The organism is Angustibacter peucedani (assembly GCF_054779595.1).
In genome coordinates, this window is record NZ_BAAGXY010000009.1 from 1 (window position 1) to 52,141 (window position 52,141).

Sequence of the window (52,141 nt, forward strand, 5' to 3'; positions counted from 1 at the left end):
CCCCCCAAGCGCCGCCGCGTCTGAGCTGCGCCGCACCCCCTAGACCCACCAGCGCCTTCATCCAAGGAGAACCAGCCACATGGCGCGTTACACCGGCGCAGACTGCAAGCGCTGCCGTCGCGAGAAGATGAAGCTCTTCCTCAAGGGCTCCAAGTGCGACGGCCCCAAGTGCCCCATCGAGATCCGCCCCTACCCGCCGGGCATGCACGGCCGCGCGCGCACCAAGGAGTCCGAGTACCTCCTGCAGATGCGCGAGAAGCAGAAGGCCGCGCGCATCTACGGCGTGCTGGAGAAGCAGTTCCGCGGCTACTACGAGGAGGCGCACCGGCAGACCGGCAAGACCGGTGAGAACCTGCTGCGCATCCTCGAGTCCCGCCTCGACAACGTCGTGTACCGCGCCGGCTTCGCGCCGTCGCGCGACGCCGCCCGCCAGCTGGTGCGTCACGGCCACCTGACGGTCAACGGCGTCAAGGTCGACATCCCGTCGTACCGGGTGCGCGAGAAGGACATCGTCGCGGTCCGCGAGCGCTCGCACGAGATGACGCCGTTCATCATCGCCCGCGAGACGGCCGGCGAGCGCACGGTCCCGGCGTGGCTCGAGTCGATCCCGACGCAGATGCGCATCCTCGTGCACTCGCTCCCGGCCCGGCAGGTCATCGACACGCCGGTCCAGGAGCAGCTGATCGTCGAGCTCTACTCCAAGAACTGAACACGGACGGACGTCGGCCCGACCGCCTCGGCGGCACGGGCCGACGTCCGGCCACTCCCGGGCGGGGGACAGAGCCCGGCCGGGAGCGCACGGTCGCGAGGTGTCATATGGCGGACACCCGTGGGAAGGAAAACCCGAAGTGCTCATCGCCCAGCGCCCCCAGCTGACCGAGGAGAAGGTCGACGACGTCCGCTCGCGGTTCGTCATCGAGCCCCTCGAGCCCGGCTTCGGCTACACCCTCGGCAACTCCCTGCGCCGCACGCTGCTCTCGTCCATCCCGGGCGCGGCGGTCACCAGCATCCGCATCGACGGCGTGCTGCACGAGTTCTCCACGATCCCCGGGGTCAAGGAGGACGTCACCGAGCTGATCCTCAACGTCAAGTCGCTCGTGGTCTCCAGCGAGCACGACGAGCCCGTCGTGATGTACCTGCGCAAGCAGGGCCCCGGCGCGGTCACCGCCGCCGACATCGCGCCCCCGGCCGGCGTCGAGATCGTCAACCCCGACCTGCACCTGGCCACGCTGAACGCCAAGGGCAAGCTCGAGATGGAGCTCACGGTCGAGCGCGGCCGCGGCTACGTCTCGGCGCAGCAGAACAAGTCCGGCGACGCCGAGATCGGCCGCATCCCGGTCGACTCGATCTACTCGCCGGTGCTCAAGGTCACCTACAAGGTCGAGGCCACCCGCGTCGAGCAGCGCACCGACTTCGACCGCCTCGTGGTCGACGTCGAGTCCAAGGCCAGCATCTCGCCGCGCGACGCCATGGCCTCGGCCGGCAAGACGCTCGTCGAGCTGTTCGGCCTGGCCCGCGAGCTCAACGTCGAGGCCGAGGGCATCGACATGGGCCCGTCGCCGACCGACGCCGCGCTCGCGGCCGACCTCGCGCTGCCGATCGAGGAGCTCGACCTGACGGTCCGCTCCTACAACTGCCTCAAGCGCGAGGGCATCCACACCGTGGGTGAGCTCGTGGGCCGCAGCGAGGCCGACCTGCTCGACATCCGCAACTTCGGCGCCAAGTCGATCGACGAGGTCAAGGCCAAGCTCGTCGGCATGGGGCTGCAGCTCAAGGACAGCCCGCCCGGGTTCGACCCGGCCGCTGCTGTCGAGGCGTACGGCGCGGACGACGACGCCGCGTACGCCGAGGACGAGCAGTACTGAGCCACCTGACCCGACAGCTGACCGACCGGTAGGAGTTCCCCACCATGCCCACGCCCACGAAGGGCCCGCGCCTCGGCGGCGGCCCGGCGCACGAGCGGCTCATCCTGGCCAACCTGGCCCAGGCGCTGTTCGAGCACGACCGCATCACCACCACCCAGGCCAAGGCCAAGCGGCTGCGTCCGCTGGCCGAGCGCCTGGTGACGTTCGCCAAGCGCGGCGACCTGCACGCCCGTCGCCGGGTCCTCGCGGTCATCCGCGACAAGAGCGTCGTGCACCGTCTCTTCACCGAGATCGCGCCCGACGTCGCCGACCGCCAGGGCGGCTACACCCGCATCACCAAGATCGCGCCGCGCAAGGGCGACAACGCCCCCATGGCCGTGATCGAGCTGGTGCGCGAGCCGCTCTCGGCCAAGCAGGCCACGGTCAAGGAGGCGGAGGGCGCCACGAAGCGCGCCGCCAAGAAGTCCGCTGCCAAGAAGACGGCCAAGAAGGCCGCGGCGGCCCCGGTCGCCGACGTCCAGGACGACGTCCAGGACACGGTTGAGGTCCAGGACACCGAGGCGCCGTACGGTGCGGGCTCCGCCGCCCCGCTGGCCGACGGCTCGGCGCCCGAGGGCTTCACCATCAAGGGCAACAAGGACTCGATGAAGTACCACGTGCCCGACAGCCCGCACTACGACCGCACCGACGCCGAGGTGTGGTTCGCCACCGCCGAGGACGCCGAGAAGGCCGGCTTCGAGCCGACCAGCTGGTCGGCCGACCACCCGTACGGCGAGGGCTCGCACGCCCCCGTCGACGGTGACGAGGCGCCCGAGGGCTACGCGATCAAGGGCAACAAGGACTCGATGAAGTACCACACGCCCGAGTCGCAGTGGTACGAGCAGACGGTCGCCGAGGTGTGGTTCGCCACCGCCGAGGCCGCCGAGGCCGCGGGCTTCGTCGCCCCGGGCTCCTCGGACAGCTGAGCTCGTCCACCTCGCAGCACCCGCTGCACCCGCACGGCCGCAGAGCCCGTCACCGCACCGCGGTGTCGGGCTCTGCGCGTGCCGCGCCCACTAGCCTTTCGCCCATGACCGAGCCCGGCGGCGACCCCGCGCCCCTGCGGCTGCGGCTGGACCTCGCCTACGACGGCACCGACTTCTCGGGGTGGGCTGCCCAGCCCGGGCTGCGCACGGTCGAGGACGTGCTCTCGGCCGCCCTGACCCAGGTGCTGCGGGCACCTGCCCCGGTGCGCCTGGTGGTGGCCGGCCGCACCGACGCGGGCGTGCACGCGCGCGGCCAGGTCGTGCACGCGGACGTCGACCCGCTGGCCTGGGCGGCGCTGCCCGGGCGCTCCGACCGCGCACCGCAGGACGCCGCCGTGACCCGGCTGGCCGGCGTCCTGCCCCCCGACGTCGTCGTGCGCTCGGCCGTCGTGGCGCCGCCCGGGTTCGACGCGCGGTTCGCCGCGGTGCGCCGGCGCTACCGGTACCGGCTGTGCGACCGGCCCGGGCAGCTCGACCCGCTGCGCCGGCGCGACACCGTCGTGGTCAAGGGCGCGCTCGACGCGGCGGCCATGGACGACGCGGCGGGGCGGCTCGTGGGGCTGGCCGACTTCGCGGCGTTCTGCAAGAAGCGCGAGGGCGCCACCACGGTGCGCACGCTGCTGGCCTACGGGTGGCGGCGCGACGACGACGGCGTGCTCGAGGCGCGGGTCGAGGCGGACGCCTTCTGCCACTCGATGGTGCGCTCGCTGGTGGGGGCCGTGCTGCCGGTCGGGCAGGGACGTCGTCCGGTCGGCTGGCCGGCGCAGGTGCTGGCGGCGGGCGAGCGCGACCCCGGCGTGGTCGTCATGGCCCCGCACGGGCTCTCGCTCGAGGAGGTCGTCTACCCGCCGGACGACCAGCTGGCCGAGCGCGCGAAGGCCGCGCGCGCCGTCCGCACCCTGCCCTGAGCCACGAATAACCGGTGGTCGCGGCGGTGGCCCGCGCCCTAGCGTCGAGGCGCGCGCCGGGCCACGGCGGGCGGGCCGCACGACGACCGAGGACGGAGACCCGAGGATGCGCCGCACCGACGGATGGATCGCACCCCCTGTCGTCCAGCCCGAGGAAGCCGCCCGTGCCCGTCCTGAACCTCGGCGTCGTCGCCCACGTCGACGCCGGTAAGACCACGCTGACCGAACGTCTGCTCCACGCGACGGGGGTCACCGACCATCTCGGCCGTGTCGACCACGGCGACACCACCACCGACGCCGACGCCATCGAGCGCCAGCGCGGCATCACGATCCGCACCGCGGTCGCGACCTTCACGCTGCCCGCGCCGCCGGGCGACGACGTCACGGTCAACCTCGTCGACACCCCGGGCCACTCCGACTTCGTCGCCGAGGTCGAGCGCGCGCTCGCGGTGCTCGACGGCGCGGTGCTCGTGGTGTCGGCCGTCGAGGGCGTGCAGCCGCAGACCCGGGTGCTGGTGCGGGTGCTCGAGAGCCTGCGCATCCCGTTCGTGGTGCTGGTCAACAAGATCGACCGTGCCGGCGCCGACCCGCAGGCCGCGGTCGAGGCGCTGCGCGAGGCCCTGACGGGCGATGCCGTCGCTCTGGTGGCGGCGCACGACGTCGGGTCGCGGACGGCGTCCGTGCGGTGGCGCGACGACCCGGCGCTCGACGACGAGCTGGTCGACCGGCTGGCCCCGTTCGACGAGGACCTGCTGCGGCAGTACGTCGACGGCACGCAGCCGCCGACGCGCGACCAGCTGCTCTCAGCCCTGGCCGAGCGGTCGCGGACGGGCGACGTGCACCCGGTGCTCATGGGGGCCGCCCTCGTCGGCACCGGCGTCGACGAGCTGCTCGCCAGCCTGCCGCGCTACCTGCCCGTCACCCCGGGGCGGGCCGCAGACCCGTTGCACGCCAGCGTGTTCAGCATCGAGCGTGATGCGGCCGGGCACCGCGTGGCGTACCTGCGGCTGCACGCCGGCACGCTGGCCGCGCGCGATCACGTCGTGGTGCACCGCCGCGGACCCGGCGGGACGACGTCCGAGCACGAGGCGCGGGTGATGGAGGTCGCGACGTTCGACCACGCGGCCGTCACCGTCGACCGCCCCGCGCGCGCCGGCGAGATCGCGCGCGTGCAGGGCCTGGCCGACGTCGCGGTCGGCGACCAGCTCGGCCGGTGGGACCCCGCCCGCGGCGGCCGGCACTTCGCGGCGCCGGGGCTGGAGTCGGTGGTGCGAGCTCGCGACGACGAGCAGCGGATCGCGCTCTTCCAGGCGCTGCAGCAGCTCTCGGAGCAGGACCCGCTGATCGACGCCCGCCTCGACGGGCTCGACCACGAGGTGACGGTGAGCCTGTACGGCGAGGTGCAGAAGGAGGTGCTGGCCGCCCGGCTGCTCGCCGACCACGGCGTCGTCGCCGACTTCCTGCCGACCCGGGTCGTGCACGTCGAGAGGGTGACCGGCACGGGCGAGGGGTTCGACCGCACCAGCCTGGGCAACGCCTCCCTGGGGCTGCGCCTCGAGCCCGGGACGTCGGGTGGCGGCGTCTCGTACCGCCTGGGCGAGGGGGTCGAGCGGGGCTACCTGCTGCCCTCGTTCCACGTCGCGGTCGAGGAGCAGCTGGCGGTCGAGCTGCGCGAGGGGCGGTGCGGCTGGCGGCTCGAGGAGGGCTTGGTGGTGGTGACGCACGCGCGCTTCAGCGCCCCGACGCCGTCCGCGGGGGAGTACCGGCGGCTGACGACGTCCGCCTTCCGCCAGGCGCTCGCCGCGGCGGGCACGGTGGTGTGCGCCCCGGTCAGCCGGTTCGAGGTCGACCTGCCGTCGTCCGCGCTCACCGCGGTGCTCGCGCGGCTGGTGGCCCTCGGCGCGACGCCGGTGCCCACCGAGGTGGGGCTGGCGCGCAGCCGGGTCACCGGCACGATCGCGACCGAGCACGTCCACGACCTGGAGCAGCGGCTGCCCGACCTGACCGGCGGCCTGGGCAGCCTGTGGACCGAGCCGGCCGGGCACGAGCCGGTGGTGGGCGACCCGCCGTCGCGCCTGAGCAGGCCCTGAGCGCGCGGCACCCACCCGGGAAATCAGGTGCCGGGTGTCGGTGCGCTCGGCCAGACTGGTGGCTCGTGGGACACGTCGACGTCAACAGCGTCAGCTATCACCTCGCGGACGGCCGTCCGCTGCTCGACGACGTCTCGTTCCGGGTCGGCGACGGCGCGACGGTGGCGCTGATCGGCCCGAACGGCACCGGCAAGACCACGCTGCTGCGCATCATCGCCGGTGACCTCGACGCGCACGGCGGCGCCATCACCCGCAGCGGCGGGCTCGGCGTCATGCGCCAGTTCGTCGGGCAGGTGCGCGACACCTCGACCGTGCGCGACCTGCTGCTCACCGTGGCCCCGCCGCGGGTGCGCACGGCCGCCGCGGCGCTCGACGCCGCCGAGCTGGCGATGATGGAGTCCGACGACGAGCGCGTGCAGATGCGCTACGCCCAGACCCTCAGCGACTGGGCCGACGCGGGCGGCTACGAGGCCGAGACGCTGTGGGACGTCTGCACCGTCGCGGCGCTCGGCGTCCCGTTCGAGCGGGCGCAGTGGCGCGAGGTGCGCACGCTGAGCGGCGGCGAGCAGAAGCGCCTGGTGCTCGAGGCGCTGCTGCGCGGACCGGACGAGGTGCTGCTGCTCGATGAGCCCGACAACTACCTCGACGTCCCGGGCAAGCGCTGGCTGGAGGCCCGGCTGCGCGAGACGCCCAAGACCGTGCTGCTCGTCAGCCACGACCGCGAGCTGCTCGAGCAGGCCGCCGACCGCATCGCCACGCTCGAGCCGGGAGCCGCGGGAAGCACCGTGTGGGTGCACCCGGGCCGCTTCTCGACCTACCACGACGCGCGGCGCGAGCGGATGGCCCGGCTCGAGGAGCTGCGCCGCCGCTGGGACGAGGAGCACCAGAAGCTCAAGGACCTCGTGCAGTACTACAAGACCAAGGCGGCCTACAACAGCGACATGTCGAGCCAGTACCACGCCGCCGAGAAGCGGCTGGAGCGGTTCGTCGACGCCGGGCCGCCCGAGGCGCTGCCGATGAAGCAGGACGTGCGGATGCGGCTGCAGGGCGGGCGCACGGGCAAGCGCGCGGTGGTCTGCGAGCAGCTCGAGCTCACCGGCCTGATGCAGCCCTTCGACCTCGAGGTCTGGTACGGCGAGCGCGTGGCGGTGCTGGGCTCCAACGGCTCGGGCAAGTCGCACTTCCTGCGGCTGCTCGCGGCCGGCGGCAGCGACCCCGACGCCGAGCACCGGCCGGTCGACGACGTCGTCATCGCGCCGGTGCTTCACGCCGGCCGGGCCCGCCTGGGCGCCCGCGTGCGGCCGGGGTGGTTCGCGCAGACCCACGAGCACCCCCTGCTGCTCGGCCGCACCCTGCTCGAGATCCTGCACCGCGGCGACGAGCACCGCGACGGGCTGCCGCGCGAGCAGGCGGCCCGCGCGCTCGACCGCTACGAGCTGGCCCGCTCGGGCGAGCAGGTCTTCGAGACGCTCAGCGGCGGTCAGCAGGCGCGCTTCCAGATCCTGCTGCTCGAGCTCAGCGGCGCCACGCTGCTGCTGCTGGACGAGCCCACCGACAACCTCGACCTGCACTCGGCCGAGGCGCTCGAGGACGGGCTCGCGGCGTTCGACGGCACGGTGCTGGCGGTGACGCACGACCGGTGGTTCTCGCGCGGCTTCGACCGCTTCCTGGTCTTCGGTGCCGACGGCACGGTCTACGAGGCGCCCGAACCGGTGTGGGACGAGGCCCGCGTGGTGCGCGAGCGATGACAGCACGAGCGACGACGGCACGAGCGACGAGCACGGACAGGACGGAGACGGTGATGGACGGCGGGTGGCAGGGGCTGCGCACGTGGGCGGCGTCGTTGGAGATGCACCGGCGGGCCCGGCTGGTGCGGGTGCTGCTGCTCGTCACGGTCGCCGTGGGCGCGGTGCGGGTGGTGCTGAGCCAGGCGCAGCGGGCGGCGTTCGTGCAGGCCTACGGCGAGTCGCGGCACCTGGACATGACGAGCTTCCTGGGCCAGGAGATCGCCAAGCGCGAGGCGCCGGGGCACCTGAACGCTGCGCTGTTCAGCCTGCTGTGCGCGCTGCTGGTGGCCGTGCTGGTGCGGCCGGTCACCCAGGGCGCGCCGTGGGCGCGCAACGCCGCCGTGGTGCTGAGTGCCGTCGCCGGCCTCAACACCTTGGCCTACATCGCCGTGCCCGCCCCGTGGTGGGACATCGCGATGGCGCTCGGCGTCGTGGCGCTGTCGGCCGCGGTGATCCTGCTGCTGTGGCTCTCGCCCGTGATCGGCGACCCGCAGGAGCGGCGCGACGCGCGGCTGGCCGGCCGCTGAGCGCAGGTTTCCGTTCGGTCACGAGTTGGGGCCCGGTTGGGTCACGACCGCTGACGGGGCGACCGGGCGCCGCCTAGGGTCGCGAGGGACGGCGGTCGCACGGGCCGGAGGAACCTCCCGGGGCCTGTCGCGGCCGTCGGTCTGGAGGCCGGTGATCGACGTCAGGGACCTCGAGGTCCCGCCCGCGGACGGTGCCTGGGACACGGCACCGGATGCGCTGCGCTCCGCCGTCGTCCTGCTCGTGCCGGTGGCGGCCCTCGCGGCGCTGCGGGTCTGGATGGTCGGCACCCAGTGGTCGGCGTTCCAGGGCGCGTTCGGCAGGTCGCACGGGCTCGACATGACCACCGACGCCGGGTGGGTGACCGCGGCGCTGCGGACGCCGGGCCAGTGGAGCTCGCTGGTCGACGTGTGCGCGGTCGCCCTGCTGGCCGCCATGGTCGCCGGCGTGCTGCGCCGGGTGAGTGAGGTGCGCTGGGTGGCGGTCTTCGTCGCGGTGGGCGTGGCGGTCGACGCGCTGGCCTCGCTCGCCTACGCCGTGCCGTGGTGGTACCTCGTGGCCACCGCGATGCTGGCCGGCTGGCTGCTGCTGCTCGGCGTGCTGCTGGGCCGCCCGTCGACGTCCATGCACCTGATGCCCGAGCCGCTGGTGCTGCGGGAGGCGTGGCTGCACGGCGAACGCCCGGCCCGGCGCGAGCGCCGCTGAAAGATCTTGCAGAAAGTTGCTGCAGGGGTCTTCCACCCCGCTGCCAGCGCGGTCTAAGGTCCGAACCAGGCTGAGCCAGGCCAGATCGGACACCGCGGACGACGTCGTCCGCCCTGCTGGGAGCGCGCCATGACCGCAACGCCCGCACCGCCCGCACCGCCCGCCTCCGTCCACCGCCACCCGGCCCGGTTGCGCGCGCTGGTCGCGACCACCGTGCTGGCCCTGACGGCGGCGCTCGTGGGGGTGCTCCCCGCTCCCGTCGCGCGGGCCGCCGAGACGCCGGTGCCGTCGTCCGTCACGCTCGCGGGCTCGCTGCAGAGCGAGCTCGGGTGCCCCGAGGACTGGCAGCCGGGGTGCGCCGCGACGCACCTGACCCGGGTGGGGGACTCGCCGACGTTCGTCGGGCGCTTCCGGGTGCCCGCCGGCAGCTACGAGCTCAAGGTCGCGCTGAACGACTCGTGGGACGAGAGCTACGGGCAGGACGGCGGCTCGGCGAACATCCCGCTCGTGCTGGCCGGCCCGGCCACGCTCGAGTTCAGCTACGACCACAGCACCCATCGCGTGGGCGTCGCCCCGACCGACCTGCCGGGCAAGGTCACGGCCTCCGACCGAGCGCTGGCCGCCCCGAGCCTGCGCCAGCCGCTGACCCGCGAGCGCTTCTACTTCGTGATGGCCGACCGGTTCGCCAACGGCAGCACCGCCAACGACGCGGGCGGTCTGACCGGTGGCCGGCTCGAGACGGGTCTGGACCCCACGGCCAAGGGCTTCTACCACGGCGGCGACCTCAAGGGCCTGACCAGCCGGCTGGACTACATCAAGGGCCTCGGGACGACGGCGATCTGGCTCACGCCGTCGTTCAAGAACCGCCCGGTGCAGGGCACCGGCTCGGACGCCAGCGCCGGCTACCACGGCTACTGGATCACCGACTTCACCCAGGTCGACCCGCACCTGGGCACCAACGCCGACCTGAAGAAGCTCATCGACACCGCGCACGGCAAGGGCATGAAGGTCTTCTTCGACATCATCACCAACCACACCGCGGACGTCATCGACAACACCCAGCAGCAGTACAGCTACGTCAGCAAGACCGACGCGCCGTACAAGGACGCCGACGGCGTGGTGTTCGACGACAAGAAGTACGCGGGCACCGACAGCTTCCCGACGCTGGACGCCCAGTCCTTCCCGCGCACGCCGGTCTTCCGCAGCGAGGCCGACAAGACGGTCAAGGTGCCGGCCTGGCTGAACGACCCGCTGAAGTACCACAACCGCGGTGACTCCACGTTCGCCGGCGAGAGCGCCGAGTACGGCGACTTCGTCGGGCTCGACGACCTGTTCACCGAGCAGCCGGCGGTGCTCGCCGGCATGACGAAGATCTACGAGAAGTGGGTCGACTTCGGCATCGACGGCTTCCGCATCGACACCGTCAAGCACGTCAACATGGAGTTCTGGCAGTCCTTCTCGCCGGCGATGCTGGCGCGCGCCAAGGCCGACGGCAACGACGACTTCTTCATGTTCGGCGAGGTCTACGACGCGCGGCCGTCCTTCATGTCGCAGTACACGACCACCGGCCGGCTGCCCTCGACGCTCGACTTCGGCTTCCAGGCCGCGGCCAAGGACTTCGCCACGGGCCTGAAGACCACCGGCCTGCGCGACCTGTTCGCCGACGACGACTACTACACCGACACCGACTCCAACGCCTACGAGCTGCCGACGTTCCTCGGCAACCACGACATGGGCCGCATCGGCTACTTCCTCATGGCCGCCGGGATCACCGGTCAGGACGAGCTGCTGCGGCGCGACACCATGGCCCACCAGCTGATGTACCTCACCCGCGGCCAGCCGGTCGTGTACTACGGCGACGAGCAGGGCTTCACCGGCGCGGGCGGCGGCAACGACCAGTCCGCCCGGCAGGACATGTTCGCCAGCCAGGTCGCCGAGTACAACGACGACCCGGTGGTGATCGGCGGGGAGAAGGGCAGCAAGGACCGCTTCCTGACCGGCTCGCCGATGTACCGGGCGATCTCGCAGGTCGCCGCGTTGCGGCAGGCGAACCCGGCGCTCGCGGACGGCACCCAGGTGCACCGGTACGCGTCCTCGTCCGCGGGGATCTACGCGTTCAGCCGGGTCGACCGCAAGAGCGAGGTCGAGTACCTGGTGGCCGCGAACAACGCGACGACCGCCAAGACGGTCGACGTCGCGACGTTCTCCGAGCACGGCCGCCTGACGCCACTGCTCGGCAGCCGCACGACGCTGCGCACCGACCGCGAGGGCCGGACGTCGATCACCGTGCCGCCGCTGTCGGTGGCGGTGTGGAAGGCCACGCGGCCGGTCGACCACCGCCGGTCGGCGCCGGCGGTCTTCCCGTCGTCGCCGCAGCCCGGCGGCGTCGTCGGCGGCCGCGCCGAGATCGGCGTCGCGGTGCCCGAGAACGCGCTCGCCGAGGTCACCTTCGCCTACCGCCCGGTGGGGACGACGTCCTGGAAGCGCCTGGGCACGGACGACAACGCGCCGTACCGCGTCTTCCAGGACACCACCGGCATGGCCAAGGGCACGATGCTCGAGTACCGCGCGGTGCTGAAGGACAGCAGCGGCAACTACTCCGCGACCTCGACCTACGGCGTCGTCGGCGACCCGGCACCGGCCGGCGGCGGTGGTGGCGGAGGCGTCGGGCCGGTCACCCAGCCCACGACCGTGGGCGTGCCGGGCAGCCACAACTCCGAGATGGGTTGCGCCGGGGACTGGTCGGAGACGTGCGACGTCTCGCAGCTGACGCTGGACGCCAACGACGGCATCTGGAAGGGCACGTACACGCTGCCCCCGGCCGCCTACGCGTACAAGGCCGCGATCGACAAGTCGTGGACCGAGAACTACGGCGCCGGCGCGGTGAAGGACGGGCCGAACATCGAGTACACCGCGCCTGCAGGACCGGTGTCGTTCTACTACGACCACTCCACGCACTACGTGACGTCGGACGCGCAGGGGCCGATCGTCACCGCGCCGGGCTCGTTCCAGTCCGAGCTCGGCTGCTCGGCCGACTGGGCGGCGGACTGCATGCGGCCGTGGCTGCAGGACCCGGACGGCGACGGCGTGCTGACCTGGCGCACCGACCAGATCCCCGCCGGCAGCTACGAGGTGAAGGTGGCTCACGGCCTGAGCTGGGACGAGAACTACGGCGCCGGCGGGGCTCCGGGCGGCGCGAACATCGCGTTCACGGTGCCGGGGGAGGGCGTCGTCACGACGTTCTCGTACGTCCTGGCCACTCACGTGCTGACGGTGTCGACGTCACGCGCGGGCGCTGCTCCTGACCTGACGAAGGCCAAGGCGCACTGGGTCGCTCGCGACGTGATCGCGTGGCCCGCCAACGGGATCCCGGCGGGGACGAAGCCCGAGACCCTGCGCTGGCGGCTGCACTGGTCGGCCAGCGGCGGGCTCGCCGTCGACGACGAGGCCGTGACCGGTGGCTCGTCCGCGCCGCTGCGCTACGACCCGGCCGGGCTGCCCGCGTCGGTCACGGCGAAGTACCCGCAGCTGGCGGGCTACCTCGCGCTGCGGCTCGACCGCCGCACGGCCGACCGTGCCCGCGAGATCCTGCGCGGTCAGGTGGCGGTGGCCCAGTACGACTCGCTGGGCCGGCTGACCGACGCCACCGGGGTGCAGATCCCCGGCGTCGTCGACGACCTGTACCGCGGCGCGCAGCGCGCCGACCTCGGCGTGGCCTGGCACGGCCGCTCGCCGTCGTTCGCGCTGTGGGCGCCGACCGCGCAGGACGTCGACCTGCTGGCCTGGCGTGCCGGGCACGAATCCGCTGCGCCGCAACGGATCCAGGCGCGGCGCTCCTCCGACGGCGTGTGGACGGTGCCGGGCAGCAGCTCGCTGGCCGGCGCGCAGTACCTCTACGACGTCGCGGTCTACGCGCCGTCGACGCTGGAGGTCGAGCACAACCAGGTGACCGACCCGTACTCGGTCGCGCTCACCACGGGCTCGACCCGGTCGGTGGCGGTCGACCTGTCGTCGTCCGCGCTGCGCCCGCGGCAGTGGGAGAGCACGCCCTCGCCCCGTCTGGCGCAGGACGTCGACACCTCGATCTACGAGCTGCACGTCCGAGACTTCTCGATCGGCGACAAGACCGTGCCCGCGGCCCACCGGGGCACGTACCTCGCCTTCGCGGACGACGGCGACGGCACCAAGCACCTCAAGGCGCTGGCGAAGGCCGGGCTGAACACCGTGCACCTGCTGCCGACGTTCGACATCAGCAGCATCGAGGAGCGCCGCAGCACGCAGAAGACGCCGGACTGCGACCTCGGCGCGCTGCCGCCGAGCTCGGAGCAGCAGCAGGCCTGCGTCAGCGCCGTCGCGAAGGACGACGGCTACAACTGGGGCTACGACCCGTACCACTACCTGGCGCCCGAGGGCTCCTACGCGACCGACCCCGAGGGCGGCGCGCGCGTCAAGGAGTTCCGCACCATGGTCGGCGCGCTGCACGCCGACGGGCTGCGCGTCGTCCTCGACCAGGTCTACAACCACACGTCCGCGTCCGGTCAGGCCGACACCTCGGTGCTCGACAAGGTGGTGCCGGGCTACTACCAGCGGCTGAACCCGACGAGCGGTGCGGTCGAGACCTCGACCTGCTGCCAGAACGTCGCGACCGAGCACGCCATGGCGCAGAAGCTCATGGTCGACTCGGTGGTCACCTGGGCGCGGGCCTACAAGGTCGACGGGTTCCGCTTCGACCTCATGGGCCACGCCTCGCGCGACAACATGCTGGCGGTGCGGCACGCCCTCGACCAGCTGACGCTGCGCCGCGACGGCGTCGACGGGCGCTCGATCTACCTGTACGGCGAGGGCTGGAACTTCGGCGAGGTGGCCGACAACGCGCGGTTCTACCAGGCCACGCAGGGCCAGCTCGGCGGCACCGGCATCGGCACGTTCAGCGACCGGCTGCGCGACGCGGTGCGCGGCGGTGGGCCGTTCGACGACGACCCGCGGATCCAGGGCATCGGCTCGGGCCTGGCGGGCGACCCAAACGGCGCGCCGGCGAACGGCGACGCGGCGCAGCAGGCCGCGACGCTCGCCCACGCCACCGACCTGGTCGAGCTCGGGATGGCCGGGAACCTGCGGGCGTACACGTTCCGCTCGTCGTCCGGTGCCGTCGTCCGGGGCGACCAGGTCGACTACAACGGCCAGCCGGCCGGCTACGCCGACCAGCCCGACGAGGTGATCAGCTACGTCGACGCGCACGACAACGAGACGCTGTGGGACGCGCTGACCCTGAAGCTGCCGCAGGGCACGCCGATGGCCGCGCGGGTGCGCATGAACACCGTCTCGCTCGCGACCACCGCCCTCGGCCAGTCGCCGTCGTTCTGGCACGCGGGCGCCGACCTGCTGCGCAGCAAGTCGCTCGACCGCAACAGCTTCGACTCCGGCGACTGGTTCAACACCCTCGACTGGACCGGCAAGGACAACGGCTTCGGCCACGGCCTGCCGCCGAAGGCCGACAACGAGGCGAAGTGGCCGTTCCAGCGGCCGCTGCTGGCCGACGCGTCGCTCAAGCCGACCGCGGCGGACGTCGCCACGGCCAGCGCGGCGGCGCAGGACCTGCTGCGGCTGCGGACGTCGTCCCGGCTCTTCCGCCTCGGCTCGGCCGCGCTGATCGGGCAGAAGGTGTCGTTCCCGACGAGCGGCACCGCCTCGGCCCGGCCCGGGGTGGTCGTCATGCGGGTCGACGACACCGTCGGCCCGGACGTCGACCGCGCGCTGAAGGGGCTCGTGGTCGTCATCAACGCCTCGGCCTCGGCGGTCAGCCAGCCGGTGCCGGGGCTGTCCGGCCACGCGCTGGCGCTCTCGCCGGTGCAGGCGGCCGGCTCCGACCCGGTGGTCAAGGGCACGACGTGGTCGTCAGCGACCGGGACGGCGACGGTGCCGGCGCGCACCGTGGCCGTGCTCGTCGAGCGGTGACCTCGGTGCGGGGTCGCGCGTTTTGACCCCTGCGGACGGCGACGGGTACTCTGGACCGTCGTCGTGCGTGTCCGGCGTGCCCTCGCAGCAGGGCCGGCGCTGGACCACCGCGACACCACTGCCAGCGGGCGCCTCGCGTGCCTGACCACCTGTGACGAAGAACGAAGGCTACGACCGTGCGTACGTACACCCCGAAGCCCGGCGAGGTCGACCGCCAGTGGCACGTCATCGACGCCACCGACGTCGTCCTGGGCCGGCTCGCCAGCCAGGTCGCCGTGCTCCTGCGGGGCAAGCACAAGCCGACCTTCGCTCCGCACGTCGACACCGGTGACTTCGTCGTCGTCGTCAACGCCGACAAGGTGGCCCTGACCGGCGCCAAGCTCGAGCAGAAGAAGGCGTACCGCCACTCCGGCTACCCGGGCGGCCTGCGCTCGCGCACGTACGCCGAGCTGCTCGAGAAGTTCCCCACCAAGGCGGTCGAGAAGGCCGTCAAGGGCATGCTGCCGAAGAACTCGCTGGCCGCGGCCCAGCTGAGCAAGCTGAAGGTCTACGCCGGTCCGGAGCACCCGCACCAGGCGCAGAAGCCGCAGCCGTTCGAGATCACCCAGGTCGCGCAGTAAGCACCGGCCCGGTCCACCCCGCAGTTACCAGCAGACACCAGCAGTTCGAGGAGAACCGTGGCTGAGTCCACCACCGAGGTCGAGCTCGACGCCGTCGACGGCGACGACGCGCCCAGCAGCTACACCAGCGAGTCCAGCGAGGCCCCCGTCCGCCGCGCGAGCGCGTCCGGCCCGGGTGCCGCGACGGGTCGCCGCAAGGAGGCCGTCGCCCGCATCCGCATCGTCCCCGGCACCGGCCGCTGGACGATCAACGGCCGCGAGCTGGCGAACTACTTCCCCAACAAGGTGCACCAGCAGATCGTGAGCGAGCCCTTCAAGGTGCTCGAGCTCGACGGTGCCTTCGACGTCCTCGCCCGCGTGCACGGCGGCGGCCCCAGCGGCCAGGCCGGCGCGGTGCGTCTCGGCATCGCCCGTGCGCTGAACGAGGTCGACGCCGAGGCCAACCGCCCCGCGCTGAAGAAGGCCGGCTTCCTGACCCGCGACCCGCGCGCCATCGAGCGCAAGAAGGCCGGTCTGAAGAAGGCGCGCAAGGCTCCGCAGTACAGCAAGCGCTGATCCACCGCGCGCGCCGTCGTCCACGACGGGACGCGCGCCGAGCGACGGCCCCGGGGTACCGTTCCCCGGGGCCGTCGCCGTTTCCCGGCCGACCCCGCGACGGGGCAGCACCGCTCGACGAGAGGCACCACGTGGCACGACTGTTCGGCACCGACGGGGTCCGGGGGCTCGCCAACCGCGACGTCACCGCCGAGCTCGCCCTCGACCTGTCCGTGGCCGCCGCGCACGTGCTGGGCGACGCCGGCGCCTTCGCCGGCCACCGCCCGTTCGCGGTCGTCGGCCGCGACCCGCGCGCCTCTGGCGAGTTCCTCAGCGCCGCCGTGGTCGCCGGCCTCGCGAGCGCCGGGGTCGACGTCCTGGACGTCGGCGTGCTGCCGACGCCCGCCGTGGCCTTCCTCACCGGCGCCCGCGGCGCGGACCTCGGTGTCATGCTGTCGGCCTCGCACAACGCCATGCCCGACAACGGCATCAAGTTCTTCGCCCGCGGCGGCCACAAGCTCGACGACGTCATCGAGGACGCCATCGAGCAGCGGCTGCGCGAGCCCTGGGAGCGCCCCACGGGCGACAAGGTCGGCCGGGTGCGCGGCGACGCCGCGGCCGCCGACGACTACGTGGCCCACCTGCTCGCCGCGCTGCCGCACCGCCTGGACGGTCTGCACGTCGTGGTCGACTGCGCCCACGGCGCGGCCAGCCACGTCGGCCCGCGGCTGCTGCGCGACGCCGGCGCGCGGGTCGACGTCATCGGCGGCGAGCCGGACGGCCTGAACATCAACGACGGGTACGGCTCGACCCACCTCGAGCACCTGCAGGAAGCCGTCGTCGCGCACGGTGCCGACCTCGGCGTGGCGCTGGACGGCGACGCCGACCGCTGCCTCGCGGTCGACGCGAGCGGCCAGGTCGTCGACGGCGACCAGATCATGGCGGTGCTGGCGCTGGCCCTGCGCGAGCGCGAGGCGCTGGCGGGGGACACCCTCGTCGCCACCGTGATGAGCAACCTCGGCCTGCTGCAGGCGATGCAGCGCGAGGGCATCACCGTCGTGCAGGCCGCGGTCGGCGACCGCTACGTGCTCGAGCAGATGCGCAGCGGCGGCTTCAGCCTGGGCGGCGAGCAGTCGGGTCATGTGATCCTCAGCGACCACGGCACCACCGGTGACGGCGTGCTGACCGCGCTGCTCCTGGCCTCGCGGGTGGCCCAGACCGGGCGCCCGCTGGCCGACCTGGCCGGCGTGATGGTGCGGCTGCCGCAGGTCATGGTCAACGTGCGCGACGTCGATAAGGCGCGTGCCCGCGACGACGAGCACGTGCGGCAGGCGGTGCAGGCGGCCGAGCTCGAGCTGGCCGGTCAGGGCCGGGTGCTGCTGCGTCCGTCGGGCACCGAGCCGCTGGTGCGGGTCATGGTCGAGGCGGGCGAGGCCGAGCAGGCGCAGCAGCTCGCCGACCGGCTCGCGGTCGTCGTCAAGGAGCGGCTGGCCCTGGGCTGACGTCCGCCCCCGGCCCTCGACGCGGTCGCCGCAGGCGCGCCCACAGCGCGCGCTGCACCAGCAGCGTCACCGACCCGGCCAGCACCATGCCGGCCAGGTTGATGCCGAGCTGCGCCGCCGCCCCGCCGATCTCGTGCGGCACGGCCAGCGCGAGGGCGAGCGCGAGGTTGCCCGCGGCCGGCACCGTCGTGACCGAGATGAAGACGCCGACCAGCGCGTTCGACCGGCCCGCCGTCAGCGACAGCGTGCCGGCCGTGCCGGCGAGCAGCGCCACCACGAACGACCACCGGTCCGGCGTCCAGATGAAGCCCGTCTGCGGCCGCGGCGCGGTCAGCGACCCGGCGTCGACCCAGCCCGCGGCGGCGGCCACGAGCGACAGCGCGGTCGTGATGGCGATCGCCACCGCGAAGCCCAGCACCAGCAGCCGGCAGCCGCCGAGCACCAGCCGTCGCTCGCGCAGCACCAGCCCGAGCGCGACGGCCGAGACCACCGAGAACTCCGGGCCGACCACCATGGCGCCGACGACGAGGATGGGTGAGTCGAGGACGACCGCCACCGCGGCGATCGTCGTGGCGAGGGACAAGAAGGCGTAGTACGTCCACGAGCTGCGGGCCCCGTCGTACGCCGCGTCGGTGACGACGTCCCAGACCACGCCGTCGTCCGGGCTGCCCGGCGCAGCGCGCTCGGCCCGACGGGCCTGCGGGGACGGCGACGCGACGACCTCCTCGATCGCCACGGTGCCGCGGTCGTCCAGCCCGAGCTCGCGCACCCGGGCCAGGACGTCGCTGGCCCCCTCGCGCGCGACGTCGCAGGTGACGACGTCGCCCGCGGGGTCGCGCGCGGCTCCGGGCAGGACGACGACGTTGGTGGTGCGCTCGTCCTGCACCAGGTAGTCCTCGACGGCCCGGCAGGCGCCGTCCGGCACGACCAGGCGCAGGTGCAGCACCGGTCAGTCCTTCAGCACGAACTCGTCGCCGCGCGTGATCGGCGTGACCGAGCCGTCGGCGTGGATGCCGTCGATCTGCACCTCGGGGCTGCCGATGACGATGTCGACGTGGGTGTTGGCCTGGTTCAGCCCGGCGTCGATGCGCTCCTGCGGCGACAGGTCGAGCCCGCCCCGGAACGCCGTCGGGTAGCCGGTGCCCCACGCCACGTGCGAGCCGATGTTCTCGTCGTACAGCATGTCCTTGTAGGTCAGGCCGGTCGCCGACACCCGCGAGTCGGCGTCGACGATCGCCACCTCGCCGAGATGCCGCGAGCGCGGGATGAGCTCGAACTGCTGCTGCACCGCCTGCTCGCCCCGATCGGCGCTGACGTCGGTGATGGTGCCGTCGCGCAGCTCGAGCTCGAGGCCCTCGACCATGGCGCCCATCGTGGTGAGGAAGAACGGCGCGGCGGTGCGCAGCCTGCCCTCGGCGCGGCGCCAGTCGGGGGAGACGAAGACCTCCTCGGTCGGCATGTTCGGCACGAACTCCACGCCGTCGACGTTCTCGAGCGAGCCGCCGACCCACACCGACTCCTCGGCCATGCCGATCGTGACGTCGGTGCCTGGGCCCTGGTAGCGGACGCGGTCGAAGGCGTGCCCGTTCAGGATCGCGGCCCGTGCGTGCAGCTTCTTGATGTGCGCCTGCCAGGCGGCGACCGGGTCGGCCTCGTCGAGCCGCATGGCCACGGCCACCGCCTCCCACAGCGCCGCCACGTCCGCGACCCCGACGCTCTGCGCCCAGCCGACGGTCGGTGCCCCGACGACCGTCCACGCGACGGTGTTGGTGGTGATCACCGGGATGAACGCCGAGATGAGGTCGACCGGCTGCGACTTGGCCAGCCGCTCGGGGTCGAGCCCGTCCATGAGCGTGGGGAACGGGTTGCCGGTGAGGCTGACGACGGCGGGCTTGGTGGTGGCCCACGACTTCACCCCCTCGACCAGGTGCGGCGGCGTCTTGCCGAGCATCTCCTCGGGCGCGTGCTCGACCGCCGCCCGTTGCAGGTGCGGGTCCGAGTACGTGATCGTCACCCGGCTCGCGCCGACCCGGTAGGCCTCCTCGGCCAGCGCCCGCGCCGTCGCGGCCTGCTCGGGCAGGCCGACGACCACCATCTCCTGCCCCGGCTGGAGGTTGACGCCCACGCGCACGACGAGCCGTGCGTAGGCCTGCAGCAGGTGGTCGAACGGCTCGGTCATGGTGCTCCTTCGGGTCGCGAGGTGGCGTCGTCATCCTCGCCCAGCGCCGTCCGGTATTCCAGGTGCAGCGCGGTGCGTCGTCCTGGCAAGGTCGTCGGCGTGGACGACGTGAGGATCGTGCGGTTCGACCCGCTGACGGACGACGAGCTGCTCGAGGGGTGGGTCGACGCGGGCATGGAGGCCGGTCGGCACGAGTTCGGCGAGGACCACACCGTCTACTCGGCGGACGAGGTGCGCGAGCGCAACCGGACGTCGACCGACCGGCGGTTCGTCATGGTGGCGGCGCTGCAGGGCGACCGGGTCGTCGGCGAGGGCAACGTGCACCTGTCGCTGGTGGACAACCTCACGGTGGCTCGCTCGTTCTTCTCGGTGCGTCCCGGGTCGCGGCGTCGGGGCATCGGATCGGCGCTGCTGGCCGAGCTGGAGGCTGCCGCTCGCGAGGACGGGCGCCGCACCATGCTGGTCAGCAGCGAGGTCTCGACTGCCCACGCCGACCCGGCCGACACGTTCGGCCCGGCGCACGGCTACGCCAAGGCCCTCGTGACGCTGCGCAACGACTGGCGCCTGCCGGCCGGACCGGTCGACGAGGTGCTCGCGCCGGTCGAGGCCGAGGCGGCGCCGCACGCCGCGGACTACGACCTGCTCACCTGGTGGGACGGCATGCCCGAGGAATGGCTCGACCAGCGCGCCGCGCTGCAGACGCGGATGAGCACCGACGCCCCGCTCGGCGACATCGAGTCCGAGGAGGAGGTCTGGGACGCCGATCGCGTGCGCGAGCAGTTCGCCACCGTCGCGGCCATGGGACGGCGCATGGTGACGACGGTCGCCGTGCACCGCGACACGGGTCGGGCCGTCGCCTTCACCGAGCTCGCGGTGGCCGAGCACACCCCTGACCACGCCTACCAGTGGGACACGCTGGTGCTCGCGGAGCACCGGGGCCACCGGCTCGGTCAGCTCGTCAAGGCGGCGAACGTGCGCGCGCTGCGCGCCGAGCTGCCGGCCGTGCAGCGCGTGGTGACCTGGAACGCGGCCGAGAACGCGCCGATGCTGCGGGTCAACCGCGCGCTCGGCTTCGTCACCGTCGGCGTCAGCACCGACTGGCAGAAGCACCTCTAGCCCACGCGTGGGCGTGGCTACCGGCATGGCGACCGCGAACTGGTCGCCCCCGCAGCCGATCCGCGGTAGCGATGCCGGTAGCCATCGCGACCGGCCCGGACATCGCTCGTCACGGATCGCGGCAGATCCGGTTGTCGGCCAAGGGGCGCCGCCGCGGCTCGGTCCTCGCAGTGGGGTGGGGGCGGCCGTGAGTGCGGCGCAGATGCTGCAATCACGACGTCACCGCCGCACCCACGGCCGCACTCACCCATGAACCGCACCTTGTCTGTGCTGAATCACTCGACTCGGCATGAGCGGATGGTGGCCGACGTCGCTCGTAGGGCCGGATCGCATGATCACGACGGGCTGCGGGCGTCACCTCGGGCCCGTGGCTACCAGCCCGGACGTCGAGCTAGGCCTTGCGCAGGCGCACGCGGGTCACGGCGTGATCCGCACCCTTGGTGAGCACGAGCGTGGCCCGCCCGCGCGTGGGCCGGACGTTCTCGACCAGGTTCGTCTCGTTGATGCGCGCCCAGATGCCCAGCGCGGTCTCGACCGCCTCGGCGTCGCTCAGCGCCGCGTACCGGTGGAAGTAGGACGACGGGTCGGCGAACGCGGTGCGGCGCAGGCGCAGGAACCGGTCGACGTACCACTGCCGCACGTCCTCGGTCTTGGCGTCGACGTAGACCGAGAAGTCGAAGAAGTCGCTCACCGCCAGCCCCGACCGGCCTTGGGCGTCGACCCGCGGGGGCTGCAGCACGTTGAGCCCCTCGACGATCAGGACGTCGGGCCGGCGGACGACGACGTGCTCGTCCGGGACGATGTCGTAGGTCAGGTGCGAGTACACCGGCGCGGCCACCTCGGCCTTGCCCGCCTTGATCTCGGCGACGAACCGCAGCAGCGCGCGACGGTCGTACGACTCGGGGAATCCCTTGCGCTGCAGCAGGTCTCGGCGCTCGAGCTCGGCGTTGGGGTAGAGAAACCCGTCGGTGGTGACCAGCTGCACGTCCGGGGTCTCGGGCCAGGCGGCGAGCAGGTCGCGCAGCAGGCGGGCGGTGGTGGACTTGCCGACCGCCACCGACCCCGCGATGCCGACGACGAACGGCACGCGCTCGCTGCCCTCGCCCAGGAACTCGCCGGTGACCCGGTGCAGCCGGGCGGCGCCGCGCACGTAGAGGTTCAGCAGCCGCGACAGCGGGAGGTAGACCTCCTCGACCTCGCGCAGGTCGACCCGGTCGCCCAGACCCTCCAACCGCTCGACGTCGTCGGCGCCGAGGGTGAGGGGGGTCTGGGCGCGCAGCGCCGCCCACGCCTCGCGGTCGAGCTCGACGTAGGGCGAGGGCAGGCTGGCGCCGTTGCCGTTGGCCACGACGGGCAAGGCTACCCTTGACGCCATGTGCGGAATCGTCGGGTACACCGGTCCAGCGGGCGGCACCGAGGCGCTCGAGGTGGTCCTCGAGGGCCTGCGCCGGATGGAGTACCGCGGGTACGACTCGGCCGGGATCGTCGTCCAGACGGACGACGGGCGGCTGGCCACCCAGAAGAAGGCCGGCAAACTCGCCAACCTCGAGAAGGCGCTGGCCGACCAGCCCCTCCCAGACGGCGTCACCGGTGTCGGGCACACCCGCTGGGCCACGCACGGCGCCCCGAACGACGCCAACGCCCACCCGCACCTGAGCGAGGACGGCCGGCTGGCCCTCGTGCACAACGGCATCATCGAGAACTTCGCGTCGCTGCGGGCCGAGCTCGTGGCGGCGGGCGTGACGTTCCGGTCCGAGACCGACACCGAGGTGGCGGCCCACCTGGTCGGCCGCGCGTACGACGAGCTGGGTGACCTCACCGACGCCATGCGCACGGTCTGCAACCGGCTCGAGGGCGCGTTCACGTTGCTCGCGGTGCACGCCGACGCGCCGTCCACCGTGGTCGGCGCGCGGCGCAACTCCCCGCTCGTCGCCGGCCGCGGCCAGGGCGCCAACTACCTCGGCTCGGACGTCGCGGCGTTCATCGAGCACACCCGCGACGCGGTCGAGCTCGGCCAGGACCAGGTCGTCACGATCACGCCGACGTCCCTCGAGGTCGTGGGCTTCGACGGCCAGCCGGCGCAGACCAAGGAGTACCACGTCGACTGGGACGCCTCGGCCGCCGAGAAGGGCGGGTACGACTCCTTCATGGCCAAGGAGATCGAGGAGCAGCCGCGCGCCGTCGCCGACACCCTCCTCGGCCGCATGGACGCCGAGGGCCACCTGGTGCTCGACGAGCTGCGCATCGACGCCGGGGTGCTGCGCTCGGTCGACAAGATCGTGGTCATCGCGTGCGGCACCGCCGCGTACGCGGGGCAGGTCGCCAAGTACGCGATCGAGCACTGGTGCCGCGTGCCCACCGAGGTCGAGCTCGCCCACGAGTTCCGCTACCGCGACCCGGTGGTCAACGAGAAGACGCTGGTCGTCGCGATCTCGCAGTCCGGCGAGACCATGGACACCCTGATGGCCGTGCGGCACGCGCGCGAGCAGGGCGCCAAGGTTGTCGCGATCTGCAACACCCACGGCTCGACCATCCCGCGCGAGGCCGACGCCGTGATCTACACGCACGCCGGGCCCGAGGTCGCGGTCGCGTCGACCAAGGCCTTCCTCGGCCAGATCACCGCCTGCTACCTGCTGGGCCTCTACCTCGCCCAGCTGCGCGGCAACAAGTACGAGGACGAGGTGCGCGACCTGCTCGCCCGCCTCGGCGAGGTGCCCGACCAGATCCAGCAGGTGCTCGACGGCATGGGCCCGGTGCGCGAGCTGGCGACGTCCATGGCCGACGAGCGGGTCATCCTCTTCCTCGGCCGGCACGTCGGCTTCCCGGTCGCCATGGAGGGCGCGCTCAAGCTCAAGGAGCTCGCCTACATCCACGCCGAGGGCTTCGCGGCCGGCGAGCTCAAGCACGGCCCGATTGCGCTGATCGAGGAGGGGCTGCCGGTGTTCGTCGTCGTCCCGTCCCCCCGCGGTCGCGACTCGCTGCACGGCAAGGTCGTCTCGAACATCCAGGAGATCCGGGCCCGCGGCGCGCGCACGATCGTGATCGCCGAGGAGGGCGACACCGACGTCGAGCCGTTCGCGGACGTCGTGATCCGGGTGCCGCAGACGCCGACCCTGCTCGCGCCGCTGGTCACCACGGTCCCGCTGCAGGTGTTCGCGTGCGCGCTGGCCACCGCCAAGGGCCTGGACGTCGACCAGCCGCGCAACCTGGCCAAGTCCGTCACGGTCGAGTAGCGCGTGATCGTCGGCGTCGGCATCGACGTGGTGGACGTCGCGCGCTTCGGGCTGACCCTCGAGCGCACGCCGCGGCTGCTCGACCGCCTCTTCACCGAAGACGAGCGCTCGTTGCCGCTGGCCTCCCTGGCGGCGCGGTTCGCGGCCAAGGAGGCCTTGGCCAAGGCGCTCGGCGCCCCCGTCGGCCTGCACTGGACCGACGCCACCGTCGTCAAGAACGCCACCGGCCAGCCCGAGCTGCAGGTGCAGGGCACGGTCGCGGCCCGCGCGACCGAGCTCGAGGTGTCGCGCCTGCACCTGTCCATGTCGCACGACGCCGGCATCGCGAGCGCCGTCGTCGTGGCGGAGACCGCGTGATCCACGCCCACGGCGTCGAGGCGGTGCGCCGCGCCGAGGCCGCCGCGATGGCCGACCTGCCCGACGGCGCGCTGATGCAGCGCGCCGCCTCCGCCCTGGCCTTCGCGGTGACCGACGAGCTGCGCTCGGCCCGGGGACGACGTCCGGTCTACGGCGCGCGCGTGGTGCTGCTGGTCGGTGCCGGGTCCAACGGCGGCGACGCGCTGTGGGCCGGCGCCCGCCTGGCCGGGCGCGGCGCGCAGGTGGTGGCCGTGGTGGTCGCCCCGAGCGCTCACGCGGAAGGCCTCGCCGGGCTGCGCGGCGCGGGCGGACGGGCGGCGCCGGCCGCGGCCGGCGCCGACGAGCTGCGCACTGCGGACCTCGTCGTCGACGGCCTGCTGGGCATCGGCGGGCGTCCCGGGCTCGACCCGGCCGTGGGCGAGCTGCTCGCGGCGGTGCCGGACGGCGTGCCGGTCGTGGCCGTCGACCTGCCCAGCGGTGTCGACCCCGGCACGGGCGCGGTCGGCGACGTGGTCGTCACGGCCACCCGCACGGTCACCTTCGGCACCGCCAAGCCGGCGCTGCTGCTGCCCCCGGCCGCGGCGCTCGTCGGGCGGCTGGACGTCGTCGACATCGGCCTCGACCCGGCCGCGCTGGGCTCGCCCGAGGTCACCCGCCTCGAGCCCGCCGACGTGGCCGCGCGGTGGCCGCACCCGTCGTCCGGCGACGACAAGTACCGGCGCGGCGTGGTCGGCGTGGTGGCCGGCGGCCCGACGTACACGGGGGCCGCCGTGCTGGCCGTGGGCTCGGCCGTGCGTACCGGCGCCGGCATGGTGCGCTACGTCGGACCGCAGGAGCCCACCGACCTGGTGCGGGCCCGCTGGCCCGAGGTCGTGCCCGGCGAGGGCCGGGTGCAGGCCTGGGTGGTCGGTCCGGGGCTCGACCCGGACGGCGACGACGGCCAGCGCGGCCATGCCGAGACCGCGCTGGCGAGCGACCTGCCGTGCGTGGTCGACGCCGGGGCGCTCGAGCTGGTGACCCGCCGCGGCGCCCCCACCCTGCTCACGCCGCACGCGGGCGAGCTGGCCCGGCTGCTGACCCGTCTGCAGGACGACGGCCCCGAGGTGAGCCGGGACGACGTCGAGGCCCGGCCGCTCCAGCACGCCCGCCGCGCGGCCGAGCTGACCGGCGCGACGGTGCTGCTCAAGGGGGCGGTCACCCTCGTCGTCCCGCCCGACGGCGGCACGGTCATGAGCGAGGCCGAGGGGCCGGCGTGGCTCGCCTCGGCCGGTTCGGGCGACGTCCTGGCCGGGGTGGCGGGCACGCTCCTGGCGGCGGGGCTCGACCCGCGCTCGGCCGGTGCGGTGGCGGCGTCCGTGCACGGCCTGGCCGGGCGCCGCGCGTCCGGCGGGGGCCCCCTGGACGCCGGGCGCCTGCTCGACGCGCTGCCCGGGACGGTCGCCGACCTGCTGGCGCTGGCAGACTGACCGGGTGAGCGACCCAGTCCTGCCGGCCGAGGCCGTCGTCGACCTCGCCGCCGTGCGGTCGAACGTCGCGGCCCTGCAGACGCGCGCCGGCAGCGCCGAGGTCATGGCCGTGGTGAAGGCCGACGCCTACGGGCACGGCCTGGTGCCGCTCGCGCGGGCTGCCCGGGCCGGCGAGGCCACCTGGCTCGGCGTCGGGCTGCGGGCCGAGGCGCTCGCGCTGCGGGCGGCCGGCGACACGGGCCGCCTGCTGTCGTGGCTGCACGTGCCCGGCGACGACTTCGCGGCGGCGCTCGCGGCCGACGTCGACCTCAGCGCGAGCGCGCCCTGGGCGGTCGACGAGGTGGTCGCGGCGGCACGGGCCACCGGGCGCTCGGCCCGGCTGCACCTGAAGATCGACACCGGGCTGTCGCGCGGGGGCGCGGCCGCCGACGAGTGGGGCGACCTGGTCGACCACGCCCTCGCCGCGCAGGCCGAGGGGACGCTCGAGGTGGTGGGCGTCTGGTCGCACCTGGCATGGGCCGACGCGCCCCAGCACCCGACGGTCGCGCGGCAGGCCGAGGCGTTCCGGGCGGCGCTCGACCTGGCCGAGCGGCGCGGGGTGCGACCCGAGGTGCGGCACCTGGCCAACTCGGCCGCCACGCTGACCAGCCCGCAGCTGCACTTCGACCTGGTGCGCCCCGGCATCGCGGTCTACGGCCTGTCGCCGGTGCCCGACCTCGGGGCACCGGCCGACTTCGGGCTGCGCCCGGCGATGACCCTGCGGGCCCGGCTGGCGCTGGTGAAGCGCGTGCCCGAGGGGTCGGGCGTCTCGTACGGCCACGCCTACACGACGCCCCGCGACACCACCCTCGGGCTCGTCCCGCTCGGGTACGCGGACGGCGTCCCGCGCGCCGCCGGCAACGTCGGGCCGCTGCAGGTGGCCGGGCGCCGGCACACGATCGCCGGCCGGGTCTGCATGGACCAGGTGGTCGTCGACCTCGGCGAGCGCCCGGACGTCGGCGAGCTGCGGGCCGGCGACCCCGTCGTCCTGTTCGGCGAGGGCGCGCACGGCGAGCCGACGGCGCAGGACTGGGCCGAGGTGCTCGACACCATCTCCTACGAGATCGTCACCCGGATCGGCTCGCGCGTTCCCCGCACGTACGTGGGGGAGGCGTCGTGAGGTCGCCGTCGCGCACCGTCGTCGGGGTCGGCGCCGGTCTGGCCGCCGCGGGCGTCGGCGCGGCGCTGGGCCTGGCCGCCGAGCGCTGGACCGCGGGCCGCGTGCGCCCGGGCGTGGGCGTGGGCGTCGAGGCGTACGGCTCGCTGCGCGGCGCGCCCCAGCGGGTCACGGCGGACGACGGCACCGCGCTCTACGTCGAGGTCGACGACCTGGACGTCGGCGAGCCCCTCGACGACGACGCCCAGCCCTCGCCCGTCACCGTCGTCTTCAGCCACGGCTTCTGCCTCAACCAGGACATCTGGCACTTCCAGCGGCAGTGGCTGCGCGGCCGCTACCGCATGGTGTTCTGGGACCAGCGCGGCCACGGCCGGTCGGGCACCGGGCCGGACGACCACTACACCGTCGACCAGTGCGGCGCCGACCTGCGCGCCGTCGTCGAGGCCACCGCGCCCGAGGGCCCGGTCGTGCTGGTCGGGCACTCGATGGGCGGCATGACCGTCATGGCGCTCGCCGCCCAGCAGCCCGACCTCGTGCGCGAGCGCGTGGTCGGCGTGGGCCTGGTGGCGACCAGCTCGGGCGGCCTGGCCGACGTCCACTGGGGGCTGGCCGACCGGCTCGGCCGGGTCGCGCACCGCGTCGCGCCGGTGGCGCTGGTCGGGCTGACCCGCGCGCCCCGGCTGGTCGACCGCACCCGCCGCATCGGCAGCGACCTCGAGCAGGTGCTCGTCAAGCGCTACTCCTACGCCTCGGACGTGCCGCCCGAGCTGGTGCGCTTCACCGCCGCGATGATCGCGGCCACGCCGATCGACGTCGTCTCGGGCTTCCTGCCCGGCTTCGACCTGCACGACAAGGGCGACGCGCTGGCCACGCTCGACGGGCTCGAGGCGCTGGTGCTCTCGGGCGACGGCGACCTGCTGACCCCGCTCGAGCACAGCGCCGAGATCGTCCGGCGGCTGCCGGGCGCCGAGCACGTCGTCGTCCCGCACGCGGGGCACATGGTGATGCTCGAGCACCCCGACGTCGTGAACCTGCACGTCGGCGACCTGCTCGAGCGGGCCGACCGGGCGGTCGAGCGCGACGGGACGACGGCCGGCCGGGGCCGTCGTCCGCGCCTGCGCCGCTCGCGGCGGGCCTAGCCGGGCGCGGGCAATTGGGCCCGGGCTGAGGCCCGTGGGCCCAGGACGCCCTGCCCGGGCGGGAGCAGGCTCGTCCTCACGAGCGTGAGGAGCCCGCCATGTCCGTCCTGCAGAGCTGGTCCCGGCTGACCGCCGTCGCCGTGGCCGTGGTCGTCGGCACCCTGGTCGTCACCGGGTGCGGCGTCGAGCACCGCGACGACTCGGTGGCGCCGGGAGCGACGGCCGACGCCGCGGCGGCGCAGAAGGTGCTGGTCAGCCCGGCCGACCTGCCCGAGGGCTTCGCCGCCAGCGGCGGGCAGAGCGCCGGCTACCGGCAGACCGTCTGCGGCGTCGACATCGAGCCCACCCCGCCGGTGCAGCAGGCCAGCGCGCGCTTCTCGCAGGGGCCGGTCGGCCCGTTCGTCGAGCAGCGCGTGCGCGTCTACCCCGACGACTCGGCGACCGCCGTCGTCGCGGCGCTGCGCAAGGCGCTCGCGACCTGCACGTCCTACCAGCTCCCGGCGAACGGCACGGCCCCCGCGGCCACGATGGCGGTGCGCCCGCTCGACCTGCCGCAGCTGGGTGACGAGTCCGTCGCCTGGCGCCAGGTGCCGCAGACCGACCTGCCGATCACCACCGACGTCGTCCTGATCCGCAGCGGTCGCACCGTCGTCCTGATGACGTCGTACGCGCTCAAGGAGGCCCCGCCCGAGACCACCGTGAAGCAGGCGGCCACCGCCGCGGCGAACCGGCTCGGGGCATGACCGCCTGGCTGCGGGCCCTGCGCCGCCGGCTCTCCAGCGACCGCGGCGCCGGCACCCTGGAGTACGTCGGCATCGCCGTCCTGATCGGCGGCATCTGCACCGCGCTGCTGGTGACGCCGGTCGCCGCCCGCGCCACCGGGGCGGTGTCCACCGCGGTCTGCAAGATCACCGGCGGCACCCAGTGCGGGTCGGACGGCGTCGGCGACCCGTCGCTGTCGCCGTACGAGCAGGCGACGTCCGGCGAGTACGTCGCGATGGGCGACTCGTTCTCGTCGGGCGAGGGCGCGGGCGACTACGAGCCGCAGTCCGACCGCGACGACCGCGGGTTCGCCGACTGGATGGACTCGCACCTGTGGTGGCCGGGCGACCGCGACCCCAAGTACCACAACGGGTGCCACCGCTCGGGCAACGCCTACGGCTCGATCGTGGCGGCGGAGAACGACTTCAAGGGCGGCTCGTCGTTCGTCGCCTGCTCGGGTGCCGAGATCAACGAGTTCACCAACCCCAACGCGGGCCAGACGGGAGAGGGGCCGCAGGAGGACGCGCTCAGCGACAAGACGAGCCTGGTGACCTTCTCCATCGGCGGCAACGACATGGGGTTCGCCGACGTCCTCAAGGACTGCGTCATCAACGGCGCCACCTGCGAGGACAAGAACGAGGCGAAGTTCCAGCAGCGCCTGGTCGACAAGAAGGCCGAGCTGATCGAGACGTACCGGCGGATCCGGGAGAAGGCGCCCAACGCGCGGATCATCATCGTGGGCTACCCGCACCTGTTCCCCGACGACCCGTCGAACAACTACCGCAACCTGCTGTTCGCGGACGACCAGCGCTGGATGAACGAGAAGGGTGACCAGCTGAACGCCATGCTGGCCGCGGCGGCCCGGGAGAGCGGCGCGGACGTGGAGTTCATCGACCCGACGGAGGCGTTCCGCGGGCACGGGATCGGCAGCTCGGACCCGTGGTTCAACGACATCTCGGTGCAGGCCAACGGGTTCTCGCCCATCAACCCCGAGAGCTTCCACCCCAACGCCGCGGGGCAGCGCGCGTACGCGGCGCTGGTGCAGGAGCAGATGCGTCACCCCAAGCCCTGACCCGTAGCATGGGCGCGTGCAGGCCCAGCAGACCGTCGCGACGCGCGACGACATGCACGCGCTCGGACGGCGGCTGGCCGACGTCCTGCGGCCGGGCGACCTGGTGGTGCTCACCGGTGACCTCGGCGCCGGCAAGACGACGCTGACGCAGGGGATCGGCGCCGGCCTCGGGGTGCGAGGGCCGGTCACCTCGCCGACCTTCGTCATCGCGCGCGTGCACCCGAGCGAGGTCGACGGACCGCCGCTCGTGCACGTCGACGCCTACCGGCTGGGCTCGATCGCCGAGGTCGACGACCTCGACCTCGACGCGAGCCTGGAGCACAGCATCACCGTCGTCGAGTGGGGCGAGGGCCTCGTCGACGACCTCACGACCGACCGGCTGCACGTGGCGATCACCCGACCGCGCGGCCAGGACGCGGGTCCGGACGGCGACCGCGACGTCGTGCGCGAGGACGTCGAGACCGACGAAGCGGACGACGCGGCGGACGACGCGGCGGACGACGCGGTGGACGACGAGACCGGCGACCTCGAGCAGCCGCGCCAGGTGCGGGTCGAGGGGTTCGGCCCGCGCTGGGCCGACGTCGAGCTGGGGGCCTGAGCCGTGCTGCTGCTGGCCCTCGACACCGCCACGCCCGCGGTGACCGTCGCGCTGCACGACGGCGAGCGAGTGGTCGCCGAGTCGCTCGCGGTCGACGCGCGCCGTCACGGCGAGCTGCTGGCGCCGGGCGTCGAATCCGTTCTCGCGCAGGCAGGAGCGACCGCGCGCGACCTCACCGACGTGGCGGTGGGCACCGGGCCGGGCCCGTTCACCGGGCTGCGCGTCGGCCTGGTCACCGCTCGCACCATGGGGGCGGCGCTGGGGCTGCCGGTGCACGGGCTGTGCACGCTCGACGCGCTGGCAGCGCGGGCCGCGGACGAGGGCGCGGTCGACGGACCCTTCGTCGTCGCGACGGATGCCCGGCGCCGCGAGGTCTACTGGGCGGCGTACGAGGCGGGATCGTCCGTGCCGCAACGGGTGCAGGGTCCTGAGGTCAGCCGGCCCGCCGACGTCCCGCTCGACGGACGGCCGGTGGTCGGGCGTGGTGCGTCGCTGTACCCGGACGACCTGGGTGACCCGGTCGGTCCGCTCGACCCGTCGGCCGCCGCGCTGGCCAGCGCCGTCGTCCGGCTGCTCGCGGCCGGCGCCGACCTGTCGGACGTCGAGCCGCGGTACCTGCGGCGTCCGGACGTGCACGAGGGCGGCGGGCGCAAGAGCGTCCTGGGATGAGCGAGCCGACGCTGGCGCCGTTGCGTCCCCTGCGCTGGTGGGACGTCGAGCCGTTGCTGCCGTTGGAGCGCGAGCTGTTCGGACCCGAGGCGTGGAGAGTCGAGACCTGGTGGGCCGAGCTGGCCCAGCCGGCGCAGCGGCGGTACGTGCTGCTGCCGGGGGAGGAGCCGGACGAGGTTCTCGGCTACGCGGGGGTGTCGGTGCCGGGTCACGACGGCGACGTCATGACGGTGGCGGTGCACCCGTCGCTGCAGGGGCGGGGCGTCGGGGGGCTGCTGGTGCGACGGCTGGTCGAGGACGCCGCGGCGATGGGCGCGCAGCGGCTGCTGCTCGAGGTGCGCGCCGACAACGTCCCGGCCCAGCGACTCTACGCGCGCGAGGGCTTCGAGCGGATCGCCGTCCGTCGCGGCTACTACCGCACCGCCGACGGCCCCGCGGACGCCTGGGTCATGCGCCGCTCGGTACCCTGAGCCCTGTGAGCGACGCCCCGCTGGTGCTCGGCATCGAGACCTCGTGCGACGAGACCGGCGTCGGGATCGTGCGCGGCGGCGAGCTGCTCGTCGACGCGGTCGCGAGCAGCGTCGAGGAGCACGCGCGCTTCGGCGGCGTGGTGCCCGAGGTGGCCAGCCGCGCGCACCTGGAGGCCATGGCGCCGACGGTCGAGCGGGCCTGCCGCGAGGCCGGCGTGCGACTCGCGGACGTCGACGCGCTGGCCGTGACGAGCGGGCCGGGTCTGGCCGGCGCGCTGCTCGTGGGGGTCGCGGCAGCCAAGGCGCTGGCGCTCTCGCTGGGCAAGCCGCTGTACGGCGTGAACCACCTGGCCGCGCACGTCGCGGTCGACCAGCTCGAGCACGGCCCGCTGCCCGAGCCCACGATGGCGCTGCTGGCGTCGGGCGGTCACTCCTCGCTGCTGCTGGTGCCGGACGTGACGTCCGACGTCCGGCCGCTGGGCTCGACGATCGACGACGCGGCCGGCGAGGCGTTCGACAAGGTGGCGCGGCTGCTCGGGCTGCCGTTCCCCGGCGGCCCGCACGTCGACCGCGCCGCGCGCGAGGGCGACCCGGCGGCGATCGCCTTCCCGCGCGGGCTGACCCGGCCGAAGGACCTCGAGCGGCACGCGTACGACTTCTCGTTCTCGGGGCTGAAGACCGCGGTGGCGCGCTGGGTCGAGCAGCGCGAGGCCGACGGCGAGCCGGTGCCGGTCGCCGACGTCGCCGCGAGCTTCCAGGAGGCCGTGGTCGACGTCCTGACCCGCAAGGCCGTCGCCGCGTGCCGTGCGCAGGGGGTCGGCACGCTGCTGGTCGGCGGTGGGGTGGCCGCCAACTCGCGACTGCGCGCGATGGCCCAGGAGCGTTGCAGCGCAGCAGGTATCACGCTCCGGGTGCCGCGCCCCGGGCTGTGCACCGACAACGGCGCGATGGTGGCGGCGCTCGGTGCCGAGATGGTCGCCCGCGGGCGCCCGCCGAGCGCCCTCGACCTGCCGGCCGACTCCTCGATGCCGGTGACGACCGTCCTCGCATGAGGTGCGTCGTGGTGGGCGCCGGGGCGTGGGGTCTGCCCGCGGCCGCCGAGCTCGCCGGTCGCGGTCACGACGTCGTCCTCGTCGACCGGTACGGCGTCGCGAACCGGCTCTCCTCCTCGCCTGGCCCGACCCGGTTGTGGCGGCTGACCCACCCCGACGCCGTCCGGGTGCGGCTGGCGCAGCGCAGCGTCGAGGCGATGGAGCGGCTGGCCCGCCGCAGCGGTCGCACCGTGCACCTGCGGCGCGGGCTGCTGTGGCGCGACGACGTGTCGCTCGACGCCGTGCAGGCCGCGCTGGACGAGGTCGGTGTCGACCACGAGGTCGTGGCGGCGGACGACGTGGCGCGGGTGCTCCCCGGCCTGCGCTCCGACGGCCGGGACGGCGTCTGGCAGGCGGACGCCGGCCCGGTGCTCGCTGCCGAGTCGATGGCCGCGCAGGCGGGGTTGTTCCAGGCGGCCGGAGGCACCCTGGAAGTCGGCCGGGTGGTGGTCTCGGTCGAGACGGCAGCCGAGGGTGTCGCGCTGACCTGCGACGACGGATCGGTGCTGCGGGCGGACGTCGTCGTGCTCGCCCCCGGTCCGGGGGCGAGCGCCCTGCTCGAGCAGGTCGGCGTGACGCTCCCGCTGCGACCGCACCTCGAGCAGGTGGTGCACCTGGGCGACGGCGGTCCGGCGCTCGACGACCTGCCGTGCCTTTTCGACGGGCCGGACGGCGACGAGCCGGGCCTGTACGCGATGCCCACCCCGGGTGTCGGCTACAAGGTCGGGCTCGACCGACCGCTGCGCGACCTCGTCGAGGGCGACGGCGACCGCACGCCCGACGCACCGCTGGTCGAGGCCACGCGCCAGCGGGTGGGTCGGATGCTCGCGAGCGTGCCGGCGCGCGTCGTCGACGCCCAGGTCTGCTGCTGGACCGACTCGCCCGACCACCGTTTCGTCGTCGACAGCCTGCCCGGCGGCGTGGTGGTCGCCTGCGGTGACAGCGGCGAGGGCTTCAAGTTCTCCGCGTTGATGGGCCTGGTGCTGGCCGACCTGGCCGAGGGCCGCACCCCGGACGCCGACGTCGCGACGTTCGGGCTCGCCCGCTTCAGCGACGTCGGCACGCTGGACGTCGACACCCCGCACGTCCTGGGTCGCTAGCTCCGCGCGCAGCCCGCCGACGGTCAGGCGGTCGCCAGCGCGACCCGGCCCTCGGGCGCCTCGGCCGTGCCCTTGACCAGGTGCACCACCGACCCGAACCCGGCGGCGAGCGCGACGGCGGTCACGTCGTCCCCGGTGTCGTACAAGCGGTGACCTGCGGCGGGGAAGCGCTTCTGCGCCATCGCCGGCATGTTCGCGCGCAGCTGGTAGCCGAGGGCCAGCAGCCCTCCGGGCCGCAGGCTCGACCGGACGGCGGCGAGCTCGGCGGAGGGGTCGGACCAGAAGTAGAGGACGTGGTTCGCCATCACGAGGTCCGCGGGGGCGGCGACGCCCAGGCCGCCTACGCCGCCCTCGAGCAACGTCAGCCGCCCGTCGGACACGGCGGCCCGGTTGCGCTTGCGGGACTGCGCCAGCATCACCGGGGAGAGGTCGACGCCCCATACCTGGGCTTCGGGGAAGCGCGCGAGCAGTGCCTCCAACCCGACACCGGGACCGGGGCCCAGCTCGGCGACACGGTGAGGTGGCGCGTCGAGGTGTTCAGCAGCCTGGTCGACCACCCAGTGGCTGAGTGCCGCGTTGCCCTTCGCCATGCCGCGCCCGACGACGGCGCCCAACCATCCCGAGGGGCGACCGAACTGCTCCGCAAGACCCATCCCCGCAGTATCGGGCGCGTCGTCACCCGGCGTCAGGATTTCGACCAGTGCGTTGCCGCAGTGGCCCGAGGTTGCTGTCGCGGCGGAACTCACGGCGCGACCTGACGAAGACCGCGACGGCTCGTGAACACGACCACGACGAGAGCCGCCCATCGAGCCGCAGAGCGCGACTCCGAGCCGGGCAGCGCCGGACTTGGTCATGGAACGACGACCGTCAGACCGCGGGGTGCGGCTGTGGGTGCGGCGCAGATGCTGCGATCACGACATCACCGCCGCACCCACGACCGCACTCATCCAGGAGCCGCACCTTCCCGGTGCCAACTCACACAACTCGATGCGGGTGCAGGCGGGTTCAGACCTGGGCGCGGAGGACGTCGACCTCGCAGCCGGGCAGGAACGGGTCGAAGCCGTGCTCGATCAACCAGCGGATCGCCGTCAGGCTGCGCAGCGACCGGTGGCCCCGCACCGCGTCGCGGTCGACGTCCGACCCGTAGCCGACGAGGAGGTCGTCGAGCCGCTCCGGCTCGCCGAGGGTCAGGATCGCGAGGTCGAACATCGCATCGCCCTGACCCGCCTCCGACCAGTCCAGGATCCCCGTCACCGCCCCGCCGTCGACGAACACGTGGTCGACCTGCAGGTCGCCGTGGGTGAACACGGGAGCCCACGGCCGCACTGCACCCAGGGCCAGCTCGCGGTTGCGCTCGACCAGGTCTGCGGGCAGGACGTCGTTCGAGACCAGCCACCGGCACTCCTCGTCCAGCCGGGCCGCGCGGTCGCGGTCCTGGTTCGACGTCCAGGGCGGCAACGGAGCGTCGTGCAGCGCCCGGACGGCGGCACCGACCGCCGCCCAGGTCGCCGGCGACGCCGGCGACGGCTCGCCGAGGTGACCGAGGCGTACGCCGGGCAGGGCGCCGAGCGCGAGCACCGGCGGCTTCCGCCACAGCACGCGCGGGGTCGGCACCGGGGCCAGGTCCATCGCCCGTACCTCGACGTCGGTGCGCGCGGCGTCGGCGTCGACCTTCAGGAACACCTCGCCGACCCGCAGCGTCGCGCGCTCGCTGTGGGCGACCACCACCTCGACGTCGTCCGGCACGTGGCTCATCATCGCGTGCGAGCCGCGGGCGTGGCCCGCGTACGCTCCTGCCGTGCCCGGACCCCTGCTCCCGGAGGAGCTCGACCTCAGCGGCCGGGTGGCGGTGGTCACCGGCTCCGGCAGCGCGAGCGGGATCGGGTTCGCCTGCGCACGGCTGCTCGCGCGGTGCGGAGCGCACGTGCTGGTGGCGGCCACGTCCGACCGGGTCCGCGATCGCGCCGCCGAGCTGGCGCAGGCCGGTGCGCAGGCCGGTGCCTTCGTCGGTGACCTCACCGATCCGGACGTCGCCGACGACCTCGTGCGCACAGCGGTCGCGCGCTGGGGACGCGTCGACGTCCTGATCAACAACGCCGGCATGACGTCGGTCTCCGATCCGGACGAGCGGTCGGGCAGCATCACCACGACGTCGCCCGCCGACTGGACGTCCTCGTTGCGCCGCAACCTCGACACGGCGTTCCTGGTCACGCGGGCGGCGGTGCCCGGGATGGTCGCTGCGCGGTGGGGCCGGGTCGTGACGGTGGCCAGCCTCACCGGGCCGGTGATGGCCACGCCCGGCGACGTCGCCTACGCCACGGCGAAGGCGGCCCTGGTGGGGATGACACGGGCAGCCGCGCTGGACGTCGCGTCCGCCGGCGTCACGGTGAACGCCGTCGCGCCGGGGTGGGTGGCGACGGGGTCGCAGGCGCCGCACGAGGCGCAGCACGCGCTCGCGGTTCCGCTGGGGCGCAGCGCCTCGCCGGAGGAGGTGGCCTCAGCCGTGGTGTGGCTGGCCAGTCCGGGCGCGTCGTACGTCACCGGCCAGTGCGTCGTGGTGGACGGTGGCAACTCGGTGCAGGAGACCTGACGGCTCAGGCCGACGACGCGGGCGGACGAGCTCAGGCGGACGACGCGCGGCGGGCGCGGTAGGCGGCGACGGCGTTGCGGTTGCCGCAGGCGGTGCTGCAGAAGCGCCGAGACCGGTTGCGCGACAGGTCGAGGACCAGCCCTTCGCAGGTGTCGTCGGCGCAGACGCCCAGCCGCGAGAGCTCGTCGGCCCGGATCACGTCGATCATCGCCATGGCGGTCTCGACCGCCACGCGCGTGGTGAACGGCGCGTCCGGGGGCACGGCGTGCACGTGCCAGTCGAACCCCTCGTGCCGCACCAGCTGCGGCACCGCGCCGGCCCCGGCGAGCACCGCGTTGGTGAGCTCGACGGCCTGGTCGCGGTCGGCGGTGAGGAGCCCGCGCAGCACCGGCCGCAGGTCGCGCAGGGCGTCGAGCTCGGCGCGGTCGTGGTCGTGACGGCCGGTGTACGACCACTGCCGGTAGAACGCGTCGAGGTCCGCCTCGGTCGTCAGCGTGTCCGGCGGCTCGGCGCTGTTGACGAGCTGGACCGCCGCCTGCAGCGACATCTCCGTGTCATGGGTGAAAAGCACGTTGACAGGTTACACCAGGCAGCGTAGCGTCATGGCCCATGACGACGTTCGCCCATGACACGACCGGCCTGGTCCCGCCACGAGCCGTCCGGTCCCGCACCGTCACCGGTCTCCTGCTCGCCGCCGTCTCGGCGACGAGCTTCGGGCTGTCTGGCTCGCTCGCCCGCGGGTTGCTCGACACCGGGTGGAGTGCCGGGGCGATCGTGCTGGTGCGCATCGGCGTGGCGGCCGTCGTGGTGCTGCCGTTCGGCCTGGTCGCCCTGCGCGGTCGCTGGGGAGCGTTGCGGCGCAACGCCGGCACCGTCGTCCTGTACGGCGTGCTCGCCGTCGCCGGCGCGCAGTTCTGCTACTTCTCGGCCGTGCAGACCATGCAGGTCGGGCCGGCGCTGCTGATCGAGTACACGGCCCCGGCCGCGGTGGTCGGCTGGCTGTGGGTGCGGCACGGGCAGCGCCCTGGGCGCGTCACGCTGCTGGGCGCCGGGCTCGCCGCGGTCGGTCTGGTGCTGGTGCTCGACCTGCTCTCGGGTGCGTCGCTCAGCACCGCGGGCGTGCTGTGGTCGCTCGCGGCCATGGTCGGCGCGGCCACGTACTTCGTGATCTCGGCCGACGAGGGCAGCGGGCTGCCGCCGATCGCGCTGGCGGCCGGCGGGCTGGTGGTCGGGGCCGTGGTGCTCGGGCTGCTGGGAGCGGTCGGCGTCCTGCCGATGCACGCCGCCCGGACGTCGACGACGTACGCCGGGACGTCGATCGGCTGGTGGGTGCCGCTGCTCGTGCTCGGACTGGTGACCGCGGCGGTCGCCTACGTCACCGGCATCGCGGCCGGGCGCCGGCTGGGCTCGCGGCTCGCGTCCTTCGTGGCGCTGCTCGAGGTGCTGGCAGGCGTGTTCTTCGCGTGGGTGCTGCTCGACCAGCTGCCGCGCGCCGTGCAACTGCTCGGCGGGCTGCTCGTGCTGGCCGGCGTGGTGGCCGTCAAGCTCGGGGAGCGCGACGTCGTCGGTGCCGGCGCCTAGCCTGGGCCCATGGCTGACGACGCCGACGTCCGGCGGATCGCGCTCTCGTTGCCGCACGTGGTCGAGATCGACAGCGACGGCTTCGACTTCCGCGTCGGCGGGCACGGGTTCGTGTGGTCCTACCCCGAGCGCGTGCCCGGCAAGCGGCGGGTGATCCGTACCGACGTCGCGGTCCTCTTCGTCGGCGACGAGGGCGAGAAGCAGGCGCTGGTGCTCGGCGAGCCCGACGCCTTCTTCACCACCTCGCACTACGACGGCTGGCCGCTGGTGATGCTGCGGCTCGACGCCGTCGACGTCGAGCGCCTGACCGAGCTGGTCACCGACGCCTGGCGCATGCGCGCCCCTGCCGACCTCGCCGCCGACCTCCCCGACGACGACGTCGTGGCAGGCTGAGCGCGGACACGTCACCGGGGAGAGCAGGTCGCAGCATGGGCACCATCGCCGTCCACGAGTTCGTCGCGCTCGACGGGGTCTTCGAGAACCCGTCCTGGACCGCGCCGTTCGGTTTCGACCCGCGCATGGGCGAGACGCTCGCCGACATCACGGGGTCGTCGTCCGCGATCCTGCTGGGGCGGTCGACGTACGAGATGTTCGCGCCGGCCTGGTCGACGCGCACGGTCGAGGACGACCCGGGCGCACCGTTCTTCAACGACACGCACAAGTACGTCGTGGGGGCGCAGGAGCCGGACGTCGACTGGGGCCCGCGCACGCTGCTCGGCGCGTACGACCCGGCCGCGATCGGCCGGCTCAAGGACGAGACCGACGGCGGCATCTACGTCTCGGGCAGCGGCCGGCTGGTCAACGCGATGCTGCAGGACGGCCTCGTCGACGCCCTGCACCTGTTCGTCTACCCGGTCGCGGTGGGCAGCGGCCAGCGGCTGTTCGCCGACGGCGTCCCCACGACCACGCTCGCCCTGGCCGGTGCCGACGTCTACGACAACGGCGTGGTGCACCTGGAGTACGAGCCGGCCTGAGCCGCCGCTCGCGCGCGCGTCAGCCCTCCCCGAGCAGCTGCAGCAGCCGGTCGAGGAACGGCCGCTGCCCCTTCACCAGCTTGGTGCGGGCGGTGTCGACGTCCAGCCATGCCGCGCGGTCGATCTCGGGGAACTCCTGCACGCGGCCCGACCGCGGCGGCCACTCCAGCTCGAACGTGCCGGGCACGACCGCGCCGACGTCCAGGTCGCCCTCCAGCGCCCAGACCGTCACCACCTTGCCGCTGCTCTGGCGCACCTCGCCGAGGTCGTGCACCTCACCGTCCGGGACGTCGATCCCGAGCTCCTCGACGAACTCGCGCCGGGCGGCGGCCAGCGGTTCCTCGCCGGGCTCGAGCTCGCCCTTCGGCACCGACCACGCGCCGTCGTCCTTGCGCGCCCAGAACGGGCCGCCCATGTGGCCGAGCAGCACCTCGCGGGCGCCGTCCGGCCCGCGGCGGTGCAGCAGGAGGCCTGCGCTGCGGGTGGTCACCGGTCCAGCATCGCGCAGATCCCTTGCAGAGCCCGAACACGCGGGCAACGGCGGTCGCACACGGGCCGCCTAGCGTCGTCCTCGACGTCGCACCGACCGCGGCGTCGCCCCCGAACCGAGGAGACCCCGTGCGACGCACCACCATCGCGGCCGGCCTGGCCGCCGCGCTCATCTCCGGCGCCGCTGTCGCCGTGCCGGCCGTGGCGGCGTCCGGCGAGAACGCCGCCGCCACCGCCAGCAGCTCGACCGCCAGCGGCCTCACCAGCAGCCAGCAGGCCACGCTCGACCAGCTGCTCGCCACCCACCCGAAGGCCGCCGAGCGCCTCGGCGCCCGGCTGGACGCCTGGAAGACCTTCGCCGACGCCCACCCCGCGGTGGTCGCCGAGCTGACGAAGGCCGCCGGTCTGCCGAAGGACCAGCGCCAGGCCGAGCTCGAGGCCTGGGCGAAGGCGCACCCAGCGGACGCCAAGGCGTGGCACGCGTTCCGCCAGACCGTGCGCGAGGCCCGCCACGACCGCCGCGACGCCCGCAAGGACGCCCGCAAGGACGCCCGCAAGGACGCGAGCAAGGACGCGAGCTCGACGACGTCCTGACCGGTCACGGCGGTGGCTCGATCGCATGATCACGGCGGGGGACAGGGACCTCCGAAGTGATCATGCGATCCGGCCACGGGCGGCGCGGCGCGAAATCCGGTGGCGCCGCCACCTAGGCTGGACGTCGTGGGTGAGGCGCAGCGGCGGTCGGGCGGACGTCGTCGTCCTCGCCGGGGCGGGCGGTCGACCCCCACGCGGTCGACCCCGCGGTTCAGCCCCGAGCAGGTCGAGGCCCGCCGGGCGAGCGTCCCGGAGATCACCTACCCCGAGCTGCCGGTCAGCGCGGTCCGCGAGGACATCGCGGCGCTGGTCCGCGACCACCAGGTCGTGATCGTCGCCGGCGAGACCGGGTCGGGCAAGACGACCCAGCTGCCCAAGATCTGCCTCGAGCTCGGCCGCGGCGTCGAGGGCGTCATCGGCCACACCCAGCCCCGCCGCATCGCCGCGCGCACCGTGGCCGAGCGCATCGCCGAGGAGGTCGGGACGCCGGTCGGCGAGCTCGTGGGGTGGAGCGTGCGCTTCACCGACCGGGCCGGGCCGCAGACGTTGGTGCGCGTCATGACCGACGGCATCCTGCTGGCCGAGATCCAGCGCGACCGGCTGCTCAGCCGCTACGACACGCTCATCGTCGACGAGGCCCACGAGCGCAGCCTCAACGTCGACTTCCTGCTCGGCTACCTCAAGCAGCTGCTGCCGCAGCGCCCCGACCTCAAGGTGATCATCACCTCGGCGACGATCGACCCCGAGCGGTTCTCGCGGCACTTCGACGACGCGCCCGTCATCGAGGTGTCGGGGCGCACCTACCCGGTCGAGATGCGGTACCGGCCGGTGGTCGACCCCGACGACCCGGACTCCGACCCCGATCGCGACCAGACGCAGGCGGTCTGCGACGCCGTGGTCGAGCTGTCGCAGGAGGGGCCCGGCGACGTCCTGGTGTTCCTGTCCGGCGAGCGCGAGATCCGCGACACCGCCGAGGCCTTGCGCGGCCTCGACCTGCGGCACACCGAGGTGGTGCCGCTGTACGCGCGCCTGTCGTCGGCCGAGCAGCACCGCGTCTTCGAGCCGCACACCGGACGACGCGTCGTCCTCGCGACGAACGTGGCCGAGACGTCGCTGACCGTCCCCGGCATCCGGTACGTCGTCGACCCCGGCACCGCGCGCATCTCGCGCTACAGCCGCCGGCTGAAGGTGCAGCGGCTGCCGATCGAGAAGGTCTCGCAGGCCTCGGCCCAGCAGCGCGCGGGGCGCTGCGGCCGTGTGGCAGAAGGGATCTGCGTCCGGCTGTACTCCGAGGAGGACTTCCTCGCCCGGCCCGAGTTCACCGAGCCCGAGATCCTGCGCACGAACCTGGCGTCCGTCATCCTGCAGATGACGTCGATCGGGCTCGGCGACATCGCGGCGTTCCCGTTCGTCGAGCCGCCCGACCGGCGCAGCGTCCGCGACGGCGTCCAGCTGCTGCACGAGCTCGGCGCGATCGACCCCGACCAGGCCGACCCCCGCAAGCGTCTGACGAAGGCCGGACGCCAGCTGGCGCAGCTGCCGCTCGACCCGCGGCTGGCCCGGATGGTGCTCGAGGGCGACCGCGAGGGCTGCCTGCGCGAGGTGCTGGTCGTGGCGGCTGCGCTCTCGATCCAGGACCCGCGCGAGCGACCGGTCGACGCCCAGGCGCAGGCCGACCAGCAGCACGCGCGGTTCCGCGACCCGACGTCCGACTTCGTGGCCTGGCTGAACCTGTGGAACTACCTGCGCGAGCAGCAGAAGGCGTTGTCGGGCAACGCGTTCCGTCGGATGTGCCGCAGCGAGTACTTGCACTACCTGCGCGTGCGCGAGTGGCAGGACGTGCACTCCCAGCTGCGCCAGGTCGTCAAGCAGCTGGGGCTGGAGCGCTCGTCCGGCTACGACGCCGAGGGTGGCCTGGACGCCGACCGCCTGCACCGCGCGCTGCTGTCGGGGCTGCTGTCGCACGTCGGCCTGCGCGACGCGGTGGCGCGCGACTACCTCGGCGCGCGGGGAGCGCACTTCTCGATCTGGCCCGGCTCGGCCGTGGCCAAGAAGCCGCCGACGCTGGTGATGGCGGCCGAGCTCGTCGAGACCTCGCGGCTGTGGGGTCGCACCGTGGCGCGGATCGAGCCCGAGTGGGCCGAGGCACTCGCACCGCACCTGGTGCGCCGGAGCTACTCCGAGCCGCTCTGGAGCTCCAAGCGGGCGGCGGTGATGGCGCGCGAGCGGGTGCTCCTCTACGGCGTCCCGCTGGTCGCGGACCGGCTCGTCGGCTACGGCCAGGTCGACCCCCCGCTGGCCCGCGAGCTGTTCGTGCGGCACGCGCTGGTCGAGGGCGACTGGCGCACGCACCACCGGTTCTTCGCCGCCAACCGGGCGCTGCTGGACGACGTCGAGGCGCTCGAGCAGCGCGCCCGCCGCCGCGACCTGCTGGTCGACGACCAGGTGCTCTTCGACTTCTACGACGCCCGCATCCCGGCCGACGTGGTCTCGGGCCGGCACTTCGACGCGTGGTGGAAGGCGCAGCGCCGCGAGACGCCCGACCTGCTCACCTTCACCCCCGACCTGCTGGTGCGCGACACCGCGGGCAGCGTCAGCGACGAGGACTTCCCGACCACGTGGACGGCGCACGGCACCGACCTGGCCGTCACCTACCAGTTCGAGCCCGGCACCGAGGCCGACGGCGTGACCGTGCACGTGCCCCTGCCGGTGCTCGGCCGGCTCGGCCCGCACCCCTTCGACTGGCAGATCCCGGGGCTGCGGCACGAGCTCGTCACGGCCTTGATCCGCGGGCTGCCGAAGGCCGTGCGTCGCGGGCTGATCCCCGCGCCCGACCGGGCGTCCGACGTCCTGCGGCAGGTCGGCCCGGACGACGGTTCGCTGCTCGACGTCCTCGGCCCGGCCCTCGAGGACCTCACCGGCACCCGGGTCGACCCCGACGACTGGGCGCCGGACGCGCTGCCTCCGCACCTGCGGGTGACGTTCCGGGTCGAGGACGAGCGCGGCCGCACCCTCGGCGAGGGCAAGGACCTCGGCGTGCTGCAGCAGCAGCTGCGGCCGACGCTGCGCGAGGCGATCGCGCAGGGCCCGGACAGCATCGAGCGCACCGGCCTGACCACCTGGGACGTCGGCACCGTGCCCCGCACGCACCGCACCGTGGTCGAGGGGCACGCGGTCGAGGGCTACCCGGCGCTGGTCGACGCGGGGGCGACGGTGGCGCTGCGGGTCTTCACGACGCCGGCCGAGGCGGAGGCGGCGCACCGGGCCGGCGTCCGGCGGCTGGTGCGGCTCGGCGTCCGTCCACCCGTGCCGTACGTCCTGTCGCAGCTGTCGAACGCCGCCAAGCTGGTGCTGAGCCGGGCCCAGCACGCCAGCGCCACCGAGCTGGTCGACGACTGCACCGACGCCGCGGTCGACGTCCTGGTCGAGCGGCAGGGCGGTGCCGACGGCGTGCGCGACGCCGACGCGTTCGAGGGCCTGCGCCGCGCCGTCGGCGCCGAGCTCGACCAGCAGACCCTCGACGTCGTCGAACGGGTCGAGCGCGTGCTGGCCGCGGCGTTCGACGTCCAGGCCCGCCTGCGCGGCACGACGTCGATGCAGCTGCTGCCCGCCATGACCGACCTGCAGGCCCAGCTCGACCGGCTGGTCGGGCCGGGCTTCGTCACGCGGGCCGGCGCGGCTCGCCTGCCCGACCTGCTGCGTTACCTGCAGGCCATGGCGGTGCGCCTCGACCGGCTGCCCGACGACCCGGCGCGCGACCGCACGTCGCAGGCCCAGGTCGAGATGGCGCAGGCCGAGCTCGACGACGCGCTCGCCCGGGTGCCGGCCGGCCGCGAGCCCTCCGCGGCGCTGCTCGACGTGCGGTGGATGGTCGAGGAGCTCAGGGTGAGCCTGTTCGCACCGACCATGCGAACCGCGCACCCCGTGTCGCCGCAGCGCATCCACCGTGCCATCGTCGCTGCATGACGTCCGGACCTGATGGTGTGATGAGCGCGCGCGACCCCGACGAGCAGCGACCGACGGGTGCCAACCGTCCGTGGAGCGTGCCCGACGACGACCGCGAGCTCGACGTCGTCGTCCACGGCGCCAGCGGGTTCGTCGGCCGGCTGGTCGCCGAGCACCTGGCCCGCCACGCGCCGTCCGGGCTGCGGGTCGGGCTGTCCGGCCGCTCGAAGGAGCGGGTCGAGGCGGTGCGCGCCGGGCTCGGGGAGGCCGCGGCTGCGTGGCCCGTGATCGTGGCCGACGGCGCGGACGACGAGGCGCTGGCGGCGCTGGCGGCCCGCACCCGGGTGGTCGCCACCACGGTCGGGCCGTACGCGCGCTACGGCGTGCCGCTGGCGAAGGCCTGCGCGGCGGCCGGCACGCACTACGCCGACCTCACCGGCGAGGTGCTCTTCGTGCGCACGCTCGTCGACGAGGTGGACGCCGACGCCAAGGCCTCCGGCGCCCGCATCGTCACCTCGTGCGGCTTCGACTCGGTGCCGTCCGACCTCGGGGTCCTGCTGCTGCACGAGAAGGTGGTCGCGGACGGCGCGGGCGAGCTGACCGACACCACGCTGGTCGCGCGCATGAAGGGCGGGTTCAGCGGCGGCACGATCGACTCGATGCGCGGGCAGGTCGACGCGATGCTGGCCGACCGCTCGCTGCGCAAGGTCGTCGTCGACCCCTACGCGCTGAGCCCCGACCGCGCCGCCGAGCCCGACCTCGGCGACGAGCGCGACTCGGTGAAGGTCTTCCGCAACGACCGCCTCGGCGGCTGGCTGGGCCCGTTCGTCATGGCGTCGTACAACACGCGGATCGTGAGGCGCAGCAACGCGTTGCAGGGCTGGGCCTACGGACGTCGGTTCCGCTACCGCGAGCTCTCGGGCTACGGCCGCAGCCGCAGCGCGCCGGTCGTCGCCAACGCGGTGACCGCGGGTCTCGGCGCCGTGGTCGTCGGCATGACCAAGAAGCCCGCCCGGGCGCTGCTCGACCGGGTGCTGCCCGCGCCCGGTGACGGCCCGAGCGCCGAGAGCCGCGCGGCCGGCTTCTTCCGCATGAAGGTGCACGGCACCACGACCACGAGCGCCCAGTACGTCAGCACCGTTGCCGCGCAAGGCGATCCGGGCTACGCGGCCACGGCCGTCATGCTCGGCGAGGCCGCGGTGGCGCTGGCCGTCGGCGAAGGCCTGCCCGACGCCGCGGGCGTGCTGACCCCGGCGACCGGCATCGGCGACGCGCTCGTCGAGCGGCTGCGCGGCGCGGGCTTCGAGCTCGCCGCCGAGCGGGTCGGGGCCTGACGTGCTGCGGGTGGCGATCGGCGTCGTCCTGCTCGTGGTCGGCGCGGTGTGGTTCGGCCAGGGCATGGGCTGGATCGGCGGCAGCTCGATGACCGGCGTCACCACCTGGGCCGTCGTCGGACCGGTCGTCGCCGTGGTCGGCCTGGCCCTCGTGGTGACCGGCCTGCGCCGCCGCAGCTGAGGAGCGCTACCGCCGCAGGCGGTGGTGCAGGTGCACGACGCCGTTGTCGAAGCGCCGCTCCGAGACCAGCTCGAGGTCGAGCCGCACGTCGTCCGGCAGGGCACGGGTGCCACCGCCGACGACCACCGGTGACATCAGCAGGTGGACGTCGTCGACGATCCCCGCGCGCAGCGCCTCGGCCGCCAGCGTGGGACCGCCGATCGAGACGTCGTCCGGCTGCTCGTCGACGAACCGGCGCACCGCCTCGACGTCCAGCTCGCGCTCGATGGTGGTGCGACGGCTCCCGACCTCCTGCAGCGTGCGCGAGAAGACGACCTTGTCGGCGCCGCGCCAGATCTGCGCGTAGTCGGCCATGATCGGGCTGTCCTCGACGTCGAGCGTCTCCCACGCGACCAGCACCTCGTAGAGCCTGCGGCCGTAGAGGTGCGTGCCGATCCCGCGCTCGAGGTCGTTGACGAACGCGTGCACCTGCTCGTCGGGCATCGACCAGTCGAAGCGGCCCTCGGCGTCCGCGACGTACCCGTCGAGCGAGGTGATGGCGGTGAAGCTCAGGCGTCCCACGCGCCCACCCTACGGCTCAGCCCGTGGCCCGGGGGCGGGTTCGCACGGCCGACAGCGGCGTCGCGACGTCCTCGAGCGACTTGCCCTCGGCGTCGATGCCGAGGAACACCTCGACCAGCCCGCCCACGACCATGACGCCCGCACCGATCAGGTAGCCGATGAAGAGCTTGCCCGGGTCCTCGCCCTCGCCGATCAGGTGGCCGTAGAACACCGGGCCGATGGCGCCGAAGGTCTGCGCGATCGCGAAGAAGACCGCGATCGCCTTGGCGCGCACCTCCATCGGGAAGATCTCGCTCACCGTCAGGTAGGCGGCGCTCGCACCGGCGGAGGCGAAGAAGAAGATGACGCACCAGCAGAGCGTCTGGGTGATGGCGTTGAGCGCGCCCGCGTCGAAGAGCCAGGCCGTGATTGCCAGCAGGACGCCGGACAGGATGTACGTGCCCGCGATCATCTTGCGTCGTCCGATGGTGTCGAACAGGTGCCCGATGGTGAGCGGGCCGACGAGGTTCCCGACCGCGAACGCGATGAGGTACAGCGGCGCGTCGGCCTCGTCGACGCCGTAGAACTTGGTGAGCACCAACGTGTAGGTGAAGAAGATCGCGTTGTAGAGGAACGACTGCGTGATCATCAGGCTGGCGCCCAGGACCGACCGGCCGGGGTAGTGCTGGAACAGCACCTTCGCGAGCGTGATGAACCCGTGGTCGTCGGCCGGCTTGACCTCGATCGCCTGGCTCTCGTCGACGTCGGCCAGCGTCTGACCCGACTCCTCGACCTCGCGCTCGATGGTCGCGATGTTGTCCTCGGCGTCCTGCTCGCGCCCGTGCATGATCAGCCAGCGCGGGCTCTCGGGCAGGTGGCGGCGCAGGTTCCAGATCATCGCGCCGAGCACCGGGCCGATGAGGAAGCCGATGCGCCAGCCCACGTTGGGGTGCATGTGGTTCAGCAGGATGAACGTGCCGAGCGTGCCCAGCACCGCGCCGCCCCAGTACGTGCCGTTGACCGCGATGTCGACGCGTCCTCGGTACTTCGCCGGCATCATCTCGTCGATGGCCGAGTTGATGGCGGCGTACTCGCCGCCGATGCCGGCTCCGGCGATGAACCGGGTGGCGTACAAGAAGATCAGGCCCGTGGTGCCCCCGCTCCACGTCAGCGCCGTCAGCGCGTTGCCGACCAGGTAGACGGCCAGCGTGACGATGAACAGGTTCTTGCGGCCCAGCTTGTCCGACAGCCGGCCGAAGAAGAGCGCGCCGAACACCTCGCCCAGCAGGTAGACCGTCGCGATGGCGCCCACCTCGGTGGACGTCATGTGCAGGGTCTCCTGCTTCTGCAGCACCGGCCCCACGGCGCTGGCGATGGTGATCTCGATGCCGTCGAGCACCCACGCCGTGCCCAGCGCGATCACCATGCGGGTGTGGAACGGCGCCCAGGTCAGGCGGTCGATGCGCGCCGGGATCAGGCTGCGGATCGTGCCGCCGGACGACTCGTGCTGGCGGTCGAGCGTGTCACTCATGCGAACTCCTCGCGGCAGGTCGGGGGCGCCCGAGAACGTACGCCGCGTCGTGGTGGCGCGCGCGCTGAAATGTCCGCCTTCGGCAGGATGGGGGTCATGAGCGACCCCGCGCCGCGGCGCACCCCCGTCGTCCTGGACGTCGACACCGGCCTGGACGACGCGTGCGCGCTGCTGCTCGCGGCCCGGCACCCGGCGCTCGACCTGCGAGCGGTCACCTGCGTGGCGGGCAACGCCGACGTCGACCAGGTCGTGCGCAACTCGCTGGCCGTGCTGACGGCAGCCGGGCGCGCCGACGTCCCGGTGGCGAGGGGCGCGACCCGGCCGCTGCTCGAGCCGGCGCGCGAGGCCCGGCACGTGCACGGCGACGACGGCATGGGCGACCTCGACCACGCGGCGCTCGAGCTGCCCCTGGTGACCGCCTCGCCCGACCCCCGGCACGCGGTCGAGCTGCTGCGCGACGTGCTGCTCGACGCCGCCGCGCGCGCCGAGCCGGTGACCCTGGTGCCGCTCGGTCCGCTGACCAACGTGGCACTGCTGCTGCGCACCTATCCCGAGGCGGCAGAAGGGTTGCTGCGCCTGGTCTTCATGGGCGGCGCGGCCGCGGTCGGCAACGCCACGGCGTCCGCGGAGTTCAACGTCTGGCACGACCCCGAGGCGGCGTCCGTCGTCCTGGACGCGTGCGGCGAGCTCGGCGTGCCGGTGACGATGTACGGCCTCGACGTCTTCTACGACGTCCGGGTGACGCAGGCCGAGGCCCGCGAGCTGATGACGAGCGCCGACCCCGCGACGCGGCTGGCCGGCGCGCTCGTCGACGCGCAGTGCCGGCGGTTCGACACCCCGAGCGCCACGGTCGGGGACGCCGGCGCCGTGCTGTCGGTGGTCGATCCCGACGGCCTCCAGACCCGTCCCCTCGCGGTGCACGTCGAGCTGACCGGTGCGCGCACGCGCGGCCAGACCGTCGTCGACCAGCGCTCCTGGGTCGGCGACCTCGACCACGACCCGCACGGCCTCGCGCCGCAGGTCGTGGACGTCGCGCTGGGCGTCGACGGCGAGCGCTGGGCGGCGCTGTGGCGGACGGCGGTCGCCCGCCCGGCTGCGCCGGGCGGCGGGCAGGTAGTTTGACATCAAGATATTGGCCTGAGCAGACTGAGGTCTCGTGAGCATCGGCGATCCCGCGAGCAGCGAGGCCCCGGCCGCCGTGCCGGCCCGCCTCACGCACCGCGGCATCCCGGTCGACCCGGACCTGCGCACGCTCGCCCTCGCCACCCTGGTCAACACCGGGGGCAACGGCGCCACCATGACGACGTTCGCGCTCTACTTCACGCACGCGGTGGGGCTGCCGGCCACGCAGGTCGGGCTCGCGCTGTCGGTGGCCGCGATCAGCGGGATGCTCTTCCAGGTGCCGTTGGGCCACCTCGGCGACACCCGCGGCCCGCGCGAGATCCTCTGCTGGCTCACCACGGTCAGCGGGCTGGTCACCTTCGGGTTGCTCGTGACGCGCAACATCTGGCTGCTCTGCGCGGTGCTCGGCGTGCAGGCGGTGTTCGACCGCGGGGCCAGCGCCGTGCGCGGCGGGGTCATCGCCCGGCTGGCCGAGGGCGGCAGCGCGGTGGCGTTCAAGGCCTACCTGCGCGCCGTCACCAACGTCGGCATCTCGCTCGGTGCGCTGCTCGGCGGCGTGGCGCTCGCGGTCGACCGGCCGTGGGCCTACCTGTCGGTCTTCGCGCTGGACGCCACGACCTGGGTGGTGACGTCGTTCGCCCTGCGCCGGCTGCCGCACCTCGACCCCGCGCCCGAGCGCGAGCAGGGCCAGCCGCGGCTGCAGGTGCTGCGCGACGTCCCGTACGTCGTGGTCTCGCTGGTCACCGGGGTGTTCGCGCTGCACTTCCTGGTGCTCGAGCTCGCCGTGCCCCTGTGGGTCGCGCAGCGCACCAGCGCCCCGCACGCGCTGGTGGCCGTCGTCCTGCTGGTCAACACGGTGTCGGTCGCCCTGCTGCAGGTGCGGCTCTCGCGTGGCGCGACGTCGGTCATGACCTCGGCCCGGGCGCTCGCGATCGCCGGCGGCTGGGTGCTCGCCGGGTTCGTGCTGATCTCGCTCGCCGACGGCCGCAGCACCTGGCTCGCCGTGGTGCTCGTCCTCGCCGGGGCGGGGGTGCACGTCGTCGGCGAGATGATCGGGTCGGGCGGCCAGTGGGGGCTGCAGATGGGGCTGGCGCCCCGCGAGCGGCAGGGCCAGTACCAGGGCTTCGCCGGCATGAGCTTCTCGTTCTCGGGCATCGTCGGGCCGCCGCTGATCGCGCTGCTGTGCATCGACTGGGGCCGACCCGGCTGGTGGGTGCTCGGCGCGGTGGTGCTGGCCTCCGGCCTGGCGAGCGTGCCGGCGGCGGCGTGGGCGCTGCGCACGCGCGAGCGCTACGGCGTCGTCAACTACACCGGCTGACGGCGCCACGGCTGGATCAGAGCGGGCGCAGCACCAGCACGTGCGGGCGGCCGGCGACGCGGGTCAGGGCGATCGTGCCCTCGGCGTCGCCGGTGAGCCGCAGCTGGCGGCGCAGCTGCACCGGGTCTACGGCGCTGCCGCGCTTCTTGATGGTCAGCGTGCCGACGCCGCGGTCGCGCAGCACCGCGCGCAGCGCCTTGAGGTGGAACGGCATGACCTCCTCGACCGCGTACGAGTGCACCAGTGGCGAGGACGACGGCGCGTCCGTCGTGAGGTAAGCGATCGTCGGGTCGACCAGCCGGGCGCCGAGCTGCGCGGCGACCTCGCCCACCAGACCGGCGCGCACCACGGCGCCGTCCGGCTCGTGCAGGAACGCCCCGACCGGGCCCACCGGCGGGCGCTCGCTGCTGCCGTCGTCCAGGACCTCGTGCATCGACCCGGCGCCGTCGAGCAGCAGCGCGCTGCGCCGCACGCCCTCGCGCGCCAGCCGCCCGGTCCACAGCGCGCACTCGACGACGTCCCCGCCGACCGAGACCCACTGCGCCTCGGCGTCGTCCGGCAGCAGCCGGTGCGCGATGCCCGGCGCGAGCTTGGCGCCGGTGGCGGGGAAGCGCGAGGCGACGTCCAGCACGAACGAGTACGGCGGCGAGAAGGCCTCGGGGTCGAAGGTGCGGCGCGAGCCCCCGCCCTTGCCGGTGGTGCGGCGGGCGGGGTCGAGCCAGATGCCGTCGCCGGGCTCGAGCATGCCCTCGAGGTCGAGGGTGGTGACGTCGTGGCAGCGCACCTCCGCGTCCGGCCAGTGCCGCAGGTTGATGGTGGCGAAGGCCGCGGTGAGCTCGTCGGCGTCGATCGCCAGCACGGCCCGGTCGAGACCGGCCAGCGCCATGGCGTCCGAGCCGAGGCCGCAGCTGAGGTCGGCGACGCGCTGGACGCCGGCGCCGACGTACCGGCGCGCGTGGTGGGCGGCGACCGAGAGCCGGGTGGCCTGCTCGAGGCCGTCCGGGGTGAGCAGCATGGCGTCGGCGAACGGGCCGAGCTTGTCGTGCGCCTTCGCGCGCAACCGCGACTGGGTCAGGGCGGCGGCGACGAGCGCCGGGTCGTGGCCCTCGCCGCGCAGCCGCTCGCCGAGCGGCATGGCGAGCTTCTCGTCGTACGGCGGCAGCGACTCCAGCAGCGCCCACCCCTCGGGGGTGAGCAGCGTGCGCAGGCCGGCGAGGTCGGACGGCACCAGGGTCGTCGTCCCTACTTGTCGTCGACGACGACGATGAGGTCGCCCTCGCTCACCACGTCGCCCTCGCTGACGCCGACCTCGCTGATGGTGCCGGCCCACTCGACCTCGACCGGGATCTCCATCTTCATCGACTCCAGCAGCACGACCATGTCACCCACCGCCACGGTGTCGCCGGGTGCCACGAGCACCTTGATCACGTTGGCGACGAGTTCGGCCTCGACTCGCTGGCTCATCGGTCCTCCGGGGGTCGTGGGGCGGGGCGGGCGCCCATCCTGTCACTCCCTCCGGTGCTGGCACTCAGGTTGACCGAGTGCTAACCGCAGGCATAGATTCTGCGTTGGCACTCTCACCTCGAGTGTGCCAACGGGACGCCCCGCACCGACCCCCGCGACGGCGGCGCGACGGCCCCCACCAGACCACTGTCAACCCGCGACATTCCCGAAGGGGGAGGTCAGCAAGTGTCGGTCAGCATCAAGCCGCTCGAGGACCGCATCGTCGTCCAGGCCGTCGAGGCCGAGACCACGACGGCCTCGGGCCTCGTCATCCCGGACACCGCCAAGGAGAAGCCCCAGGAGGGCGAGGTCAAGGCGATCGGTCCGGGTCGTATCGACGACAACGGCAACCGCGTCCCGCTCGACGTCCAGGTCGGCGACAAGGTCATCTACAGCAAGTACGGCGGCACCGAGGTCAAGTACGGCGGCGAGGAGTACCTGATCCTCTCCGCCCGCGACGTCCTCGCGATCGTCGAGAAGTGACAACCGCGGGTCGCTGACCCGCACCACGCACC

Annotated in this window: 47 protein-coding genes and 1 pseudogene; 37 read left to right on the plus strand and 11 right to left on the minus strand. The window is 73.8% G+C overall.

Features of this window, described 5'->3' with window-relative positions:
- Positions 1-79 precede the first annotated feature (79 nt).
- The 13 genes and pseudogenes from rpsD (at position 80) to glmM (ending at position 17,516) form a co-directional block, all read left to right on the plus strand.
- Entirely contained in the window at positions 80-709 is a 630-nt protein-coding gene (rpsD, locus tag ACYVJ4_RS02900) for a 30S ribosomal protein S4 (protein WP_460458608.1), read from the plus strand.
- A gap of 139 nt (positions 710-848) precedes the next feature.
- Positions 849-1,865: a DNA-directed RNA polymerase subunit alpha gene (locus ACYVJ4_RS02905; protein WP_460458609.1), complete on the plus strand. Its 1,017-nt coding sequence runs from the start codon at positions 849-851 to the stop codon at positions 1,863-1,865.
- Positions 1,866-1,909: 44 nt separating this feature from the next.
- Positions 1,910-2,623: pseudogene (rplQ, locus tag ACYVJ4_RS02910) on the plus strand (50S ribosomal protein L17, sunset domain variant); the annotation flags it as partial.
- 66 nt (positions 2,624-2,689) lie between these two features.
- Positions 2,690-2,830 (plus strand): sunset domain-containing protein, encoded by a 141-nt coding sequence (locus ACYVJ4_RS02915; protein WP_460458652.1) that lies wholly within the window; start codon positions 2,690-2,692, stop codon positions 2,828-2,830.
- Positions 2,831-2,934: 104 nt separating this feature from the next.
- Positions 2,935-3,798, plus strand: coding sequence for a tRNA pseudouridine synthase A (locus tag ACYVJ4_RS02920; protein WP_460458610.1), 864 nt, complete (start codon positions 2,935-2,937; stop codon positions 3,796-3,798).
- Between the two features lie 164 nt (positions 3,799-3,962).
- Positions 3,963-5,888: a GTP-binding protein gene (locus ACYVJ4_RS02925; protein WP_460458611.1), complete on the plus strand. Its 1,926-nt coding sequence runs from the start codon at positions 3,963-3,965 to the stop codon at positions 5,886-5,888.
- A gap of 65 nt (positions 5,889-5,953) precedes the next feature.
- Positions 5,954-7,636 (plus strand): ABC-F family ATP-binding cassette domain-containing protein, encoded by a 1,683-nt coding sequence (locus tag ACYVJ4_RS02930; RefSeq protein WP_460458612.1) that lies wholly within the window; start codon positions 5,954-5,956, stop codon positions 7,634-7,636.
- A 50-nt stretch (positions 7,637-7,686) separates the two neighbouring features.
- On the plus strand, positions 7,687-8,202 hold the full coding sequence (locus ACYVJ4_RS02935; protein WP_460458613.1) for a hypothetical protein: 516 nt from the start codon (positions 7,687-7,689) through the stop codon (positions 8,200-8,202).
- A gap of 151 nt (positions 8,203-8,353) precedes the next feature.
- Entirely contained in the window at positions 8,354-8,905 is a 552-nt protein-coding gene (locus tag ACYVJ4_RS02940; protein WP_460458614.1) for a hypothetical protein, read from the plus strand.
- A gap of 129 nt (positions 8,906-9,034) precedes the next feature.
- Complete coding sequence (pulA, locus tag ACYVJ4_RS02945) at positions 9,035-14,860, plus strand: pullulanase-type alpha-1,6-glucosidase (RefSeq protein WP_460458615.1); 5,826 nt, start codon at positions 9,035-9,037, stop codon at positions 14,858-14,860.
- 176 nt (positions 14,861-15,036) lie between these two features.
- On the plus strand, positions 15,037-15,480 hold the full coding sequence (rplM, locus tag ACYVJ4_RS02950; protein ID WP_460458616.1) for a 50S ribosomal protein L13: 444 nt from the start codon (positions 15,037-15,039) through the stop codon (positions 15,478-15,480).
- A 57-nt stretch (positions 15,481-15,537) separates the two neighbouring features.
- Entirely contained in the window at positions 15,538-16,035 is a 498-nt protein-coding gene (gene rpsI / locus ACYVJ4_RS02955; protein WP_460458617.1) for a 30S ribosomal protein S9, read from the plus strand.
- Positions 16,036-16,166: 131 nt separating this feature from the next.
- Positions 16,167-17,516 carry a phosphoglucosamine mutase gene (glmM, locus tag ACYVJ4_RS02960; RefSeq protein ID WP_460458618.1) on the plus strand — a complete coding sequence of 450 codons (1,350 nt, stop codon included), beginning with the start codon at positions 16,167-16,169 and terminating at the stop codon, positions 17,514-17,516.
- On the opposite strand, the gene ACYVJ4_RS02965 is transcribed toward glmM, so the two are convergent.
- The gene (locus ACYVJ4_RS02965) at positions 17,491-18,462 is read right to left on the minus strand and encodes a DUF389 domain-containing protein (protein ID WP_460458619.1); all 972 of its coding nucleotides are present in this window, start codon (positions 18,460-18,462) and stop codon (positions 17,491-17,493) included. The genes glmM and ACYVJ4_RS02965 overlap by 26 nt on opposite strands.
- Before the next feature lie 3 nt (positions 18,463-18,465).
- Positions 18,466-19,695 (minus strand): aminopeptidase, encoded by a 1,230-nt coding sequence (locus ACYVJ4_RS02970; RefSeq protein ID WP_460458620.1) that lies wholly within the window; start codon positions 19,693-19,695, stop codon positions 18,466-18,468.
- Positions 19,696-19,794: 99 nt separating this feature from the next.
- Between ACYVJ4_RS02970 and ACYVJ4_RS02975 the strand changes: the two genes are divergently transcribed.
- Positions 19,795-20,811 (plus strand): GNAT family N-acetyltransferase, encoded by a 1,017-nt coding sequence (locus ACYVJ4_RS02975; RefSeq protein ID WP_460458621.1) that lies wholly within the window; start codon positions 19,795-19,797, stop codon positions 20,809-20,811.
- 391 nt (positions 20,812-21,202) lie between these two features.
- Here ACYVJ4_RS02975 and coaA read toward each other — a convergent pair whose 3' ends face one another.
- Positions 21,203-22,186, minus strand: a complete 984-nt coding sequence (gene coaA / locus ACYVJ4_RS02980; RefSeq protein WP_460458622.1) for a type I pantothenate kinase — start codon at positions 22,184-22,186, stop codon at positions 21,203-21,205.
- Between coaA and glmS the strand changes: the two genes are divergently transcribed.
- From glmS to ACYVJ4_RS03040, 12 genes are all read left to right on the plus strand, one after another.
- A complete protein-coding gene (glmS, locus tag ACYVJ4_RS02985; RefSeq protein ID WP_460458623.1) occupies positions 22,185-24,044 on the plus strand; it encodes a glutamine--fructose-6-phosphate transaminase (isomerizing) in 1,860 nt (619 codons plus the stop codon). The two genes, coaA and glmS, sit on opposite strands and share 2 nt — an antisense overlap.
- 3 nt (positions 24,045-24,047) lie before the next feature.
- Complete coding sequence (locus ACYVJ4_RS02990; RefSeq protein ID WP_460458624.1) at positions 24,048-24,401, plus strand: holo-ACP synthase; 354 nt, start codon at positions 24,048-24,050, stop codon at positions 24,399-24,401.
- Positions 24,398-25,867 carry a bifunctional ADP-dependent NAD(P)H-hydrate dehydratase/NAD(P)H-hydrate epimerase gene (locus tag ACYVJ4_RS02995; RefSeq protein ID WP_460458625.1) on the plus strand — a complete coding sequence of 490 codons (1,470 nt, stop codon included), beginning with the start codon at positions 24,398-24,400 and terminating at the stop codon, positions 25,865-25,867. The genes ACYVJ4_RS02990 and ACYVJ4_RS02995 overlap by 4 nt, the downstream gene beginning before the upstream one ends.
- A 4-nt stretch (positions 25,868-25,871) precedes the next feature.
- Entirely contained in the window at positions 25,872-27,026 is a 1,155-nt protein-coding gene (gene alr, locus ACYVJ4_RS03000; RefSeq protein WP_460458626.1) for an alanine racemase, read from the plus strand.
- Complete coding sequence (locus ACYVJ4_RS03005; RefSeq protein ID WP_460458627.1) at positions 27,023-28,162, plus strand: alpha/beta fold hydrolase; 1,140 nt, start codon at positions 27,023-27,025, stop codon at positions 28,160-28,162. The genes alr and ACYVJ4_RS03005 overlap by 4 nt, the downstream gene beginning before the upstream one ends.
- Positions 28,163-28,260: 98 nt before the next feature.
- Entirely contained in the window at positions 28,261-28,905 is a 645-nt protein-coding gene (locus ACYVJ4_RS03010; RefSeq protein WP_460458628.1) for a hypothetical protein, read from the plus strand.
- The gene (locus ACYVJ4_RS03015) at positions 28,902-29,996 is read left to right on the plus strand and encodes an SGNH/GDSL hydrolase family protein (RefSeq protein ID WP_460458629.1); all 1,095 of its coding nucleotides are present in this window, start codon (positions 28,902-28,904) and stop codon (positions 29,994-29,996) included. Before ACYVJ4_RS03010 ends, ACYVJ4_RS03015 begins: the two co-directional genes overlap by 4 nt.
- A 52-nt stretch (positions 29,997-30,048) precedes the next feature.
- A complete protein-coding gene (tsaE, locus tag ACYVJ4_RS03020; protein ID WP_460458653.1) occupies positions 30,049-30,594 on the plus strand; it encodes a tRNA (adenosine(37)-N6)-threonylcarbamoyltransferase complex ATPase subunit type 1 TsaE in 546 nt (181 codons plus the stop codon).
- Positions 30,595-30,597: 3 nt separating this feature from the next.
- A complete protein-coding gene (tsaB, locus tag ACYVJ4_RS03025) occupies positions 30,598-31,263 on the plus strand; it encodes a tRNA (adenosine(37)-N6)-threonylcarbamoyltransferase complex dimerization subunit type 1 TsaB (RefSeq protein WP_460458630.1) in 666 nt (221 codons plus the stop codon).
- Positions 31,260-31,733, plus strand: a complete 474-nt coding sequence (rimI, locus tag ACYVJ4_RS03030; RefSeq protein WP_460458631.1) for a ribosomal protein S18-alanine N-acetyltransferase — start codon at positions 31,260-31,262, stop codon at positions 31,731-31,733. The genes tsaB and rimI overlap by 4 nt, the downstream gene beginning before the upstream one ends.
- 5 nt (positions 31,734-31,738) lie before the next feature.
- Positions 31,739-32,785 carry a tRNA (adenosine(37)-N6)-threonylcarbamoyltransferase complex transferase subunit TsaD gene (tsaD, locus tag ACYVJ4_RS03035; RefSeq protein ID WP_460458632.1) on the plus strand — a complete coding sequence of 349 codons (1,047 nt, stop codon included), beginning with the start codon at positions 31,739-31,741 and terminating at the stop codon, positions 32,783-32,785.
- Positions 32,782-33,924 carry an NAD(P)/FAD-dependent oxidoreductase gene (locus tag ACYVJ4_RS03040; RefSeq protein WP_460458633.1) on the plus strand — a complete coding sequence of 381 codons (1,143 nt, stop codon included), beginning with the start codon at positions 32,782-32,784 and terminating at the stop codon, positions 33,922-33,924. The genes tsaD and ACYVJ4_RS03040 overlap by 4 nt, the downstream gene beginning before the upstream one ends.
- Positions 33,925-33,947: 23 nt before the next feature.
- On the opposite strand, the gene ACYVJ4_RS03045 is transcribed toward ACYVJ4_RS03040, so the two are convergent.
- Both ACYVJ4_RS03045 and ACYVJ4_RS03050 read right to left on the minus strand, forming a co-directional pair.
- Positions 33,948-34,577: a class I SAM-dependent methyltransferase gene (locus ACYVJ4_RS03045; RefSeq protein WP_460458634.1), complete on the minus strand. Its 630-nt coding sequence runs from the start codon at positions 34,575-34,577 to the stop codon at positions 33,948-33,950.
- Positions 34,578-34,929: 352 nt separating this feature from the next.
- On the minus strand, positions 34,930-35,670 hold the full coding sequence (locus ACYVJ4_RS03050) for a phosphotransferase family protein (RefSeq protein ID WP_460458635.1): 741 nt from the start codon (positions 35,668-35,670) through the stop codon (positions 34,930-34,932).
- 52 nt (positions 35,671-35,722) lie between these two features.
- On the opposite strand from ACYVJ4_RS03050, the gene ACYVJ4_RS03055 reads away from it, so the two are divergent.
- Positions 35,723-36,514 (plus strand): SDR family NAD(P)-dependent oxidoreductase, encoded by a 792-nt coding sequence (locus ACYVJ4_RS03055; RefSeq protein WP_460458636.1) that lies wholly within the window; start codon positions 35,723-35,725, stop codon positions 36,512-36,514.
- A gap of 31 nt (positions 36,515-36,545) precedes the next feature.
- Here ACYVJ4_RS03055 and ACYVJ4_RS03060 read toward each other — a convergent pair whose 3' ends face one another.
- Positions 36,546-37,085, minus strand: coding sequence for a CGNR zinc finger domain-containing protein (locus ACYVJ4_RS03060; RefSeq protein ID WP_460458637.1), 540 nt, complete (start codon positions 37,083-37,085; stop codon positions 36,546-36,548).
- 38 nt (positions 37,086-37,123) lie between these two features.
- On the opposite strand from ACYVJ4_RS03060, the gene ACYVJ4_RS03065 reads away from it, so the two are divergent.
- Genes ACYVJ4_RS03065 through ACYVJ4_RS03075 form a run of 3 tightly spaced genes read left to right on the plus strand, consistent with a single transcriptional unit; the run spans position 37,124 to position 39,069 of the window.
- Positions 37,124-38,095, plus strand: coding sequence for an EamA family transporter (locus tag ACYVJ4_RS03065; protein ID WP_460458638.1), 972 nt, complete (start codon positions 37,124-37,126; stop codon positions 38,093-38,095).
- Between the two features lie 9 nt (positions 38,096-38,104).
- The gene (locus ACYVJ4_RS03070; RefSeq protein WP_460458639.1) at positions 38,105-38,488 is read left to right on the plus strand and encodes an MmcQ/YjbR family DNA-binding protein; all 384 of its coding nucleotides are present in this window, start codon (positions 38,105-38,107) and stop codon (positions 38,486-38,488) included.
- Positions 38,489-38,523: 35 nt separating this feature from the next.
- Positions 38,524-39,069 carry a dihydrofolate reductase family protein gene (locus tag ACYVJ4_RS03075; RefSeq protein WP_460458640.1) on the plus strand — a complete coding sequence of 182 codons (546 nt, stop codon included), beginning with the start codon at positions 38,524-38,526 and terminating at the stop codon, positions 39,067-39,069.
- Positions 39,070-39,088: 19 nt separating this feature from the next.
- Here the strand turns inward: ACYVJ4_RS03075 and ACYVJ4_RS03080 are convergent, their stop codons facing one another.
- Positions 39,089-39,559, minus strand: coding sequence for an NUDIX domain-containing protein (locus ACYVJ4_RS03080; protein ID WP_460458641.1), 471 nt, complete (start codon positions 39,557-39,559; stop codon positions 39,089-39,091).
- A gap of 128 nt (positions 39,560-39,687) precedes the next feature.
- Between ACYVJ4_RS03080 and ACYVJ4_RS03085 the strand changes: the two genes are divergently transcribed.
- From ACYVJ4_RS03085 to ACYVJ4_RS03100, 4 genes are all read left to right on the plus strand, one after another.
- Positions 39,688-40,152, plus strand: coding sequence for a hemophore-related protein (locus ACYVJ4_RS03085; protein ID WP_460458642.1), 465 nt, complete (start codon positions 39,688-39,690; stop codon positions 40,150-40,152).
- Between the two features lie 126 nt (positions 40,153-40,278).
- Entirely contained in the window at positions 40,279-44,118 is a 3,840-nt protein-coding gene (gene hrpA, locus ACYVJ4_RS03090) for an ATP-dependent RNA helicase HrpA (protein ID WP_460458643.1), read from the plus strand.
- A 77-nt stretch (positions 44,119-44,195) separates the two neighbouring features.
- Positions 44,196-45,431 (plus strand): saccharopine dehydrogenase family protein, encoded by a 1,236-nt coding sequence (locus tag ACYVJ4_RS03095; protein WP_460458654.1) that lies wholly within the window; start codon positions 44,196-44,198, stop codon positions 45,429-45,431.
- 1 nt (position 45,432) lies between these two features.
- Positions 45,433-45,612 carry a hypothetical protein gene (locus ACYVJ4_RS03100; RefSeq protein WP_460458644.1) on the plus strand — a complete coding sequence of 60 codons (180 nt, stop codon included), beginning with the start codon at positions 45,433-45,435 and terminating at the stop codon, positions 45,610-45,612.
- 6 nt (positions 45,613-45,618) lie between these two features.
- On the opposite strand, the gene ACYVJ4_RS03105 is transcribed toward ACYVJ4_RS03100, so the two are convergent.
- Together ACYVJ4_RS03105 and ACYVJ4_RS03110 are read right to left on the minus strand one after the other, a co-directional pair.
- The gene (locus ACYVJ4_RS03105; protein ID WP_460458645.1) at positions 45,619-46,173 is read right to left on the minus strand and encodes a dihydrofolate reductase family protein; all 555 of its coding nucleotides are present in this window, start codon (positions 46,171-46,173) and stop codon (positions 45,619-45,621) included.
- A gap of 16 nt (positions 46,174-46,189) precedes the next feature.
- Positions 46,190-47,683, minus strand: a complete 1,494-nt coding sequence (locus ACYVJ4_RS03110) for an MFS transporter (RefSeq protein ID WP_460458646.1) — start codon at positions 47,681-47,683, stop codon at positions 46,190-46,192.
- Between the two features lie 96 nt (positions 47,684-47,779).
- Between ACYVJ4_RS03110 and ACYVJ4_RS03115 the strand changes: the two genes are divergently transcribed.
- Both ACYVJ4_RS03115 and ACYVJ4_RS03120 read left to right on the plus strand, forming a co-directional pair.
- Positions 47,780-48,805 (plus strand): nucleoside hydrolase, encoded by a 1,026-nt coding sequence (locus ACYVJ4_RS03115; protein ID WP_460458647.1) that lies wholly within the window; start codon positions 47,780-47,782, stop codon positions 48,803-48,805.
- 34 nt (positions 48,806-48,839) lie between these two features.
- Positions 48,840-50,123, plus strand: coding sequence for an MFS transporter (locus tag ACYVJ4_RS03120; protein WP_460458648.1), 1,284 nt, complete (start codon positions 48,840-48,842; stop codon positions 50,121-50,123).
- Positions 50,124-50,139: 16 nt separating this feature from the next.
- On the opposite strand, the gene ACYVJ4_RS03125 is transcribed toward ACYVJ4_RS03120, so the two are convergent.
- Positions 50,140-51,351: a THUMP-like domain-containing protein gene (locus ACYVJ4_RS03125; RefSeq protein ID WP_460458649.1), complete on the minus strand. Its 1,212-nt coding sequence runs from the start codon at positions 51,349-51,351 to the stop codon at positions 50,140-50,142.
- Positions 51,352-51,365: 14 nt separating this feature from the next.
- The gene (locus tag ACYVJ4_RS03130; protein WP_460458650.1) at positions 51,366-51,587 is read right to left on the minus strand and encodes a biotin/lipoyl-binding carrier protein; all 222 of its coding nucleotides are present in this window, start codon (positions 51,585-51,587) and stop codon (positions 51,366-51,368) included.
- A 225-nt stretch (positions 51,588-51,812) separates the two neighbouring features.
- Here ACYVJ4_RS03130 and groES point away from each other — a divergent pair, with 225 nt between their 5' ends.
- Positions 51,813-52,109, plus strand: a complete 297-nt coding sequence (groES, locus tag ACYVJ4_RS03135) for a co-chaperone GroES (RefSeq protein WP_460458651.1) — start codon at positions 51,813-51,815, stop codon at positions 52,107-52,109.
- The last annotated feature ends 32 nt before the right edge of the window (positions 52,110-52,141 follow it).

Excerpts from the sequence above, each read along its gene's own strand:
- pulA (WP_460458615.1), top strand. The coding sequence starts at position 9,035 with ATGACCGCAACGCCCGCACCGCCCGCACCGCCCGCCTCCGTCCACCGC.
- glmS (WP_460458623.1), top strand. The coding sequence starts at position 22,185 with ATGTGCGGAATCGTCGGGTACACCGGTCCAGCGGGCGGCACCGAGGCG.
- ACYVJ4_RS02970 (WP_460458620.1), bottom strand. The coding sequence starts at position 19,695 with ATGACCGAGCCGTTCGACCACCTGCTGCAGGCCTACGCACGGCTCGTC.
- ACYVJ4_RS03045 (WP_460458634.1), bottom strand. The coding sequence starts at position 34,577 with ATGGGTCTTGCGGAGCAGTTCGGTCGCCCCTCGGGATGGTTGGGCGCC.
- ACYVJ4_RS03015 (WP_460458629.1), top strand. The coding sequence starts at position 28,902 with ATGACCGCCTGGCTGCGGGCCCTGCGCCGCCGGCTCTCCAGCGACCGC.
- tsaE (WP_460458653.1), top strand. The coding sequence starts at position 30,049 with ATGCACGCGCTCGGACGGCGGCTGGCCGACGTCCTGCGGCCGGGCGAC.
- ACYVJ4_RS03115 (WP_460458647.1), top strand. The coding sequence starts at position 47,780 with ATGAGCGACCCCGCGCCGCGGCGCACCCCCGTCGTCCTGGACGTCGAC.
- coaA (WP_460458622.1), bottom strand. The coding sequence starts at position 22,186 with ATGGCGTCAAGGGTAGCCTTGCCCGTCGTGGCCAACGGCAACGGCGCC.
- ACYVJ4_RS03130 (WP_460458650.1), bottom strand. The coding sequence starts at position 51,587 with ATGAGCCAGCGAGTCGAGGCCGAACTCGTCGCCAACGTGATCAAGGTG.
- rpsD (WP_460458608.1), top strand. The coding sequence starts at position 80 with ATGGCGCGTTACACCGGCGCAGACTGCAAGCGCTGCCGTCGCGAGAAG.
- ACYVJ4_RS02920 (WP_460458610.1), top strand. The coding sequence starts at position 2,935 with ATGACCGAGCCCGGCGGCGACCCCGCGCCCCTGCGGCTGCGGCTGGAC.
- ACYVJ4_RS03075 (WP_460458640.1), top strand. The coding sequence starts at position 38,524 with ATGGGCACCATCGCCGTCCACGAGTTCGTCGCGCTCGACGGGGTCTTC.
- ACYVJ4_RS03110 (WP_460458646.1), bottom strand. The coding sequence starts at position 47,683 with ATGAGTGACACGCTCGACCGCCAGCACGAGTCGTCCGGCGGCACGATC.
- ACYVJ4_RS03010 (WP_460458628.1), top strand. The coding sequence starts at position 28,261 with ATGTCCGTCCTGCAGAGCTGGTCCCGGCTGACCGCCGTCGCCGTGGCC.
- rimI (WP_460458631.1), top strand. The coding sequence starts at position 31,260 with ATGAGCGAGCCGACGCTGGCGCCGTTGCGTCCCCTGCGCTGGTGGGAC.
- ACYVJ4_RS03070 (WP_460458639.1), top strand. The coding sequence starts at position 38,105 with ATGGCTGACGACGCCGACGTCCGGCGGATCGCGCTCTCGTTGCCGCAC.
- ACYVJ4_RS03040 (WP_460458633.1), top strand. The coding sequence starts at position 32,782 with ATGAGGTGCGTCGTGGTGGGCGCCGGGGCGTGGGGTCTGCCCGCGGCC.
- ACYVJ4_RS03065 (WP_460458638.1), top strand. The coding sequence starts at position 37,124 with ATGACGACGTTCGCCCATGACACGACCGGCCTGGTCCCGCCACGAGCC.